Here is a 47,836-nt window from a genome sequence, read left to right on the forward strand (position 1 = left end):
CCCGGTGAGGCCCGTGAGGCCGACCTGGGTGTGGCCTCCGGCAACGGCAAGGGGCAGATCTTCGTCAAGGGGCAGGTCATCAAGACCGTCCCGGAGTCGAAGATCGTGGAGACCCTGATCGAGGAGGCCATGAAGATCGCCGAGCAGATGGAGCAGGACGGCGTCGCCTCGGGCGAGCCGGAGATCTCGGTCAGCGGCTGACCTCGCGCGGCCCCCGCGCCGCACCCGCCGGTGAACGGCGGGCCGACGAAGAGGCGTCCCGCACCCGCGAACGAGCGGACGGTGCGGGGCGCAGGGACCGGCGGGGCCTTTCCCGCGCGGCCCCTCCCTCCGCCTGACAGGTCAGGAACCGGCCGGCCGGCCGTTGACGAGGACGTTGTCGAGGCGCAGGCCGTCGACGTTCTCGGTCACGTCGGCCTTGGCCACCTCCGCGAACGTGCAGTCGCGCAGCCGGACATTTCTGATGGGCGCGTTCGGGAAGGCCCGCAGGGACAGCGCGTACGGCGCCTTCTGGACCGTCAGGTCTCTGATGGTGATGTCGTGGACGTCCGGCATGAACGGGTATCCGTCGGCCTCCTCGTAGTAGTAGTTGGTCTCGATCGCCGAGATGCTGACCTCGCCGACCGTCACGTTGCGGACGTTGAAGTTCTCGATGAACCCGCCGCGCAGCGAGTTCGTCTTCATCCGGATGGCGATCTGCAGCTCGGGGCTGGTCATCCGCAGGTTCTGGGCGAAGACGTTGCGCACCCCGCCGGTCATCTCGCTGCCGATGGTGACACCGCCGTGGCCGTCCCGGAACTCGCAGTTCTCGATGAGAATGTTCTCGCTCGGCACGTTGAGCCGGCGCCCCTCGGCGTTCCGCGCCGCCTTGATGGCGATGCAGTCGTCCCCCGTGGCGAAGACGCAGTCGCGGATGAGGACGTTTCTCGAACTCTCCGGGTCGCAACCGTCGTTGTTGGGGCCGAGCCCGGTCACGGTGACGCCCTGGACGATCACGTCCGTGCACTCCACCGGGTGGATGTTCCACATGGGCGAGTCCTTGATCGTGACGCCTTCGATGAGCACGCTCTCGCAGCGGTACGGCTGGATGAACATCGGCCGCATGTAGCTGCCGTCGCCGAACACCCGTTCCTCGACCGGAACGCCCTGCTCGACCATGGCCATCAGCGCGTTTCGGGCGTTGTCCTGCTTCGGGTCGCCCTTGTTCCAGCCGTACTCGGCCTTGCCCTTCCACGGCCACCAGTGGCTGTTGTCACCCTGCCCGTCGAGAACGCCCGAGCCGGTGATGGCGATGTTGCGCTGACCGTAGGCGTAGACGAGGGGCGAGTAGTTGTAGAACTCCATGCCCTCGAACCGGGTCAGCACCAGCGGCTTGTAGGCGTCCACGTCCTGGGTGAACCTGACCGTGGAGCCGGCCTCCAGATGCAGGTCGACGTTGCTGAGCAGATGGATCGGACCGGTCAGCCATACTCCCGCGGGGACGACGACGTGACCGCCGTCGCGCCGGTGGCACTCGGCGATGGCGCGCCTGAACGCCTCGGTGTTGTAGCTGGTGCCGTCACCGATCGCGCCGAAGTCGGTGACGTGGAACTTCCTGTTCGGGAAGTGCGGGGCCTTGATGGTGTGCCGCAGCTTCTCGATGTTCTTCCAGGCCTGGTCCCAGGCCTTCTCCTCCTTGGGGGTCCATGACGGCGAAGTGGCCGCCGGCTCGGCGAGCGGAGTGCCGGCGGCCGCGTAGGCCGTGCCCTGGCGCAGGACGGCGCCCGCGACCAATGCGCTGCCGAGCGCGAAGCCACCGGCCTTCAGGAAATCTCTGCGACCGCGGTGTTCCGACATGACACGTGCTCCCTTGGCGTGGACGAGGGGTTCAGGGGGTGCGAGGGTCGGGTGGCCACCCAGAAAGCGGTTTCAGCGGAGTGTTGTGGCGCTTCACCCGGGCGTCAAGACCTCCGACCAAGCGGATTTGGACAGCGGCAGCCTCGGTCATGGCGCGATGTGGCGGCCGACCTGCCCTTCTGAGCCCCTCCAGCGGCTGTTCAGAGGTGATCGCGGCCGTCCGCGGCCCTCTCCCCGCGCGCTCGTGACTGCTAACTTGCTGGAGAGCAGGCTGAGAAATCGTTATCTGATCACCAGAACGAACCCCAGGGGGGATGCGATGACCACGACGCGGCGCACGGGAGAGGCCACCGGACGCGGCGGGGAGGCCGTGAGACGGGCCGTCGGGCGGGGTGCGAAACGGGTCACCATCGCCGATGTGGCCCGCGCCTCGGGCGCCTCCGTGTCGACCGTCTCACGGGTGATCAACGGGGTCGGCACCGTCGCCCCGGACCTCGCGGACCGGGTCCGCGACGCCGTCGCCGACCTGGGTTACCGTCCGAACGCCGCCGCGCAGGGCCTGGCCCGGGGACGTTCCGGCACACTCGGCGTGCTCGTCCCGGACCTGGCGAACCAGTACTTCCACGACATCATCAAGGCAGTCTCCGCCGTGGCCAGAGCCGACGGGTCCCGCGTCCTGATCATGGACTCCAACGAGGACCCCGCCGCAGAGCGGGAACTGGCCGAGGATCTCATCCGGTACGCGGACGGTCTGCTGCTCTGCTCTCCGCGCATGCCGCGCGCCGACCTCATCGCGCTGGCCGGCCGCGACACCCCGATCCTGGTCACCAACCGGCAGGTACCTGGCCTCGGTCTGCAGGCGATCACCGTCGACTTCTTCCGCAGCGCCCTCGCCATCTGCGGACATCTCGCCCAACTCGGACACCGGGACGTCGTCTACGTCGCCGGACCCGAGCACGCCTGGGCCCACCAGGAGCGGATGCGTGCCCTCGCCGCCGCGGAGGACTTCGGGCTGCGGGTGCACACGGTCAGCGGCGGCTCCACCACCGACGACGGGTACGCGGCGGCCGACGCCGCCCTCGGCGTCGGCGCGACCGCCGTCATGGCCTACAGCGACTTCGTGGCGCTCGGGCTGCTCGCCCGGTTCGCGGAACTCGGCGTGCGGGTTCCGGACGACGTGTCGCTGACGGGCTTCGACGGGATCGACATGGCGCGCTTCTCGTCGCCGTCCCTCACCACGGTAGCGGTTCCCCGAGGGCGACTTGGGCAGGTGGCGGGCGAGGCGCTGCTGCGGCTGATGGCCGGAGGCGACGATATCGAGTGGGAATCCATCCCCTTTGAACTGCAGGTTCGTGGTTCGACCGGCGCACCTTCTTGACAGATCCGATGGTGGGCAGGAGTTTGTTCGGGCACACAGGCCGAGAAAGCGTTTCCTCACCGTAGCTGTTGAATATCGGGCCGATGCCCACAGGGAGTTGCTGTGTCCCGCATCATCAACCGAGCCAGTTCTCGTAAGTCGTCTGTTCAGCGCCTCGTCGCCGCCGGGTTGTTGCTCGCGGTCACGATGGTCGGATGCAGCGCGCCCAGCAGTCAGTCTTCGGACGACAAGGGGCAATCCGCCCAGAAGGTGCCGGACAAGCCCAGCAAGCCGGTCTCGCTGGAGATCCTCGACGTCGCGGGGAACCTCCAGTTGACCCAGGGAATGATCGACGAGTTCCAGAAGAAGCACCCGGAGATCGTCAGCAAGGTCTCGTACTCCAAGGCGCCCGCTCCGGAACTCGCCGGCAAGATCAAGGCCCAGCAGCAGGCAGGCCGCGTCCAGATCGACATGGTCCTCACCGGCACCGACGGCCTCGCCGCGGGGCTCGAGCAGGACCTCTGGGCGGACATGGCCGCGCACCAGGACGCCATCGGCAACCCGGACTACCTGCCGCCGGCGGCGGAGATGGCGAAGCTGGCGCAGGGCAAGGGCACGGCCGTCGTGTACTACCCGTCGGGGCCGCTGTTCGAGTACGACCCGGCCAAGGTGCCGAACCCGCCGAAGACCCCGCAGGAACTGCTCGACTGGGCCAAGGCCCACCCCAAGCGCTTCCAGTACGCCGACCCGGCCAACTCCGGCCCCGGCCGCACCTGGCTGATGGGGCTGCCGTACCTCCTCGGCGACAAGGACCCGTCCGACCCCGAGAAGGGGTGGGACAAGACATGGGCGTACCTGAAGGAACTCGACAAGTACGTCGACGTGTACGGCTCGGGCACCTCCGAGACCATGAAGAACCTGGCCACCGGTCAGGTTGACATGATCATGAGCACCACGGGCTGGTACATCAACCCGCGTGCGCTCGGCACCGTGCCGAAGAAGATGAAGGCCGGTCACTTCGACGACATGACCTGGGTGACCGACGCCCAGTACGCCGTGGTCCCCAAGGGCGTCAGCGCCGACAAGATGTCCGCGGTGCTCAACCTGCTCCACTGGATGCTCACCCCCGAGCAGCAGGCGAAGGCCTACGACGACGGCTACTTCTACCCGGGCCCGGCCGTCAAGGACGTGCCGCTGTCGATGGCGCCCGCCAAGTCCCAGCAGGTCATCAAGGAGTACGGCGTACCCGAGTTCGACACGTGGATCGACCAGTTCCCGAAGAAGCCGTCGCTGTCCTCGCAGGCGCAGGTCAAGGCGTTCGAGCTGTGGAACCGTCAGGTGGCCGGCCAGTGACGGGGGCCCGTATCTCGACCCTGCGCCTGGCCGGGGTCACCCGCAGCTTCGGCGGCCACCAGGCCCTGCGGGGACTGGACCTGGAGATCTCGGGCGGCGAGTTCGTGGCGCTGCTCGGACCCTCAGGATGCGGCAAGTCCACCGCCCTCAACTGCCTGGCCGGACTGCTGCCGCTGACCGGCGGCCAGATCCTCCTCGACGGGGAGCGCATCGACCAACTCGCCCCTGAACGGCGCGGGTTCGGCATGGTCTTCCAGAACTACGCCCTGTTCCCGCACATGACCGTCCGGAACAACGTCGGCTTCGGCCTGAAGATGGCGAAGGTCCCCAAGGCCGAGGCCGCCGAACGGGTCACCAGAGCCTTGGACATGGTGCAGTTGACCGCTCACGCCCACAAGCGGCCCGGTCAGCTCTCCGGCGGTCAGCAGCAGCGGGTCGCCATCGCCCGCGCCATCGTCCTGGAACCGCGGCTGGTGCTGATGGACGAGCCGCTGTCCAACCTCGACGCCGCGCTGCGCCTGGAGATGCGGGCGGAGATCCGCCGCCTGCACCAGCGGCTCGGACTGACCACCGTGTACGTCACGCACGACCAGGAGGAGGCCCTCTCCCTCGCGGACCGGCTCGTCGTGCTGCGCGACGGCCGCACCCAGCAGATCGGCACCCCGGAGGAGGTCTACAGCCGCCCGGCCAACCGCTATGTCGCCTCCTTCATGGGTTACCGCACCCTGCTGGACGCCACCGTCACCGGGACCCGCGGCCCCCATGTGGTCGTCGACATCGCGGGCAGCCCGCTCGTCGGGCTCGACCGTGACGGCGTGGCGGCCGGCGGCCGGGTCACGGCGGCCATCCGCCCCGAGGACCTGGACGCCGTGACCGGGGATGACCCCCCGGATGGCACCTCCGGCACTCCGGGACTGCCCGCGACGGTCGAGGTCGTCGAGTACCACGGACGTGAACTCGCCGTGCAGGCACGGCTGACGGACGGGCGGCGGGTCCACTTCCGCACCCGGAAACGGCTCGCGCCCGACGAGTCGGTACGGCTCGTCGCACCGCCCGACCGGGTCCTGGTCTTCGCCGCCGACGACGGAGACGGACAGCCGAACGACCTTGGCAAGAGGCCGTCTCGCGGCCCCGGCGCCGGGGACGGACCGGCCCCCGAGCCGTCCGCCCCCGAGGTCGGGGAGCCGGGCTCCCCCGACCCGCGGAACCCTGCGGCCGCACCGGCGGACGAGAGCGCGGCGGAGCCTTCCGGGAAGTCGCGGGAGGCGCGCGACACCCTGAAACAGGTGGCCACATGAGCGCCACCGACACCCGCGCGGCCCCGCCGCCCGCGCCGCCGGAACCCCCGGCCGCCCGGCCCGCGCTGCGCCACCGCCTGGCCGAGCGCGGGGTCGACCGGCTCCTGCTCCTCGCGGTCCCGGGCGTGCTCTTCCTCGCCGTGCTGTTCTGCTACCCCTTCTTCTACGGTCTTGGACTGTCGTTCCAACCCGCTCAGGGCGGGGGGCCGTTCGCCAACTACCGGCTCTTCTTCAGCGATCCGTATCTGCGGGAGACCCTGTGGATCACCCTGGGCCTGGCCGTGCCCGCCGCGCTGATCAACTGCCTTGCCGCCGTGCCAGTCGCGTTCCGCACACGCGGAGCGTTCCGCGGCCGGCGGCTGATCACCACGCTGCTGGTCATGCCGATCACCCTCGGGACGGTCCTCACCGCCCAGGGCCTGCTCGGCTACCTCGGCCCCAACGGCTGGTTCAACAAGGCCCTGCTGGGACTCGGCCTCATCGACGAGCCGCTCGCCCTCGTGCACAACTACTGGGGTGTGCTGGCCTCGCTGATCATCACCGGCTTCCCCTTCTCCTACCTGCTGACGCTGTCGTACCTGACCGGTATCGACCCCAGCCTGGAGCAGGCCGCCGCGACGCTCGGCGCGGACTGGCGCAAGCGGCTGCGGTACGTGCTCCTGCCGCTGCTCGCACCGGGCCTTGCCATCACCTTCTGCCTGTCGTTCGTCCTGGCGTTCGCGGTGTTCCCGTCCGCCCAACTGGTCGGTGACCCGCGCAAGACCACGCACGTCATCTCGATCGAGGCGTACCAGGCGGCGTTCCAGAAATTCGACTACTCCCTCGGTTCCGCCATCGCCATGATCATGGCCGCGGTGATGCTCGCGGTCGTCGTCCTCGTGCTCGCCTGGCGGTCGCTGCTGTACCGAGGAGCGACGGGAGGCAAGGGCTGATGGCCGACCTCGTGCAGACCCCCGCGGCGCAGTCCGGTACGGACCCGTCCGCCCCCTCCCGGTGGCGCCGGATCCGCCCCGGCACCTGGGTCGCCGCCCTCGTCTTCGGGTTCTTCTTCCTCCAACTCGCCGGAGTCATCGGCGTACCGCTCGTCGACTCCCTGGGCACCCGCTGGTTCACCAGCTGGCTGCCGCAGGGCTGGACGACGAAGTGGTACGGCTCCGCCTGGCGGGAGTTCCAGCTCGGCCAGGTCTTCTGGACGACCGCGCTGGTGTCCGTGCTCGTCGTCGCCTTGTCCGTGGTGATCGGGGTGCCGGCCGCCTACGCACTGGCCCGGCGGGACTTCCCCGGCAAGAAGGCCGTGCTGCTGCTGTTCGTGCTGCCGATCCTGGTGCCGCCCCTCACCTACGGCATCCCCCTGGCCACCGTCCTGTACAAGTTCCAGCTCGCCGGGACCCTGACCGGGGTGGTGCTGGCGAACCTGGTGCCGTCGGTGCCGTTCGTCGTCCTGACGATGACCCCGTTCATCGAGCAGATCGACCCCAGGATCGAGGCGGCCGCCCGGATGTGCGGGGCCCGAACCGGCTCCGTCCTGCTGCGCGTCCTCGCGCCGCTGCTGGTGCCCGGCATCCTCGCCGCCTCCGTACTGGTCCTGGTCCGCACGGTCGGCATGTTCGAACTCACCTTCCTCACTGCGGGACCGGACAGCCAGACCCTCGTCGTGGCGCTCTACTACGCCGTCTTCTCGGCCGGTATCCGCACCCAGCAGTCCATCGACGCGATGGCCGTGATGTACACGCTGTCGATGCTCGTGCTGCTGGTGATCGCCCTGCGCTTCGTCAACCCCACCCAGTTGGTGACCCGCGTCAAGGAGGACCGGTCCGCGTAGGAGACGGCCGTTCCGACGGGCAGGGGACGGCCGTTCCCACGGGTACGGGACGGCCGTTCCCACTGGCAGGGGCGGTGCCGGGCGGCATTCACCGCCGGGCGGCGTCCCCCGTCGCTGCCAGGTACAGTGCGGGAACCAGTAGATCCTCATGGTGAGGCCCCGCCGACGTGTTGACCCAGACGACCACCGCGGTCCTCGGACCGAGCGACCTCGCCGCCGCGCTCGCGGTCCTCGGCCGCGAGCCGGTTGTGAACGCCTTCGTGACGTCCCGCGTTCAGGTCGCCGGACTGGACCCGTGGCGGCTCGGCGGAGAGATGTGGGGCTGGTACGAGGACGGCATACTCACGTCCCTGTGCTACGCGGGGGCCAACCTCGTCCCGATCTGCGCCACTCCCAGGGCCGTCCGGGCCTTCGCGGACCGTGCGCGCCGGGCCGGCCGCCGCTGCTCCTCCATCGTGGGACCGGCCGGACCCACCGCCCAGCTGTGGCGGCTCCTGGAACCCGGCTGGGGCCCGGCCCGCGAGATCCGCGCCCACCAGCCGCTCATGGTCACCGACCGCATGCCTGCCGGCATCGCTCCCGATCCCTACGTCCGCCGCATCCGCAAGGACGAGATGGAGACGATCATGCCGGCCTGCGTGGCGATGTTCACCGAGGAGGTCGGAGTCTCCCCGCTCGCCGGGGACGGCGGCCTGCTCTACCAGGCGCGGGTCGCCGAACTCGTCGGCTCCGGCCGCTCCTTCGCCCGCCTCGACGAGCACGGCAAGGTGATGTTCAAGGCCGAGATCGGCGCCGCGACCCCCGAGGCCTGCCAGATCCAGGGCGTGTGGGTGGCCCCCGAGTACCGCGGCCGCGGTCTGGCGGTCCCCGGCATGGCCGCGGTCCTGCGGTACGCGCTGGCGGACGTGGCCCCGGTGGTCAGTCTGTACGTGAACGACTTCAACACCGCGGCCAGGCGCACCTACCTGAAGACGGGCTTCCAGGAGGTCGGCGCGTTCATGAGCGTTCTCTTCTGACCTGCGCCTCACTGCGCTGTTCAGCGCCCCGTGCACGCCCTGTAGTCTCCCGGCATGGCGCACTTCCCCGGTCGCGGACACCGCCGCAGCGACGACGTCGTGATCGGCCCCCTGGACCTGCCGGCCCGCGTCGACGAGGCGCTCGCCGTGCAGGCCGTCGCCTTCGGTCTCGGCGCCGACGAGGTGGCCGTACGCCGGCAGATCGTGCTGCGCCACATGACCTGCCGGGGGGCCCGCGCGCTCGGCGCCACCACGGCCGACGGCCGGCTCGCCGGATTCGTCTACGGCATGCCCAACGACCGCACCCACTGGTGGTCCACCGTCGTCGAGCCCTACCTGCGCGCCCGCGGCCACGACGACTGGCTCGACGACTCCTTCGTGATCACCGAACTGCACGTCCACCCGAGCCACCAGAACCGCGGCATCGGACGGGCCCTGATCACCACCATCACCGACAGCGCGAGCGAGCCCCGCTCGATCCTCTCCGCGATCGACACCGACAGCCCGGCCCGCGGCCTCTACCACTCCCTGGGCTACGAGGACCTCGCCCGCCAGGTGCACTTCCCCAGCGCGCCGAAACCGTACGCCGTGATGGGCGCCCCGCTGCCGCTGCGCCGCCGCCTGGACCCGGCGCCTGGTCGGCTTTAACCGATTTCCACCGGCGCGGCAAGCCCGGCTAACCTCCTAGCCATCAGCTTCCCCCACTCTCGGCCTCGTCCGAGCGGGGGCCACCATCGGCAGGAGTACGAGAACCATGGCCAACGCACCGGTCCAGCGCATGTCCCAGTTGTTGGCGAAGACGCTGCGCGACGACCCGGCGGACGCCGAGGTCCTGAGCCACAAGCTGCTGGTCCGCGCGGGCTACGTACGGCGCACCGCCGCCGGGATCTGGACCTGGCTGCCGCTGGGCAAGAAGGTCCTCGCCAACGTGGAGCGGATCGTCCGCGAGGAGATGGACGCCATCGGCGCCCAGGAGGTGCTGCTGCCCGCGCTGCTGCCCCGTGAGCCGTACGAGGCGACCGGCCGCTGGGACGAGTACGGCGCCGAGCTGTTCCGTCTGAAGGACCGCAAGGGCGGCGACTACCTGCTCGGGCCGACCCACGAGGAGATCTTCACCCTGCTGGTGAAGGACCAGGCGACCTCCTACAAGGACCTGCCGGTCATCCTCTACCAGATCCAGACCAAGTTCCGGGACGAGGCCCGGCCCCGCGCGGGCATCCTGCGCGGGCGCGAGTTCCTGATGAAGGACTCCTACTCCTTCGACCTCGCCGACGAGGGCCTCGCCGAGTCCTACGCCCTGCACCGCCAGGCCTACCAGCGGATCTTCGACCGCCTGGGCCTGGACTACCGGATCTGCGCCGCGACCGCGGGCGCGATGGGCGGCTCCAAGTCCGAGGAGTTCCTCGCCCCGGCCGCCGCCGGCGAGGACACCTTCGCCGACTGCCCGAACTGCGACTTCGCCGCCAACACCGAGGCGATCGCGTACGAGCTGGTGCCGGTGGACGGCTCCGCCGTGCCCGCGGCCGAGGAGATCCCCACCCCGGACACCCCGACCATCGAGACCCTCGCCGCCTCCCTCGGCGTGCCGGCCTCCGCCACGCTGAAGAACCTGCTCGTCAAGGTCGACGGGGAGATCGTCGCCGTCGGTGTCCCCGGCGACCGCGAGGTGGACCTGGACAAGGTCGAGGCGCACTTCGCCCCGGCCGCCGTCGAGCTGGTCACCGCCGAGGACTTCGTGGGCCGCCCGGACCTGGTCCGCGGCTACGTCGGTCCGCAGGGCCTGGACAAGGTGAAGTACATCGCCGACCCGCGCGTGGCGCCCGGCACGGCCTGGATCACCGGCGCCAACAAGGAGCACACGCACGCGAAGAACGTGGTCGCCGGGCGTGACTTCGAGGTCGACGAGTACGTCGACGTGGTGGTCGTGCAGGACGGCGACCCCTGCCCGAAGTGCGGCACCGGCCTCAAGCTGGACCGCGCCATCGAGATCGGCCACATCTTCCAGCTCGGCCGCAAGTACGCCGACGCCCTCAAGCTCGACGTCCTCGGCCAGAACGGCAAGCCGGTCCGCGTCACCATGGGCTCCTACGGCATCGGCGTCTCCCGCGCGGTGGCCGCCCTCGCCGAGCAGCACGCCGACGACAAGGGCCTGATCTGGTCCAAGGAGGTCGCCCCGGCCGACGTGCACGTGGTCGCCGCCGGCAAGGCCCTGCAGACCGAGGTGGCCCTGGAGGTCTCCCAGAAGCTCGCCGCGGCAGGCGTCCGCGTCCTCGTCGACGACCGGGCCGGCGTCTCCCCGGGCGTGAAGTTCACCGACTCCGAACTCATCGGCGTCCCGCAGATCCTGGTCGTCGGCCGCCGCGCGCCCGAGGGCGTCGTCGAGCTGAAGGACCGCCGCACCGGCGAGCGCGAAGAACTCCCGGTCGAGGAAGCGATCACCCGCCTCACGGCGTAGTCCCGCCCGGCGGAACGGGTCACGGGATCAAGTGGGGTCAGGCACGTTCAGCCACAAGGCGAACGAGGACGCGCCGGACCCCGCACCCGCACCAAGATCCGCCGACCGTCCGCTGCCCCCGCGTCACCGCTCTCCCGGACCGGCGTCCGGTGGGCGGGGGAGCGGCCGTTGTCACGGCGGTGCTGCCCGGGTGGTTTCGTCGGAGGCGGCCGCCTCCGCGTTCGCGTGTCGGCTGCGGGCCCGCTCGTTCCAAGCGGTCGGGTGGCTCAGAGCCAGGTGGCGAATTCCAGGAGGAGTTCCGCGTCCTTCGGGCGGCCCACGCGGCGGGCGCGTACGCCGGATTCCACGGCCCGGAAGAGCGTCCAGCCGCGCAGGCGGTCGCGGTCGACCTCCAGGGACTCCGCCAGCCGCTTGATCCGGCGCCGGGTGGTGGCGGCGCCGGACGGCGAGGCGATCAGGTCCTCCACCCGGTCGCGGACCAGCCGCGCCAAGTCGAAGGCGGTCTCGCCGACCACCGGGTCCGGGCCCACGGCCAGCCACGGCATCCGGTCCCCGGCGAGCACCTTGCTCTGCCGGAACGTGCCGTGCAGCAGCCGCCGCTCGGGCGGCGCGGCCAGCAGTTCCGCGCGGGCGGTGAGCGCCACCTCGACCAGCGGCGCCACCTCCGGGTCGGCCTCCGCGCTCGCCCGCATCGCCCCGGCCTGCCGCCCGGTCCGCTCCTCGACCGTCTCGAAGGTGTGCCCGGCGGGCGGTTCGACCCACAGCCGCCGCAGCGTGCCCGCCGCCTCCAGCAGCGCCCGTGCCTCCGGCAGCGACCGCACCGACACGTCCGGGTGCAGCCGCTCCAGCAGCAGCACACCCTCGACCGGGACCGGACCGACCGGACCGACCGGCCCGTCCTCCAGCAGTTGCACGGCGCCCCGCCCGCCCCAGTGCGCGAGCGCGGCCCGCTCGCTCTCCGGACGGGCCCGGGCAGGGGCCAGTTTGAGCACGGCCGGCGTCCCGTCCGCCGTCCGCACCAGTACGACGAGGCTGCTGCGTCCGCCGGGCATCTGCACCCGCTCGACGGTCAGCTCGCGCAGCGCCACCGCCTGCCGCGCCAGTCCGGGCAGCGTCTCCAGCCAGTCGTCCCCGTCCGGTGCGGTCTCACCCAGCGCCCGCACCAGACGCCGCGGCGGTTCGAAAGCCATGCGCGAGTCGTTCCTTCCTGGACTTCCTGGTCTTCCTGGACGCGTTCTCCGCTGTCGCCGTGCGCCGTGGGCGCCTCGTGTGCCGTCCCGTTCCTCCCGTCCGTGCCCGTCCGCGGGATTCGTACGCCCTATGGCGTCGGTGCCTTCGAAGCCATGGGCGTGCCCGCCGTACCGGCCCGTTCGGCGAGACCAGGGAAGGCTACGCTCCCCCCGCGCCAGCGCACCGCCCGGACCGCCGCCTCGCGCAGCGCCCCGGCGGCCTCCCGCCGCCGCCCGCCCGCGGCCGCCCGGACCAGGTCGGAGTACACCCCGGCCACGCGTTCCTCCAGCTCGGCGGCGAACCGTACCGCCGCCGCGGAGTCCGGCACCGGGAACGGCAGCGCGTAGGCGGCCGCCGCGGCCACCGGCTGCCCGCCCAGGTCCCGTACCTCGCGTACCAGGGCGTCCCGCCGTGCCCGATGGGCGTCGTACGCCGACCGCGCCTCGGCCCGCCGGCTCTCGCCGATCCTGCCGCCGACGACGCCGTACCCGTACACGGCCGCGTGCTCGGCGGCGAGCGCCGCCTGGAGTGCCTCCAGCCGCCGCCGGTCCGTCACCTGGCTCACTTGTCACCTTCCGTCAGGAGAAACGCGTGCGCGGCACCGGCCGCCGCCACCGAGGCCAGCAGACGGGCCAGTTCACCGGGCACCTGGACCAGGGCCGCCGTGCGCCGGTCGGACAGGGAACGCTCGGCGGCGGCGAGCCCGGCCAGGGCGGACTTCGCGGTCTCCCGGGCGGCGGGAGAGCCCGAGGCCTCGGCTCCCGCGGGTGCCCCGGAGTCCTCGGGCGAACCGGAGCCCTCGGGCGTGGCCGAGGCCGCCGGCGGCGCGGTGGGGGTCACCGGAGGCGTGGTCGACGCCGTCGCGCCGGGCGAGGCCTTCGCGGTGCCGCCGAACGCCTCTGCGTGCGCCGCGACGTGCGCGCGCAGCGGCCGCAGCCGTTCCGCCAGCGCCGGATGCGCGGCCATCACCGCGTCGTACCGCCACGCCAGCTCCTCGCTGTCGCGTGCCGCACGCGCGCGCATCCGCTCGGCGGCCGACGGGGCCTGGCCCGTGCCGCCGGAGTCGTCGGAACCGGTGGAGCAGCCCACGAGCAGGGCGGCCCCCGCGGCCGAGGCGAGCAGGCTCCTTCTGCGCGGGCCCGCCAGGGCGCGCGGAGGTGAGGGGAACGGCACGGCAGACGTCCTCGGGTGCGTGAAGAAAGTGGGAGGGGCGGCTCGCCCGTGATCACGGTACCCGTGCCCCGCGCACGCATCACTCAGCGGCACCGTTGCTGCCCAGGTGGACGGCAACACCCCTGCGGACCGGATACCCTTTGACCAGACACGCGACCAACCCACAACAGCACACGCGGCCGAGGAGTCACCCGGATGAGCACCACCCAGAGCGAGAGGCTGCGGGAACTGCTGGAACCGCTCGTCACCTCCCAGGGCCTGGATCTCGAAGAGATCGCCGTGGACTCCGTAGGACGCAAGCGTGTGCTGCGCGTCGTCGTCGACTCCGACACCGGGGCCGATCTGGACCGGATCGCCGATGTGAGCCGTGCGCTCTCGGCGAGGCTCGACGAGACGGACGCGATGGGCGAGGGCGAGTACACCCTCGAGGTCGGCACCCCGGGCGCGGAGCGCCTCCTCAGGGAACACCGGCACTACGTGCGCGCCACGGGCCGGCTGGCCAAGTTCCAGCTGGCCGGCGGCGGCGAGCTGGTGGCCAGGATCCTCGGGGTCGACGACGAAGGCCTCGACCTCGAAGTGCCCGGGGTGAAGGGGCGCAAGCCCACGACCCGCAGACTCGGCTTCCCGGACGTCGTCAGGGCGCGGGTGCAGGTCGAGTTCAGCCGCAAGGACCAGAAGGAAGAGGAGGCGTAGCCGTGGACATCGACATGAGTGCCCTGCGGGGCTTGGTACGAGAGAAGGAGATCTCCTTCGACCTGCTGGTCGAGGCGATCGAGTCGGCCCTCCTCATCGCCTACCACCGCACCGAGGGAAGCCGCCGCCACGCGCGCGTGAAGCTCGACCGGCAGACCGGGCATGTGACCGTGTGGGCGAAGGAGGACCCCCAGGACCTCGAGGAGGGCCAGGAGCCCCGCGAGTTCGACGACACCCCGTCCGGCTTCGGCCGTATCGCCGCCACCACCGCCAAGCAGGTCATCCTGCAGCGGCTGCGCGACGCCGAGGACGACGCGACGCTCGGCGAGTACGCCGGGCGCGAGGGCGACATCGTCACCGGGGTCGTCCAGCAGGGCCGCGACCCGAAGAACGTGCTCGTCGACATCGGCAAGCTGGAGGCCATCCTGCCGGTGCAGGAGCAGGTCCCCGGGGAGACCTACCCGCACGGCATGCGGCTGCGGTCGTACGTCGTCCGGGTCGCCAAGGGCGTCCGCGGCCCGTCGGTGACTCTGTCCCGTACGCACCCGAACCTGGTGAAGAAGCTCTTCGCCCTGGAGGTCCCGGAGATCGCCGACGGCTCCGTGGAGATCGCCGCGATCGCCCGTGAGGCCGGTCACCGCACCAAGATCGCCGTACGGTCCACCCGTTCGGGCCTGAACGCCAAGGGCGCCTGCATCGGCCCCATGGGCGGCCGGGTGCGCAATGTGATGGGCGAGCTGAACGGCGAGAAGATCGACATCGTCGACTGGTCGGACGACCCGGCCGAGATGGTGGCGAACGCGCTGTCGCCGGCCCGCGTCTCCAAGGTGGAGGTCGTGGACCTGGCCGCCCGGTCGGCCCGCGTCACCGTGCCCGACTACCAGCTGTCGCTGGCGATCGGCAAGGAGGGCCAGAACGCCCGGCTGGCGGCCCGGCTCACGGGCTGGCGGATCGACATCCGCCCGGACACGGAGCAGGCCCCCGAGTAAGCCCTCCGAGCAGGTGCACGAGCAGGCGCACGGGCAGGACCGCGGGGGAGTTCACCCGTCCGGGGGGAATAGATCCGGGCTGCAGGCCGCTCGGAATACGACAACAGCCGTTCGATCTTTGCCCCGCAGGGGTGAGGTCGGTGCGGGGAGGTAGACTTAGCTGTGTCTGGCCGGACGCGTGCCCGCGCATGCCCTGAGCGTACCTGTGTGGGATGCCGGGAGCGAGCGGCCAAGATCGAACTACTGCGGACCGTGGCGGTCGAGGACGAGTGCGTCCCCGATCCTCGCGGTACGCTGCCCGGCCGGGGTGCGTATGTACACCCCGCCCCGGTCTGTCTCGACCAGGCGGTGCGCCGCCGGGCGTTTCCCCGGGCGCTCCGCGTCCCGGGACCGCTCGACGTAATGGCGTTGCGCCGGTACGTCGAGCAGGCACAAGGTTGCTGAGGCAACACGGCAAGGAAAACGTGCCGTACGGAAGTCCCCGTGCGGCCTGGTACCTCGCGAGTCGAAAGCAGGTCGAGATTGCGATGAGCACTCGATGAGTACGCGATGAGTACGCCCATGAACTAGCGACGGTCCGGCCGCAACCCGGACCTCAAAGGAGCGAAGTGGCTAAGGTCCGGGTATACGAACTCGCCAAGGAGTTCGGTGTGGAGAGCAAGGTCGTCATGGCCAAGCTCCAGGAACTCGGTGAATTCGTCCGATCGGCGTCCTCGACGATCGAGGCGCCCGTAGTACGCAAACTGACTGACGCCTTCCAGCAGGGCAACGGCAGCGGCAGGTCCGCCGCGAAGCCGGGTGCCCCGAAGAAGGCCGCCCCCAGGCCCGCCGCGCCTTCTCCGGCGCAGGCCGGGGGTCCCTCCCGCGCCGTCAAGGCGGCGGGGGAGCGTCCGGCAGCGCCCAAGCCGCCGGCCGCGCCCAAGCCCGCCCCGGCGCAGCAGCCCGCGGCAGCGGCTCCGTCGGCGTCCGCGCCGACCCCCGGTCCGCGTCCGGTGCCGGGTCCCAAGCCCGCGCCGCGTCCGGCTCCGGCCGCGCCCACCACGCCGGAGTTCACCGCTCCGCCGTCGGCCCCGTCGCCGGCCGCGCCGAAGCCCGGCGCCCGTCCCGGCGCCCCCAAGCCCGGTGGCCGTCCCGGCCAGGGCCAGGGCCAGGGTTCGCGTCCGGGCCAGGGTGCCGCGCGCCCCGGTGGCCAGGGTCCCCGTCCGGGCGCCCGTCCGGCCGGTCCGCGTCCGGGCAACAACCCCTTCACGTCCGGTGGCTCCACCGGCATGGCGCGCCCGCAGGCGCCGCGTCCGCAGGGCCAGCGGCCCGGCGGCCCCGGTGCTCCCGGCGCCGGTCCGCGTCCACAGGGCCCCGGCGGCCAGGGCGGCGGTCCGCGTCCGCAGGCTCCGGGCGGTCCGCGCCCGACCCCGGGCTCGATGCCCCGTCCGCAGGGCGGTCCGCGTCCCGGTCCTGGCGGTCCGCGTCCGAACCCCGGCATGATGCCGCAGCGTCCCGCTGCCGGTCCGCGTCCCGGCCCCGGCGGTGGCCGCGGCCCGGGTGGTGCGGGTCGTCCCGGCGGCGCCGGTCGTCCCGGTGGCGGCGGCGGTTTCGCCGGTCGTCCCGGTGGTGGCGGCGGTGCCGGTCGTCCCGGTGGCGGCGGCGGTTTCGCCGGTCGTCCCGGTGGTGGCGGCTTCGGTGGTGGCGGCGGTGGCCGTCCCGGCTTCGGCGGCCGTCCCGGTGGTCCCGGTGGTCGTGGTGGCACGCAGGGCGCCTTCGGCCGTCCCGGTGGTCCCGCGCGCCGTGGCCGCAAGTCGAAGCGGCAGAGGCGCCAGGAGTACGAGGCCATGCAGGCCCCGTCGGTCGGCGGCGTGATGCTGCCTCGCGGCAACGGCGAGACCATTCGCCTGTCGCGCGGTGCGTCGCTCACCGACTTCGCGGAGAAGATCAACGCCAACCCGGCGTCCCTCGTCGCGGTCATGATGAACCTGGGCGAAATGGTCACGGCCACGCAGTCCGTGTCCGACGAGACGCTCCAGCTCCTCGCCGGCGAGATGAACTACGAGGTTCAGATCGTCAGCCCCGAGGAGGAGGACCGCGAGCTGCTCGAGTCCTTCGACCTGGAGTTCGGCGAGGACGAGGGCGGCGAGGAGGACCTGGTGGTCCGTCCGCCGGTCGTCACCGTCATGGGTCACGTCGACCACGGCAAGACCCGCCTGCTCGACGCCATCCGCAAGACGAACGTCATCGCGGGCGAGGCCGGCGGCATCACCCAGCACATCGGTGCCTACCAGGTTGCGACCGAGGTCAACGGCGAGGACCGGGCGATCACCTTCATCGACACCCCGGGTCACGAGGCGTTCACCGCCATGCGTGCCCGCGGTGCCCGGTCGACGGACATCGCCATCCTGGTGGTCGCGGCCAACGACGGCGTCATGCCGCAGACGGTCGAGGCGCTCAACCACGCCAAGGCCGCCGACGTGCCGATCGTGGTCGCGGTCAACAAGATCGACGTCGAGGGTGCCGACCCGACCAAGGTGCGCGGTCAGCTGACCGAGTACGGCCTGGTGGCCGAGGAGTACGGCGGCGACACCATGTTCGTCGACATCTCCGCCAAGCAGGGTCTGCACATCGACTCGCTGCTGGAAGCGGTCGTCCTGACCGCCGACGCATCGCTCGACCTGCGGGCCAACCCGCAGCAGGACGCGCAGGGCATCGCGATCGAGTCCCGTCTCGACCGCGGCCGTGGTGCCGTGGCGACGGTGCTCGTCCAGCGAGGCACGCTGCGGGTCGGCGACACCATGGTGGTCGGCGACGCGTACGGCCGCGTCCGGGCGATGCTCGACGACAACGGCAACAACGTGGCCGAGGCCGGCCCGTCGACGCCGGTGCAGGTCCTGGGTCTGACCAACGTCCCGGGTGCGGGCGACAACTTCATCGTGGTGGACGAGGACCGTACGGCCCGTCAGATCGCGGAGAAGCGCGCCGCCCGTGAGCGCAACGCCGCGTTCGCCAAGCGCGTCCGCCGCGTCTCGCTCGAGGACCTGGACAAGGTGCTCAAGGCCGGCGAGGTCCAGCAGCTCAACCTCATCATCAAGGGCGACGCGTCCGGTGCGGTCGAGGCCCTCGAGTCCTCGCTGCTCCAGCTCGACGTCGGCGAAGAGGTCGACATCCGCGTCCTGCACCGCGGTGTGGGTGCGGTCACGGAGTCGGACATCGACCTGGCCATGGGCTCCGACGCCATCGTGATCGGCTACAACGTGCGCGCCGCCGGGCGTGCCGCGCAGATGGCCGAGCGCGAGGGTGTGGACGTCCGGTACTACTCGGTCATCTACCAGGCGATCGAGGAGATCGAGGCGGCCCTCAAGGGCATGCTCAAGCCGGAGTACGAGGAGGTCGAGCTCGGCACGGCGGAGATCCGCGAGGTCTTCCGTTCGTCCAAGCTGGGCAACATCGCGGGTGTGCTCATCCGCTCCGGCGAGGTCAAGCGCAACAGCAAGGCGCGCCTCCTCCGCGACGGCAAGGTCATCGCGGAGAACCTCAACATCGAGGGTCTGCGTCGCTTCAAGGACGACGTCACCGAGATCCGCGAAGGCTACGAGGGTGGTATCAACCTCGGAAACTTCAACGACATCAAGGTCGACGACGTCATCGCGACGTACGAGCTCCGCGAGAAGCCGCGGGCGTAACGCCGCAGACACCCGTGCCGGCCGACGGGACCACTCCCGTCGGCCGGCACGGCCGTGTCCGGGGCCGCGGGGCCCAGGGCCCCGCGAGCCGTGCGGGGCGCGAAGCCGTGCCCACCCCGGCAGCGGGAAACCCCGTCCCACCTGGGCCGCGGAAAACCCCGTCGAGTCATCGGCGGGGTTCGCGGTACCGTTCTTGATGTCCCTGCCCACCGAGAAGGCAGGACCATCGACCCCGTACCGGCGGGCAACCCGGGCACACACATGTACGTGGGGACTCTGTCCTTCGACCTGCTCCTCGGCGACGTCCACTCGCTGAAGGAGAAGCGTTCCGTCGTCCGCCCGATCGTCGCCGAGCTCCAGCGCAAGTACGCGGTGAGCGCGGCGGAGGTGGACCACGCGAACCTCCACCGGCGGGCCGTCATCGGTCTCGCCGCGGTCTCCGGCGACGCGACGCACCTGACCGACGTGCTGGACCGGTGCGAACGGCTGGTCGCCGGCCGTCCCGAGGTGGAGCTGCTGTCCGTCAGACGCCGCTTCCACGGCGAGGACGACTAGACCGCACCCCACCGCACCATCCACACCGCAGAAGCAGAAGAAGAAAGAACGGGAGACGGACCAGTGGCCGACAACGCGCGGGCGAAAAGGCTGGCGGACCTCATCCGAGAGGTGGTGGCCCAGAAGCTGCAGCGCGGGATCAAGGACCCGCGGCTCGGCTCGCACGTCACCATCACGGACACCCGGGTCACGGGTGACCTGCGGGAGGCGACCGTCTTCTACACCGTCTACGGAGACGACGAGGAGCGGAAGGCCGCGGCCGCGGGCCTGGAGAGTGCCAAGGGCATCCTGCGTTCCGAGGTCGGCCGGGCGGCCGGAGTGAAGTTCACCCCGACCCTCGCCTTCGTCGCGGACGCCCTGCCGGACACCGCCCGGAACATCGAGGACCTCCTCGACAAGGCCCGCGCCTCCGACGCGAAGGTGCGCGAGACGTCCTCCGGTGCCACGTACGCCGGTGAGGCGGACCCGTACAAGAAGCCGGGGTCCGACGACGGGACGGACGACACCACCGCATGACCAGCAAGCCCACCCCGCCCGACGGCCTCGTCATCGTCGACAAGCCGTCGGGCTTCACTTCGCACGACGTCGTGGCCAAGATGCGCGGCATCGCCAGGACCCGCCGGATCGGCCACGCGGGCACCCTCGACCCCATGGCGACCGGTGTGCTCGTGCTCGGCGTGGAGAAGGCCACCAAGCTCCTCGGCCACCTCGCGCTGACCGAGAAGGAGTACCTCGGCACCGTCCGGCTCGGCCAGAACACGATCACCGACGACGCCGAGGGCGAGATCACCTCCGCCACGGACGCCTCCAAGGTGACCCGGGACGCCGTCGACGCCGCCATCGCCAAACTGACCGGCGACATCATGCAGGTGCCGTCCAAGGTCAGCGCCATCAAGATCAACGGCGTGCGGTCGTACAAGCGGGCCCGGGAGGGCGAGGAGTTCGAGATCCCGGCCCGGCCGGTGACCGTCTCCTCCTTCGCCGTCCACGACGTCCGCGACGCCGTCGCCGCCGACGGCACCCCCGTGCTCGATCTGGTGGTGTCCGTGGTCTGCTCCTCCGGCACCTACATCCGCGCCCTCGCCCGCGACCTGGGCGCCGACCTCGGCGTCGGCGGCCACCTCACCGCGCTGCGCCGGACCCGGGTCGGTCCGTACAAGCTGGACTCCGCCAGGACGCTGGACCAGCTCCAGCAGAAGCTGACCGTGATGCCGATCGGCGAGGCGGCCGCCGCCGCCTTCCCCCGCTGGGACGTCGACGCCCGGCGCGCCCGGCTGCTCATCAACGGCGTACGGCTGGAGGTGCCCGACGAGTACGCGGGCGCCGGTGCCGTGGCCGTCTACGGCCCCGACGGCCGCCTCCTCGCGCTCGTGGAGGAGCAGCGGGGCAAGGCCAAGAGCCTGGCCGTCTTCGGCTGACCGCGCGCGGCGGTGCCCGTGGAGCGGCGAACACGGGGTGTTCCTCAGCCGCCGCTCCACGGTCCCGTCCCCCCTCGGTTCCCCCACCCCTGAGCTTTATCCAGCGGCACGCGCCCATTCACCCGGCCGTGCGGGCGCTCGGAGTGAACTGGGGGAGTGCAGGGGGGCGCGTTCGCAGCTCGGCCTGTCCCGCTGATCATCCGCCGCCTACCGTCGAGGGCAGGCACGGCGGTACGGCGGGGAGGTTCGGGCATGGCGGGGCGGGTCCTCCATCAATCCACACAGGCGCATGGACCACAGGGATCCCGCCCCGGCCGCCCCACGCTCCGGCCGGCCGGGAGCCCGCAGGAACCGGACGGCACGATCCGGCGGCGGGCGGCGGCGGAATCCCGGGACCGCGCCCTGGACCGCTCTCTGGTCCGCGTCCGCGACCTGGCGGGACGGCTCCGCGGCACCGGCTTCGCGGCCGACCACCGGGGCACGGTGATCACCAGCCACGAAGCCGTCGACGGACTGTCCCGGCTCGTGGTGCACGCCCCCGGCGCGGGCGAGCGCTCCTGCGTGGTGACGTCCGACGCGATCACCGCGCTGCCCGCCCTGAACCTGGCCCTTGTCCGCACCGAAGGACTCGGCGTGGAGCCGCTTCCCGTCACCGTGCGGGACGGCGCCCGCAGCGGCATCTACGTCCGGATCGCGGCCGACCGCTGGCGCGAGGCCCGCGTGCTCGGCGCGGCCACGGTGACGTACACGGCCTCGGACCGCTCCCATCTCCTCGACGGCGTCACGGAGTTGGCGATCGGCACGGCGGGCCGCGACGCGCTCCGGCTGGGCGGCGGGGCCGCCGGGGGACCGGTCCTCGACGTGACGACCGGCGCGGTGGTCGCCGTCCTCGGCACGGCCCTGGAGTCCGGCCGCGGCGACGCCGGCTTCGCGGTACCGCTGCGCCGCCCCCGCGAGGGCCCCCTGGCCGACCTCCTCACCCGCAACGCGGCCACGGTCGCCGCCTACGGTGCTGATCTGAACCTGGCGGCGGTCCTCGAACTCACGGCCACCTCCCTGGCCCAGGACGGCCCCGCCGGAGCCCTGCCGTCCCCCCACCCGGGACCGGGCGGGCCCGCATCGCCCGCCGGACCGGTCGAACGGGCCGCCGTGGCCGGGGAGCTGGCCGCCTTCGGTGCCGGCCGGGCCGCCGTGCTCGGGCTCGTCGGGGACTCCGGAAGCGGCCGTACGACGGAGCTCGCCGCGCTGGCCGGCCGTCGTGCCCGCGGCGGTTCGCCCGCGCCCACCCTGTGGCTGCGCGGGGCCGATCTGCTGGCCACCGACGCCTCGGTCGCGGACGCGGTGGGCCGGGCGCTGGACCGGGCGGCCCGGATCGTCGCGTCCGCCCGGTCGCCCCTGCCCACCGAGCTCACCGACCTCACCCCGGAACGTGTCGCCCGCCTCGCCCGCGCGCACGGCCGTCCCCTCCTGCTCCTCCTCGACGGCCCCGAGGAGATGCCACCGGCTCTGGCCGAGCGGCTCCCCGAGTGGACCGAGGGAACCGCGGGGTGGCTGCGCGGCACGGGGGCGCGGCTGGTGGTGGCCTGCCGGGAGGCGTACTGGGAGGCGGCGGGAGCGCGGTTCCCGGCGGACCTGCTTCACACCCCGGTCACGGCGGCGGCCGGTACGGACGGCGGCACCGGCCATCTGCCGCCCTGCCTGCCCCTCGGCGGTCTCACCCCCGCCGAGGCCCACGTGGCCCGCGCCCGCCACGGCATCCCGGACGGCGCACTGGTGGACGCCGCCGCCCGCCACCCGCTCACCCTCCGGCTCCTGGCGGAGGTGCGCGCCGCCCTCCCCGACGCCGCCGACCACCCCCCGCTCGACCGCGACGACGTCCTCGCCGCCCACCTGGACCTGATGTGCCTGCGCATCGCCGTCCGCCTCGCCGCGGAGAACGGCCTGCGCGGCACCGCCGTACGGCGTCTGGCGGCGAAGGTCTCCGGCCAGGTGCACGAGGCCGCCCGCCGCAGCCTCGGCCAGGGGGAACTGGACCGGGCCGCGTTCGAGGAGCTGTTCCCCCGGGGACCCGCCCCGGCCGGCCTCGGCGGCGGCACCGGCTGGGCGGCTGCCGTCCTCACCGAGGGCCTCCTCGTCCCGGCGGGCGACGGCTACCGCTTCGCGCACGAGGAGCTCGCCGACTGGATCCAGGGCACCCACCTCGACCTGGACGAGGCCCTGCGCGTCCTGGTCCACCGGCAGCACACACCCGGCACGCCGCGCCACCCGCAGCCCGTTCCGCACCACCGCATCGGACCCGTCGTCCAGGCCCTGCTTCTCCTGGCCCGCCAGCACGGCACACGCCGACTGGCGGTCCGGCTCGAGGAGTTGCTGTGCGCCCTCGACACCGATCCGCACTCCTGGTGGGCGTCCCGCCTTCTCGCCGGCGTACTGCTGCGCGTGGCGGACACGGCACCGTACCTCCGCGTGCTGCGGTTGCTCGCCGAGCGGATCGTGGTGTGGCAGCAGTGCGACCTGCCTGTGCCGCCCGGCTTCGGGCCGGGCTTCTGGACCGCTCTGCATCTGTCCGACGCCGACCGCTGCGACCTGTTCAGGCGTCTCCTCCTCGCCGACGGCGCGCGGGACACCCACGGCGCGGGCGGCGGACCCCGCCGTCCGTCCCGGTACCTGGACGCCGTCGCACGCCTCCTCACCACCGACCCCGCCGCCGTGCAACCGCACCTCACGCGCTGGTTCTACGACGAGCGCCCGCTGCCCGCCGCGCCGCACGCCACCGTGGCCACGGCCGCCCAGGCCCTGCTCCACACCCACCGCGCCCGCGCCCTGGACGACCTCACCGACACGCTGGCCGGGTGCGCCCACGCGCGCGCCGAGGAACTGCTGGCCGTGCTCGCCGAGGAGGAGCCGTCCGCGCTGTGCCGGGCCGTGGACCGGTGGGCGCGCGACGACCGCCCGGCGCTGAGGGCGGCGGCCCTGACGTACGGCCTGCGCACCGCGCCCCGGGCACGCACCGAGGCCGACCGCGAACTGCTGCGCCACACCGCCCGCACCCTGCTCGACCACCCCGCCGACTCCGCCCTGCACGGCGGCGCGCTCGCCCTCCTCGTCCGGGATCCGCACACCCGCGCCCGCCATCTGCCGCAGGCGCTGCGGCACTTCGCGGCGGGAGACCCGCAGCTGCCGCCGAGCGCGCTGGCGCCCGCCCTGACCACCCACCCCGAGGCGGTCCTCGCCGCCATCGGCGCGTGCCTGTACCGGGGCACCGGTATCGGCGAGGTCCTGCGCGCCCTGGGCGACGTCGCCACACCCGCGCTCGCCCGCCGGGTCGCCGTCCCGGTCCGCGAGGCGGTGACACGGCACCCGGAGGCCGCCGGGCCGGTGGCGGCGTACGTCGACCACCGCCTGGACGAGGACCCCGCCGCCGGCTCGGTGCTGTTCCCCCTGGTCGCAGGCCTCCTCGACGGCGGCGGGGACGGTGGCGACGGAGGCGAGGGTGAGGGCGCCGGTGACCGGGGTCATAGGGGCCACGGCAGCCCGGAGCGGTTGCGTTCCGCGCTGGCCGCCGTGCTCGCTGCCCCCGGCACCCCGGCCTCCCGCCCGCTGCGCCGGGAACTGCTGGACTTCCTCCTGGCCCACGAGGGCTCCCCGGTCGTCCTGGACGCGGTGCTGCGCGCCGCCGCCTCCAGCGCCGAGGAGGACCTGCGCGGCCTCGTCCACCGTGTCGGCCTGCTCCTCGTCCGCACCTCCGACGGCGCGGCCGTGTTCGACCGGGGCCTGGTGGAGCTGGGCCGGCACGTGCCCGGCTTCGCCGCACGCATGGCCGGCTGGCTGACCGACGCACCGGGGGACTGGGCCGTGGTGGTGGGTCCCAGCGCCCGCCGGATGATCGAGAACATTGCGGGCGTACCCGTTCCCGTCTGACCGCGCACCCGTCTCCGCCGGCGACGTACCCGTCCTCGCCCGGCGACGTACCCGTCCTCGCCCGGCGACGTGCGCCCGATCACAGCCCCCATGCCGATGCAGGCGGCGACCGCCGGGCATGGCACCCTTAGACCTGCGGACAAGGCAGCAAGAACAACTAGGACAACCCGAGACAACACGGACACGGGTTCGACGAGGAGCGGTCACAGTGCAGCGCTGGCGTGGCTTGGAGGACATCCCCCAGGACTGGGGGCGCAGCGTCGTCACCATCGGCTCCTACGACGGAGTCCACCGCGGACACCAGCTGATCATCGAGCACGCCGTGGACCGCGCCCGCCAACTGGGCGTCCCGGCCGTCGTCGTCACCTTCGACCCGCACCCCAGCGAGGTCGTGCGTCCCGGCAGCCACCCGCCGCTGCTCGCCCCGCACCACCGCCGTGCCGAGCTGATGGCCGGGCTGGGCGTGGACGCGGTCCTCGTCCTGCCCTTCACCGCCGAGTTCTCGAAGCTGTCCCCGGCCGACTTCGTCGTCAAGGTGCTGGTCGACAAGTTGCACGCCAAAGCGGTCGTCGAGGGCCCGAACTTCCGCTTCGGGCACAAGGCAGCGGGCAACGTCGAGTTCCTGGCCGAACAGGGCAAGACCTACGACTTCGAGGTCGAGGTCGTCGACCTGTACGTCAACGGAGAGGCGGGCGGCGGCGAGCCGTTCTCCTCGACCCTGACCCGCCGCCTGGTCGCCGAGGGCGACGTCCAGGGCGCCCGGGAGATCCTGGGCCGCCCGCACCGGGTCGAGGGCGTCGTGGTCCGCGGTGCCCAGCGCGGCCGCGAGCTGGGCTTCCCCACGGCCAACGTCGAGACCCTCCCGCACACCGCGATCCCCGCCGACGGCGTCTACGCCGGTTATCTGCACGCCCAGGGCGAGGCCATGCCCGCCGCGATCTCCGTGGGCACGAACCCGCAGTTCGACGGCACCGAACGCACGGTGGAGGCGTACGCCATCGACCGGGTGGGTCTCGACCTGTACGGCCTGCACGTCGGCGTCGACTTCCTGGACTTCGTCCGCGGTCAGGCGAAGTTCGACTCGCTGGAGGCACTGCTGGAGACGATGGCCGAGGACGTCGAGAAGTGCCGGCGGATCGTCGCGGCGGACGCGAAGACGGCGTAGCGGGAGCGCAGGCCGCTCAGCGGCCGGTAGCCTCCCTCGGCGACCGGCGACCGGCGACCGGCGACCGGCGACCGGCGACCGGCGACCGGCGACCGGCGACCGGCGACCGGCGACCGGCGACCGGCGACCGGCCTACGCCTCCGCCCGGGCCCCCGCCGCTTCCTCGGCCCCGGATCCGGCACGTGCCCAGTGGCACGCCACCTGGGCCTCCCCGCCCCCGTCCAGGATCTCCAGGTCCCGGCCGTGGCACGCGTGCGCGACGCCCGCCCGCTCGGCCTCGCCGCTCGCCAGGATCTGGCAGCGGACGTGGAAACGGCAGCCGGAGGGGATCCGGGACGGGTCCGGGGGCTCACCCGCCAGGACGACCGGGTCTCCGGGCGCCTCGGGCAGGACGGACAGCAGGGCCTGGGTGTACGGGTGCCGGGGGGCGGTCAGGACCTGCTCCACCTCGCCGGTCTCCACGATCCGGCCGAGGTACATCACCGCGACCCGGTCGGCGATGTTCCAGGCCAGCCCCAGGTCGTGCGTCACCACCAGCGCGGACAGGCCGAGTTCGGCGCGCAGCCGCAGCAGCAGGGCGAGGATCTCGCCGCGCACCGAGGCGTCCAGGGAGGCCACCGGCTCGTCGGCGACCACGAGTTCGGGCTCGAGGACCAGGGCGCCCGCGATGACCACGCGCTGGCGCTGACCCCCGGACAACTCGTGCGGGTAGCGCAGGAAGAAGCGCTCGGGCGGCCGCAGCCCCGCCCGCGCCAGGGCCCCTGCGACCGCCGCCCGCTCGTCCCCGCGGTACCCGTGGACGCGCAGCCCCTCGGCCACGGCGTCGTACACCGTGTGCCGCGGGTTGAGCGAGCCGCTAGGGTCCTGGAGCACCAGCTGGGCCCGCTTGCGGTACGCCTTCAGCGCGCGGGAGGAGTAGTCGAGCGGGGCACCGTCGAACGTGACGCGGCCCGCGGTCGGCGGCACCAGACCGAGCAGGGAGCGGGCCAGGGTCGTCTTGCCGCAGCCCGACTCGCCGACCAGCGCCACGATCTCGCCGCGCCGGATGTCGAGGTCGACCCCGTCCACGGCCCGGGCCGCGGGCCCGCCGTGACGGCCCGGGAACACGACCCGCAGCCCCTCGACGCTCAGCAGCGAGGATGTGGTCATGGCGTGCTGCTCCTCACGTCGTCCTCCGTCGTCTCCGCTTCCGGTGCCCCCGCTCCCGCTCCCGCCCGCGGGTCCACGTGGACGCAGGCCGCCCGTCGGCGCGGACCCGCCTCCCTCAGGAACTGGTCCCGGGTGCCGCACAGGTCGAGGGCGACCGGGCAGCGGGGGTGGAAGGCGCAGCCGGAGGGGACGGCGGACGGGTCCGGGGGATCGCCCGCCAGACCGCGGGGAGCGAAGCGGGACGCCGGGTCGCCGATGCGGGGGAACGCCTCCGACAGGGCCTTGCCGTAGGGATGCCGGGCGTCCTCGTAGACCTGCCGGGCCGGGCCCTCCTCCACCACGCGGCCCGCGTACATGACGGCCAGCCGGTCGCAGGTGTCGGCCAGTACGGCGAGGTCGTGGCTGATCATGAGCAGGCCCAGGTCCTGCTCGCTCACGAGCCCTTCGATCAGGCGCAGGATCTGCGCCTGGATCATCACGTCGAGCGCGGTGGTGGGCTCGTCGGCGATGACCAGCCGAGGGTCGCAGGCCAGCGCCATCGCGATCATCACGCGCTGCCGCTGGCCCCCGGACAGCTCGTGCGGGTAGGCACCGGCCCGCGCGGCCGGCAGCCCCACCTGCTCCAGCAGTTCACCGGTCTTCTTCCGCGCGCCCGCCGCCGTCGCCTTGCGGTGCAGCAGGATCGGCTCGGCGATCTGGTCGCCGACGCGGTGCACGGCGTTGAGCGAGTGCATCGCGCCCTGGAAGACGATCGACGCCCCCGCCCAGCGCACCGCCCGCACCCGGCCCCACTTCATGGCCAGCACGTCCTCGCCGTCGAGCAGGATCTCGCCGCCGACCCGGGTCCCGGCCGGGAGCAGCCGCAGCAGCGCCAGCGCCAGCGTGGACTTGCCGCAGCCGGACTCGCCCGCGATGCCGAGTTTCTCGCCGGACGCGAGCGTGAGGTCCACCCCGCGCACCGCGGCCGCCCCCGACGGATACGTCACTTCCAGGTCGCGCACCTCGAGCAGGTTCAACGGGACACCCCCAGCCTGGGGTTGAGAACGGCCTCGACGGCCCGCCCGCACAGGGTGAACGCCAGCGCCACGACCGCGATGGCGATGCCCGGCGGCACCAGATACCACCAGTCGCCGGAGCTGACCGCGCCGGCCTCGCGCGCGTCCTGGAGCAGCCCGCCCCAGGAGACGACCGTCGGGTCGCCGAGCCCGAGGAAGGCGAGCGTCGCCTCCGCCAGGATCGCCGAGGAGATGATCAGGGTGGTCTGGGCGAGCACCAGCGGCATGACGTTGGGCAGCACATGCCGGGACATCACGTGCCAGTGTCCGCCGCCGAGCGCCTTGGCCCGCTCGATGTACGGTCGTGACTCCACCGCCAGGGTCTGCGCCCGCACCAGACGGGCGGTGGTCGGCCAGGTGGTGACGCCGATCGCCAGGACGATCGTGCCCAGCGAGCGGGACATCACGGTGGCCAGCGCGATGGCGAGCACCAGCGTCGGCATCACCAGGAACCAGTCGGTGACCCGCATGATCACCGTGGCGTACCAGCCGCGGAAGTGCCCGGCGGTGATGCCGATGACCGCCCCGATCGCCACCGACAGCACTGCGGCGAGCAGTCCGACCAGCAGCGAGACGCGCGAGCCCCAGATCACCAGGCCCAGCAGGTTCCTCCCGAACTGGTCGGTGCCCAGTGGGAAGTGGGCGCTCGGACTCTCCAGCGGCCGGCCGGGCGCGTCGGTCACGCTCTGCACGTCCGCCCCGACGGTCAGCGGCGCGGTCAGCGCGACCAGCGCGCACAGCACGAGGGTGGCGAGACCCACCAGGCCTGCCCGGTGCGTCCGGTACTGCCTCCAGAAGCGGACGACCGAGGCCCGGCGGCGCTGCCGGGCGAGCGTGCGGGGGCCGGGGCCGGGCGCCTGGTCCGGGCCGGCGGTCGTGGCGGTGTCGGCGGTCATCGGCCCACCCTCGGGTCGAGCAGCGGATACAGGACGTCGGCAAGGGTGTTCATCACGATCACCGCCGCGGCGAAGACGAAGAACAGCCCCTGCACCAGCGGCAGATCGGGCACGCTCAGCGCCTGGTAGAACAGCCCGCCCAGACCCGGCCAGGAGAACACGGTCTCGACGAGGATCACTCCCGCGACCGTCCGCCCCAGATTGACGAAGATCAGCGTCACGGTCGGCAGCAGCGCGTTCGGCACGGCGTGGCGCCGTCGTACGCGGTCGTCGCGAAGGCCCTTGGCGCGCGCGGTCGTCAGATAGTCGCTGCCCATCTCGTCCAGCAGTGCCGACCGCGTGACCAGCAGCGTCTGCCCGTACTCGACCGCGACCAGCGTCACCACCGGCAGCACGAGGTGGTGGGCGACGTCGACGGCGTACGCGAAGCCCTCCTTGCCGCCCGACTCCATGCCCCCGGTCGGGAACAGACCCGGGACCGGGCCCACGCCGACCGAGAGCACGATGATGAGCAGCAGGCCCAGCCAGAACGCGGGAATCGAGTAGAGCGTCAGCGCCAGCCCCGTGTTGAGGCGGTCGCCGAGCCCGCCGTGCCGCCAGGCGGAACGGGTGCCGAGGAGCACCCCGAGGGCGGTGTAGAGCACGAAGGCCGTACCGGTCAGCAGCAGGGTGTTCGGCAGCGCCTCGGTGATCTTGTCGATGACCGGCGTGCGGAACTGGTACGAGGTCCCCAGATCCCCGGTCAGCGCCTTGCCGCAGTAGTCCGTGAACTGCCGCCACATGGGCAGGTCGAGCCCGAACTCCCGCCGGTAGGCGGCGAGCTGCTGCGCGGAGACCGGCCGGCCGGCGGTCATGAACTTCACCGGGTCGCCCGGGATCAGCCGGAAGAGGAAGAAACTGGTGACGAGGACGGCGAGCAGTGACACGGCCGCACCGGCCAGCTTGCCCGCCGCGTACCGCAGATACGCGGTACCGGTCCGCGCCCGGGGGCCGCGGCCCGCCGCCGGTCCGGACTTCCCCGGATCGGCGGCGGGCCCTTCGACCAGCGCGGGTGTCGCTTCAGCGGTCATGTGCGCTCACTGCCTATTCACGGTCTTCTGCCGTCGCCCGGCGGCGTACCGTGAGGAGCACCGCGAGGCCGCCGAGGACGACGACGCCCGCGACGATCCCGATGATGACGCCCGTCGACGTGGAACCGCCCGAGGAATCGTCGGAGTTCGCCGGAACGGCCGACCACCAGCTCCAGTAGCCGTCCTGGCCGTAGATGTTGCCCGCCTTGGCCGGCATGGTGGTGATCGACTCGATCTGGTCCGTGCGGTAGGCCTCGAGGGCGTTCGGATACGCCATGACGTTCATGTACCCGAGGTCGTACAGCCGCGACTCCATCTGCTTGACCAGGTCCGCCCGCTTGGCGGGGTCGTACTCGGCCAACTGCTGGGCGTACAGCTCGTCGTACTTCTTGTCGCAGATGAAGTTGTCGGTGGCGCCGGTGTCCTTCGGGGTCGCCGGGAGCGCGGCGCAGGTGTGGATGGAGAGCACGTAGTCGGGGTCCGGGTTGACCGACCAGCCGTCGAAGGCGAGGTCGTACTTGCCCGCGAGCCATGGATCGGTCACGTTGTCCAGGCAGTTGAGCTGGACCCCGATGCCGAGCTTGCCCCACCACTCCTGGAGGTACTTGCCGACCGCCTTGTCGTTGGGGTCGGTGGCGTGGCACAGCACGCGGTAGTTCAGCGGCTTGCCGTCCTTGCCGACGCGCTTGCCGTCCGCGTTCTCCTTGTAGCCCGCCTCGTCGAGGAGCTGGGCGGCCTTCGCCGGGTCGTACGCCAGCTCCTGGTCCGCCGACGGCTTCCAGAAGTACGACTCGTAGCGCGGCGGGATGTAGCCCTGGCCCTGCTCCGCGTGGCCCTGGAAGACCTTGTCCACGACGGCCTGCCGGTCCACCGCCATGAACAGCGCGTGGCGCACCCGCTCGTCCAGCAGGGACGGGTCGCCGTCACCGAACTTCTTGCCGTCCCTGGCCTGGGCGCCCGGGTTGGTGGCGAGGGCGTAGAAGCGGCGACCGGGGCCTTCGTTGACGTGGATGTTCTGCTCGCCCTTGAGCGAGGCGGCCTGCGCGGGTGTCAGGGCCGGCGAGCCGGCCACGAAGGAGACCTCGCCCTTGCGCAGCGCGGCGACGGCGGCGTCCTGGTCCTTGTAGTACCGGAAGACCAGCTCGTCGAACTTCGGCGCGCCTCGCCAGAAGTTCTTGTTGGCCTCCAGCCGCACATAGCTGTCGGGCTTGTAGTCGGTCAGGACGAACGGCCCGTTCCCGACGATCGGGAAGTTCTTGTCGTTGTTGAACTTGGAGAAGTCGGTGACCTTCTCCCAGACGTGTTTGGGCACGATCGGCACGTCGAGCGCGGTCATCGTGGCCTGCGGCTTCTTCAGCCGGATCACCAGCTGGGTGGGGCTGGGCGCGGTGACCTCGGCGAAGTTGGTGACGAAGTTGCCGTTGGCGGTGGCGGCGCCCTCGTCGGTCATCATCTTGTTGAGCGTCCACGCCGCGTCATCGGCGGTGGCCTGCTGTCCGTCCGACCACTTGGAGTCCGAGCGGATCGTGTACGTCCAGGTCAGCTTGTCCGGCGACGACTCCCACTTGGTGGCCAGGGCCGGGACGACGTGGGCGTCCTTGGGGTCGTAGTTGGTCAGGTACTCGTACATCAGCCGGTGGACGCTCGTGCTGAGCAGTCGTCCCGCGAGGAAGGGGCTGAGCGAGTCGACGCTCTGCGCGACGGCGACCGTGAGGACCTTCTTGCCGCCCTTCTTGCCCTGCGCGCTCTCCGCGGCGTGGGCCTGCGGCGCGGCCGGAGCGAGGGGGGTCGCGAGCCCGGCCGTGACGACGAGGGCGGCGATGCCCGCGGCCAGGAGCCGTATGCCCTTCAGGCGGGGGCCGGTACGTCCTCTGCCGTGCTGATCATGTGTCTTCATGGCTCGGTGACCTCGCGTCGTCGCACGCAGAAGACGGTTTGCGTCTTCTGCCGGGCGGGCTTGAACGGGCTTGATCTGGTGACGCCGGCGGAATGAAGTGAGTGTCTATCAGCGGCAGTCTGCGCGCGTCAACGGTATGTCAAACCCCATGTGGCCTGCGGAAATAACGACTTGACCGCGATCTTGCTCCCATTGGTGGAGACCACTGACGCCTCCCTGGTGAGGGCGTGGCGGCGGAATCCGACCGGTTCTGACTGCGAACACGCGAAGGCCCGCGCCGTCGGGAACGGCGCGGGCCCGGAGGGGTGCGGTGGAGCTACTGGTGGGGCGGGGGAGGGGGCGGGGTCTGCCCCTGGGGGTGCTGCGGGTGCTGCTGAGGGTGCTGGGGGTGGTGAGGGGCCTGGGGGTAAGGCTGGTCGGGCCGGCCCGGCTGCGGCGGGGGTGCGAAGTGCTCCGGCTGAGCGGGGTGGCCCGGCTGGGCGGGCTGACCGGCGTACGGCTGCGGCTGGCCCGGGTACGGCTGACCAGGGCCGGGCTGCTGCTGGGGAGCGAACTGCCCCGGAATCGGCTGGCCGGGGGCGGGCTGCCCCGGGTACGCCTGGGCCGGGCCGGGATGGCCGGGGGCGGGCTGGCCCGGAACCGGCTGCCCGGGGTACGCCTGACCAGGCGCCGGCTGCCCTGGGTACGGCTGGCCCGGATGGGGTTGTCCTGGAACCGGCTGCCCCGGAACCGGCTGGCCCGGCATCGGCGGGGCCGCGACCGGCGGCGGGTTGCCGTCGGAGGTCCACAGCCCGTGCGCCTGCTGATGCCGGACGAAGTCCTCCGCGACCATCGCCGCGAGGTGGAAGTACGCCTCCCGCACCTTCGGTCGCATCATGTCGAGGTCGACCTCGGCACCGGCGGACAGATGCTCGTCGAAGGGCACCACGACGACACCGCGGCAACGGGTCTGGAAGTGCGCGACGATGTCGTCCACCTTGATCATCTTGCCGGTCTCGCGCACCCCGGAGATCACCGTGAGGGAACGGGCGACGAGGTCGGCGTACCCGTGCGCCGAGAGCCAGTCCAGCGTCGTACTCGCACTGCTGGCACCGTCCACGGACGGCGTGGAGATGATGATGAGCTGGTCGGCGAGGTCGAGCACACCGCGCATGGCGCTGTAGAGCAGACCCGTACCCGAGTCGGTGAGGATGATCGGGTACTGCTTGCCGAGTACGTCGATCGCGCGGCGGTAGTCCTCGTCGTTGAACGTCGTGGACACGGCCGGGTCGACGTCGTTGGCGATGATCTCGAGGCCGGAGGGCGCCTGGGACGTGAACCGCCGGATGTCCATGTAGGAGTTGATGTACGGGATCGCCTGGACGAGGTCACGGATGGTGGCCCCGGTCTCCCGGCGCACCCGGCGGCCGAGCGTGCCGGCGTCCGGGTTGGCGTCGATCGCGAGGATCTTGTCCTGCCGCTCGGTGGCGAGCGTGGAGCCGAGCGCGGTGGTGGTGGTCGTCTTGCCCACGCCGCCCTTGAGGCTGATGACCGCGATGCGGTAGCAGGACAGCACGGGCGTACGGATCAGGTCCAGCTTCCGCTGCCGCTCGGCCTCCTCCTTCTTCCCGCCGATCCGGAACCGCGGCCCGGGACCGGCAGGCCGCGTGCTGCGGGCCTTCTGCTTCTTGTTGTTGAGCAGCCGGTCGGAGGACAGCTCCACAGCCGCCGTGTAACCGAGAGGCGCCGCGCCGGGGTTGGTCGGCTGCCGCTGGTCGTGCTGTATCGGCTGCGGCCAACTGGCCCCGAGACGGGGGTCGACGGGCTGCTGCGGGGCAGCCGGCGGCTGGGGCTGAGCACCGTCGGGCTGCGTGGGCTGCTGCGGAAAGCCGTAGCCACCGGGCTGCGCGGCCGGGTTGGGGACGCCGGGAGGGGCGGCCTGGGCCTGAGGGAACCCGTAGCCGTTCGGCGGCTGCGCGCCTGCCGAGCCCGGAACCGGCGGCTGGACCGCCGACGAGGACTGCGCACCGGGGGCGCCTGGCTGGGGGAACCCGTAACCGGGCTGGGGGTTGGCCGGGGGCGCGGGAGGTCCGACCGGTCGCTGGTGGGCAGGCGGTTGCTGCGCACCGGGAGTGCCGGGTGGGGGGAATCCGTATCCGGCTTGGGGATTGGCGGGGGGTGCGGTGGGGCTGGTCGGCGGCTGGACCGCCGGCGAGGGCTGCGCACCGGGAGTGCCGGGCTGGGGGAAACCGTATCCGGCACTGGGGTTGGCGGGGGGTGCGGTGGGGCTGGTCGGTGGTTGCTGCGCACCGGGGGTGCCGGGAGTGCCGGACTGGGGGAAGCCGTAACCGGTCTGGGGGGTGGCAGGGGGTGCGGTGGGAGCGGTCGCCGACTGCGGGGCGGGCGGTTGTTGCTGCGTGCCGGGTTGCGGGAAGCCGTAGCCCTGCTGCGGGGCCGCTGGAGCGGACGCCGGGGGCGGCGCGGCAGGCGGATTCCAGGCGGCGGGGGCCGGCTGAGGTGCCTGCGGCTGGAAGGGCGGCTGCTGAGCCGGCTCGTGCGGCTGCTCCTGCGGTGTCGCCGACTGCGGCTCGCTGGGCCACTGGGTCGCCGCCGCGGGCGCCGCGGGCTGGTACGACGGCGACAGGGGCGGCACCGGACCCTGCGGGACCGGCGGCGGAGCCCAGGCGGCGGGCGCGCCCTGCGAAGCCTCGGCCGCCGCGGCCGGGGCGACTTCCTGCGACGCCATGTCCTGGGATGGGGACGCCGGGGCCTCAGCAACGGCGTCTTGCGGAAGGTCGTCCTGCGGAACCACGTCCTGCGGAACCACGTCGTGAGGTGCGGACTCGTGCGGAACCGCGTCCTGCGGGGCGGCGTCCTGCGGTTCCGCGGCGGGCGTGGAGTCTTCGGGAACGGCGTCCTGGGGTTCGGTGGCGACGGGCTGGGAGACCGCGGCAGCGGAATCCTCGGGCCCGCCGTCCGCCGCCCCGCCGTCCGCCGCCTCGGTGTCGGACGCCGAGGCATCGGGGACACCCGCGGTACCCGCCTCCGCCTCCTCCGTCTCGTCCGCCTCCGCGACCTGGTCCTTCCCGGCCTCCACGTCGCCGGACTCGGAGTCATCGGAAACCTCGGCGCCGGAGTCCGGGGCCGAGTCCACGTCGGCCGAGCCGACTTCCTCGGCCGCGTCCTCCGCTGCGTCGGAGCCGTCCCGAAGCTCGGTCGGCCCGGTCTCCCCGGACTCGTCCGCCTCGTCGTCCTGCGCCTTGTCGGCCTCGTGAGCCGTGATCCCGGCGTCGGCCCCGGCCTCTTCCTCGGACTCCGTGTCCGCCACCGCGGCCGACTCGTCCTCCCGGTCCTCGACGCCGGGCACCTCACCCTGCTCGTCGGCCGGCTCCGGCTGCGCCTCGGCGGCCGCCGCCACCTCCCGCCGCACGGAGACGGCGGAGATCCGCATGGTGGCACCGCTCTCGAGGTCACCGGCCCCGGCACCCGCACCCTGTTCCGCCTGCGGCCGCGCCGTGTGCGCTCCCGGCGACGGGAACCCGCCCACCGGAATGTTCGGCACCGCCGTCGGGGACCCGGCACCGGCCGGATCCGTCTCCGAGGAGCCCGCCGCCTGCTGCGGCTCGAACCCGCTCCCCGCCGGCAGCTTCGGCACGGCGATCGGACTCCCCATCGGCGGCGGGGGAGGCGTGAAGGGCGCACCCGGCGCCGGAGCCGGCGGAGTGAAGGGCGCTCCCGGCGCGGGCGGAGGAGGCGGAGGAGGTGTGAAGGGAGCTCCGGGCGCCGCCGTCGCGTGCGGCGGCGGCGTCAGCCCGGGAACCGGACCGCTCGGAACAGCGGGTCGCGCGGGACCACCCGGCGAGCCCGGAGAACCTGGCGCACCAGCGGAAGGACCCCCGGCCGCACCGGCCGCGTTGTCCCTCTGCCCCGACCCGGATTCCGCCCCGGACCCCGAACCACTCGACGCGTTCTGCGTGTACCAGGCGGGCGGTGCGTAGTCGATCGTGAACTCGCCCGTCGTCTCGATGGCGGACGCCGCGTCGGGCTGGTCGTCGCCGGGCGTGGCCCAGCCCCCGCGGATCCCGTCCCGATCGCTGCTCACAGTTCCTCCTGATGTGGTCGAGCACCCTCAATGCCGTGCGGGGGCGACCATTTCTCGTCGTCCTTGGTCGTTCGAGGTCGTCCGATCCACCGACTTCCCCCCGTGACGACGATGTCCGGTCCACGGGTTCTGACATCGCGCCCCCATGTACCAGCCTAATCACCAGGAGACTCACCATGGCAGGCCCATCCGTCTCCTGACGCCCGCCCACTTGACGACAACCGGCCCGGAACCGCCGTACGCAGCAAGGCATCAGCAAGCAAACCGGACGCATCCGTGGCCAAGCCGTACAGAAGGTGAACACTGAACCCGAGGCACCAGGGCTCACGAACCGGCCCGCCTGGCAGGGTCATTGAAGACCGGACCCGTCAACCACGCACATCTGACGGGTCGGTTGGCAAAGAAAGGGGCGGCACGCGCACGTGCCGCCCCCTCTCGTATCCGCGCGCCCCTCACTCGGCCGCGAGACCCCCGTTGTGCGGAGCCGGCTCCAGGTCGAACTCACCGTCCCGTGCGCCCAGCACGAACGCCCGCCACTCCGCCTCCGTGTAGCGCAGCACCGTGTCCGGGTCGAGCGAGGAGCGCATGGCGACGGCGCCGCCGGGCAGGTAGGCGATCTCGACGCGCTCCTCGTGCTCCTCCGTGCCCGGCGCGCAGTGCCACCGCACGCCGGAGATGTCGAGCGCGTACAGTTCGTCGCGCTCGCGTTCCTTGCGGGCCTTGATCTCCGCTTCCGTCTCCGCCATGTCGCAGCGACCCCTTCCAGACGCGCCCAACGGTGCCGGGCTCACCCTAGTGGCCCGTCGGCCCGCCTCGGGGGGATCGGAGAACCGGGGGAAATCGGGCCGTCGCGGGCTGGTACGCTGTGTGACGGCCGTTTGTGTACGCACCCCCGGAGCCCTCGCAGGAAGTCCTGCGGGCCCTGGAGGCCGCGCCCAGCGGATCCCCGCCTCCCGAGTAACGGAAGGTCCCCCGAGACGAAGACCGGGGGCACTCGGAGGCCACTCACGGAGCACGAGGAGTACGAGTGTCGCTCGACGCCGCAACGAAGAAGCAGATCATCACCGAGTTCGGTACCAAGGAGGGTGACACCGGCTCCCCCGAGGTCCAGGTCGCTCTGCTGTCCCGTCGGATCTCCGACCTGACCGAGCACCTCAAGACCCACAAGCACGACCACCACTCCCGCCGCGGTCTGCTGATCCTGGTCGGTCAGCGCCGCCGCCTGCTGCAGTACCTCGCCAAGAAGGACATCACGCGCTTCCGCGCGCTGGTCGACCGCCTCGGCATCCGCCGTGGTGCGGCGGGCGCCAAGTAAGACGTCGTGAAGGGAGCGGTTCCCGGGAGACAGGGGACCGCTCCCTTTGCCGTACGCAAGGGAACGTACGGGAACGTGCGGAGTGTCGGTGCCGCTTTGTAGTGTGGTAGCACGACGCAGTAGACGCAGTACCCATAACACGGCGTGATACGGCCTGCCCGAAGAGGGCTCGGCACGTCATCGCGCCCGACGAACGAGGAGGAGCGCACCTCGCCGCCGCCGGTCCTCGGTAGTGGCGCCCGGGAGAATGAACCCCGGGTGCTTCGATCGAAGACCGGCCCGCACCAGACGGAGCGCTTCTCCGCCACCGTCCCCCCGCCACACGGGCGGGAGGACGACGACGAGGAGAAAACGCTAGTGGAGAACGAGACCCACTACGCCGAAGCCGTGATCGACAACGGCCCCTTCGGCACCCGTACCATCCGCTTCGAGACGGGCCGCCTGGCCAAGCAGGCCGCCGGTTCCGCCGTCGCGTACCTGGACGACGACACCATGGTGCTGTCGGCCACCACCGCTTCCAAGAACCCCAAGGACCAGCTCGACTTCTTCCCGCTCACGGTGGACGTCGAGGAGCGGATGTACGCCGCCGGCAAGATCCCCGGCAGCTTCTTCCGCCGTGAGGGCCGGCCGAGCGAGGACGCGATCCTCACCTGCCGCCTGATCGACCGTCCGCTGCGCCCGTCCTTCAGGAAGGGCCTGCGCAACGAGATCCAGGTCGTCTGCACCGTCATGGCGCTCAACCCCGACCACCTGTACGACGTCGTGGCGATCAACGCCGCGTCCGCGTCCACGCAGCTGGCCGGCCTGCCCTTCTCCGGCCCGATCGGCGGCGTCCGCGTCGCGCTGATCCGCGGCCAGTGGGTCGCCTTCCCGACGCACACCGAGCTCGAGGACGCCGTCTTCGACATGGTGGTCGCCGGCCGCGTCCTGGAGGACGGCGACGTCGCGATCATGATGGTCGAGGCCGAGGCCACCGAGAAGACCATCAAGCTGGTCGAGGGCGGTGCCGAGGCCCCCACCGAGGAGGTCGTCGCCGCCGGTCTGGACGCCGCGAAGCCCTTCATCAAGGTGCTCTGCCGCGCCCAGTCGGACCTCGCCGCCAAGGCCGCCAAGCCGACCGGCGAGTTCCCGATCTTCCTCGACTACCAGGACGACGTCCTGGAGGCGCTCACCGCCGCCGTCCGCCCCGAGCTCTCCCAGGCGCTCACCATCGCCGGCAAGCAGGAGCGCGAGACGGAGCTGGACCGCGTCAAGGGGCTGGCCGCCGAGAAGCTGCTGCCCGAGTTCGAGGGCCGCGAGAAGGAGATCTCCGCCGCGTACCGCTCGCTGACCAAGACCCTGGTCCGTGAGCGCGTCATCAAGGAGAAGAAGCGCATCGACGGCCGCGGTGTCACCGACATCCGCACGCTGGCCGCCGAGGTCGAGGCACTCCCGCGGGTGCACGGCTCCGCGCTGTTCGAGCGTGGCGAGACCCAGATCCTGGGCGTCACCACCCTGAACATGCTCCGCATGGAGCAGCAGCTGGACACCCTCTCCCCGGTGACCCGCAAGCGCTACATGCACAACTACAACTTCCCGCCGTACTCCACCGGTGAGACCGGCCGCGTCGGCTCCCCCAAGCGCCGCGAGATCGGCCACGGCGCCCTCGCCGAGCGCGCGCTCGTGCCGGTGCTGCCCGCACGCGAGGAGTTCCCCTACGCGATCCGTCAGGTCTCCGAGGCCCTCGGGTCCAACGGTTCGACCTCGATGGGCTCGGTCTGCGCCTCCACCATGTCGCTGCTGAACGCCGGTGTGCCGCTGAAGGCCCCGGTCGCCGGTATCGCCATGGGTCTGATCTCCCAGGAGATCGACGGCGAGACGCACTACGTGACGCTGACCGACATCCTCGGTGCCGAGGACGCCTTCGGCGACATGGACTTCAAGGTCGCCGGTACGAAGGAGTTCGTCACCGCCCTCCAGCTCGACACCAAGCTGGACGGCATCCCGGCCTCCGTGCTGGCCGCGGCCCTGAAGCAGGCCCGTGACGCCCGCCTCCACATCCTCGACGTGATGATGGAAGCGATCGACAGGCCGGACGAGATGTCCCCGAACGCGCCGCGGATCATCACCGTGAAGATCCCGGTCGACAAGATCGGCGAGGTCATCGGCCCCAAGGGCAAGATGATCAACCAGATCCAGGAGGACACGGGCGCCGAGATCACCATCGAGGACGACGGCACGATCTACATCGGTGCCGCCGACGGCCCCTCGGCCGAGGCCGCCCGTGCCACGATCAACGGCATCGCCAACCCGACGATGCCCGAGGTCGGCGAGCGCTACCTGGGCACGGTCGTGAAGACGACCACCTTCGGCGCGTTCGTCTCCCTGCTCCCCGGCAAGGACGGTCTGCTGCACATCTCGCAGATCCGCAAGCTGGCCGGCGGAAAGCGCGTGGAGAACGTCGAGGACGTGCTCGGTGTGGGCCACAAGGTCCAGGTCGAGATCGCCGAGATCGACTCCCGCGGCAAGCTCTCCCTGGTCCCCGTGATCGAGGGAGAGGAAGACGGCAACGACAAGAAGGACGACGCCGACAAGTGACGTCCCGTAGCTTCAAGGCGACGGCCCGCACCTCCTCGGAGGCGCGGGCCGTCGCCCGTACCCAAACCCTCATCAAGGGCCAGAACGGCATCGGCACCGTCCGCAGGACCACCCTCCCGGGCGGCCTGCGCATCGTCACCGAGACCCTGCCCTCCGTGCGCTCGGCCACCTTCGGCATCTGGGCGCACGTCGGCTCCCGCGATGAGACCCCCGCGCTCAACGGTGCCACGCACTATCTGGAGCACCTGCTCTTCAAGGGCACGTCCCGCCGGTCCGCCCTGGACATCTCCGCCGCGCTCGACGCCGTCGGCGGCGAGATGAACGCGTTCACGGCCAAGGAGTACACGTGCTACTACGCGCGCGTGCTCGACACCGACCTGCCTCTCGCCATCGACGTCGTCTGCGACATGCTCACCGGCTCGCTGATCCTCGAGGAGGACGTCGACGTCGAGCGCGGCGCGATCCTCGAAGAGATCGCCATGACCGAGGACGACCCCGGCGACTGCGTGCACGACCTGTTCGCGCACACCATGTTCGGCGACAACCCCCTCGGCCGCCCCGTCCTCGGCACGGTCGACACGGTCAACGCCCTCACCGCCGACCGCATCCGCCGCTTCTACAAGAAGCACTACGACCCCACCCACCTGGTGGTCGCCTGCGCCGGCAACATCGACCACGCCAAGGTCGTACGCCAGGTCCGCGCCGCCTTCGAGAAGGCCGGCGCCCTCAAGAACGCCCAGGCTGCCCCCATCGCCCCGCGCGACGGCCGGCGCACCCTGCGCACCGCCGGCCGGGTCGAGCTCCAGAACCGCAGAACGGAGCAGGCGCACGTCGTCCTCGGCATGCCTGGCCTCGCCCGCACCGACGACCGGCGCTGGGCCCTGGGCGTGCTGAGCACCGCCCTCGGCGGCGGCATGTCCTCCCGCCTCTTCCAGGAGGTCCGGGAGAAGCGCGGCCTGGCCTACAGCGTGTACTCCTACACCTCCGGCTTCGCCGACTGCGGACTGTTCGGCGTCTATGCCGGCTGCCGCCCGAGCCAGGTGCACGACGTGCTGAGGATCTGCCGGGACGAACTCGACCACGTCGCCGAGAACGGCCTGACCGACGACGAGATCGGTCGCGCCATCGGCCAGCTCCAGGGCTCCACGGTCCTCGGCCTGGAGGACACGGGTGCGTTGATGAACCGTATCGGCAAGAGTGAACTGTGCTGGGGCGAGCAGATCTCCGTCGACGACATGCTGGCCAGGATGGCGGCGGTCACCCCGGACGAGGTCCGCTCCGTCGCACGGGAGATCCTGGGACAGCGCCCGTCGCTGTCGGTCATCGGCCCGCTCAAGGACAAGCAGGCCGCGCGTCTGCACGACGCGGTCGCCTAACTCCCTGTCCGTCCGTCGGTGGTAAGGAAGCAAGAGATGAGCAAGCTGCGCGTGGCGGTCCTCGGTGCCAAGGGCCGGATCGGGTCCGAGGCGGTACGGGCGGTCGAGGCCGCCGAGGACATGGAACTGGTCGCCGCCCTCGGCCGGGGCGACAAACTGGAGACCCTCGCCGAGACGGGCGCCCAGGTGGTGGTCGAACTGACCACCCCCGGGTCGGTCATGGGCAACCTCGACTTCTGCGTACGGCACGGCATCCACGCCGTCGTCGGCACCACTGGCTGGACCGACGAGCGCCTCGCGCAGCTGCGGGGCTGGCTGGCCCAGTCCCCGCAGACCGGTGTGCTCATCGCCCCGAACTTCTCCATCGGCGCCGTGCTCACCATGAAGTTCGCTCAGATCGCCGCGCCCTGGTTCGAGTCGGTCGAGGTCATCGAGCTGCACCACCCGAACAAGGTCGACGCCCCCTCCGGCACCGCCACCCGCACCGCGCAGCTGATCGCCGAGGCCCGGGCCGAGGCGGGCTCGGCCCCGGCGCCGGACGCCACCGTCACCGCCCTGGACGGAGCGCGCGGCGCCAGCGTCGACGGGGTGCCGGTCCACGCCGTGCGCCTGCGCGGACTGCTCGCCCACCAGGAGGTCCTGCTGGGCGGCGAGGGGGAGACGCTCACCATCCGCCACGACTCGCTCCACCACAGCAGCTTCATGCCGGGCATCCTGCTCGGCGCGCGCCGCGTGGTGACCACTCCGGGCCTGACCGTCGGCCTGGAGCACTTCCTCGACCTGAACTGAGCCCCGAAGCCCCTCATGCGCGCGAAGATCACCTACCTCGTCACGGCCGCCGTCCTGGTCTTCTACTTCGTCCTGGTCGGCAGCCGCGGCGTCATGCTCATCCAGTACGGCACACCCGTCACCGTCGCCTTCGGGATCGCCGTGCTGATCCTGCCGGTGATCGGCCTGTGGTTCCTGTGGAAGAACACCCAGTTCGTCCGCCGGGCCAATCAGCTCGCCGCCGAACTCGACGCCGAAGGGGGCCTGCCCGTCGACGAGCTGACCCGCACGCCCAGCGGGCGCGTCGACCGCGACTCGGCCGACCAGGTCTTCGCCCGGCGCAAGGCCGAGACGGAGGCGGCCCCCGACGACTGGCGCACCTGGTTCCGCCTCGCCGTCGCCTACCACGACGCCCGCGACACCCCCCGCGCCCGCAAGGCGATGCAGCGGGCGATCGCCCTGCACGACGGCAAACCGGTGCAGGCCGCCTGACACCCGGAACACCCCCGTGCACGCCAAAGGGGCCCGGTCCGCGCGCGGACCGGGCCCCTTTGGCGTCCCGTCGGCCGGGGTCAGTGCGTCCTGTTCTCGTCCGCCCACGCCTCCACCGCGTCCGCCGCCCGGTCGAAGGCCTCGACGCGACCCAGGAAGTCGGCGTTGTGCGTGGTCATCAGCGACGGCAGCTCCTGCTGCGCACGGCCCCTGCGGCCGAGCACCAGCGCCTGCCCCTGCACCGTGCGCGGCAGCCCCAGCCAGCGCACCGGCTGCTGCACCGTCCGCACGCCGGCGACCTGAGCCCACGGCGTCGTACGGGTGACGAGGAGGCTCACGTGCCGCAGCCCGCGCGCGCTGACCCAGACGCCCATGCGCAGCAGCCGCAGCGCGCCGGCGATCACGATCAGGGCGACGACGAAGCAGAAACCGGCGGAGGACAGCGTGGCGGTGAGCGCCGTGACGACCCCCGCGAGCAGCACGAAGGAGGCGAGCAGCAGCAGGAGGGCGGCCGCCCCCACACGCCACGGCCCGGGCCGGTAGGGGCGTCGCCAGCGCTTGCGGTCGTCGAACGGCAGCGCTACGTCGTCCGCCGCGTCGAAGGCGCGGTCGGCCGTCAGGAAGGACAGGGGCACGACTGGTCCTCACTCAAATCCATGCATGGGCTGTGCCCGGTGAGGCTATCCGCCTGTGTCCGTGCCCACCACCCGTGGGGGTCGCGGAGGCGACCGCCGGGCCACCGGCGCGGCGGCAGAGGGCCCGTATCCGCTCAGTGCCCGGGGGAGACCTGGGACTGCTGCGTCTCGGTGGGGGAATGGCTGATGGTCAGCGCGGGCGTCCCCAGGATCACGGAGCCCACGAGCGCGGCGACGATGGTCAGCCCCAGCAGGCAGCGCCCGGCTATTCGGCCGGTGGACGCGCGTTCGCGGGGCGGGGGAGCGACATTGCTGCGGAACCGGTCGGCTTCGGCGACGAAGGCGAACGGTACGGGCTCGCGCCGACGGAGCATTGGGGGTACGACTCCTTCCGGGGGTCGAACTGGGGTGTCTCACCCATACAGACGACCGAGTGTCCCAAAAGGTGCCCGGTTTCACCGAATTCGCAGATCTTCACCGAAGATGTCGTGCCCCGGCACCGATCGCCCCGATGTCAGAGCCGGGCCGTAGAGTGGTCGCCGCCCGTCAGCCGTCAAGGAAGGGACCCTCCGAGCCGTGACCGCCACCCCCGCCGACGACCCGAAGCCCAGCTTCCGCAGTGACATCACCGTCGAACTGGTCAAGCACAACGCGTCCGACGCCGACGTGCTGTTCGCGGCCCGCGTCTCGACCCTCGGCGAGCAGTCCCTGGCCGAGCTGGACAAGGACCCCGAGCGCTCCAAGGGACTGATCAACTACCTGATGCGCGACCGGCACGGCAGCCCGTTCGAGCACAACTCGATGACCTTCTTCGTCAGCGCCCCCATCTTCGTCTTCCGCGAGTTCATGCGGCACCGCGTGGGCTGGTCGTACAACGAGGAGAGCGGGCGCTACCGCGAGCTGGAGCCGGTCTTCTACGTCCCCGACGAGTCCCGCAAGCTCGTGCAGGAGGGACGCCCGGGCAAGTACCGGTTCGTCGAGGGCACTCAGGCCCAGCAGGAGCTGGTCGGCCGGGTCATGGCGGACTCCTACCGGGAGGCCTACGAGGCCTACCAGGAGATGCTCGCGGCCGGTGTCGCCCGTGAGGTGGCCCGCTCGGTCCTCCCGGTCGGCCTGTTCTCGTCGATGTACGCCACCTGCAACGCCCGCTCGCTGATGCACTTCCTCGGCCTGCGCACCCAGCACGAGCTGGCCAAGGTGCCGTCCTTCCCGCAGCGGGAGATCGAGATGGTGGGCGAGAGGATGGAGGCCGAATGGGCCAGGCTCATGCCGCTGACCTACGCCGCCTTCAACGCCAACGGCCGGGTAGCGCCGTAGCCGGCGACCGCCTGCCCACTCAGGTACAGATGTACGGTTCAGCCGCGCGAAGTGTCCGGATTGCGACCTTTGGAGAAGTTCATCTAGCCTGATCAAACGGACCCGGCACTGCTTGAACCCCCGAGCAGGCAGTGCCGGGCTCCACCTTTGCCACCACCCGCCGGCCCGCCCCCCGAGGGCAGCCCTCACATTGAGCAGCGAGTAGCGTGTTACCCATGGCTCCGACCTCGACTCCGCAGACCCCCTTCGGGCGGGTCCTCACCGCCATGGTCACGCCCTTCACGGCGGACGGCGCACTCGACCTCGACGGCGCGCAGCGGCTCGCCGCCCACCTGGTGGACGCAGGCAACGACGGCCTGATCGTCAACGGCACCACCGGCGAGTCCCCCACCACCAGCGATGCGGAGAAAACGGACCTGGTACGCGCGGTCCTGGACGCGGTCGGTGACCGCGCCCACATCGTGGCCGGTGTCGGCACCAACGACACCCGCCACAGCATCGAACTGGCCCGCGCCGCCGAGCAGGCCGGCGCGCACGGCCTGCTGACCGTCACGCCGTACTACAACAAGCCCCCGCAGGAGGGCCTGTACCGCCACTTCAAGGCCATCGCCGACGTCACCGGCCTGCCGGTCATGCTCTACGACATCCCCGGCCGCAGCGGTGTCCCGATCAACACCGAGACGATCGTCCGTCTCGCCGAGCATCCGCGGATCGTCGCCAACAAGGACGCCAAGGGCGACCTCGGCCGGGCGAGCTGGGCCATCGCGCGCTCCGGTCTCGCCTGGTACTCCGGCGACGACATGCTGAACCTGCCCCTGCTCTCGGTGGGCGCGGTCGGCTTCGTCTCGGTCGTCGGCCACGTCGTCACCCCGGACCTGCGCGCCCTGGTCGAGGCGTTCACCGCAGGGGACGTCCAGAAGGCCACCGAGATCCACCAGAAGCTGCTCCCGGTGTACACCGGCATGTTCCGCACCCAGGGCGTCATGACCACCAAGGCCGCGCTCGCCCTCCAGGGCCTGCCCGGCGGCCCGCTGCGGCCCCCGATGGTGGAGCTCACGCCGGAGGAGACCGAGCAGCTCAAGATCGATCTTGCCGCCGGCGGGGTACAGCTCTGACAACGAGACTTCGCACCACCCCGTAACACCCGAGGCCTGACAACTGAATAGGCGGGCCACACCGGTGCCCGCATCCCACCATGACAACTGCTTCTGCACGAACGTCACGCGCGCCACGTGCCCACCGGTACGTGGCGCGCGTGGTGAGGAGAGTCTTTTGAGTCATCCGCATCCTGAACTGGGCTCGCCCCCGCGCCTCCCCGACGGCGGCCTGAGGGTCACTCCCCTCGGCGGCCTCGGCGAGATCGGCCGGAACATGACCGTCTTCGAATACGGCGGCCGCCTGCTGATCGTCGACTGCGGAGTGCTTTTCCCCGAGGAGGAGCAGCCCGGAATCGACCTGATCCTGCCGGACTTCTCGTCCATCAGGGACCGCCTCGACGACATCGAGGGCATCGTCCTCACCCACGGCCACGAGGACCACATCGGTGGTGTCCCGTTCCTCCTGCGCGAGAAGCCGGACATCCCCCTCATCGGCTCCAAGCTGACCCTCGCCCTCATCGAGGCCAAGCTCCAGGAGCACCGCATCCGTCCGTACACCCTCGAGGTCGCGGAAGGTCACCGCGAGCGCGTCGGCCCCTTCGACTGCGAGTTCATCGCGGTCAACCACTCCATCCCGGACGCCCTCGCGGTCGCCATCCGCACCCCCGCGGGCATGGTCGTGCACACTGGCGACTTCAAGATGGACCAGCTGCCGCTGGACAACCGCCTGACCGACCTCCACGCGTTCGCCCGGCTGAGCGAGGAAGGCATCGACCTCCTCCTCACCGACTCCACCAACGCCGAGGTCCCCGGCTTCACCCCGCACGAGCGGGACATCTCCAACGTGCTGCGCCAGGTCTTCGCCGGCGCCCGCAAGCGGATCATCGTGGCGAGCTTCGCCAGCCACGTCCACCGCATCCAGCAGATCCTGGACGCCGCGCACGAGTACGGCCGCAGGGTCGCCTTCGTCGGCCGGTCCATGGTCCGCAACATGGGCATCGCCCGGGACCTGGGCTACCTGAAGGTCCCGCCGGGTCTGGTGGTCGACGTCAAGACCCTGGACGACCTGCCCGACCACGAGGTCGTGCTCGTCTGCACCGGCTCCCAGGGCGAGCCGATGGCGGCCCTGTCCCGCATGGCCAACCGCGACCACCAGATCCGCATCGTCCAGGGCGACACGGTGATCCTGGCGTCGTCACTGATCCCGGGCAACGAGAACGCGGTGTACCGGGTCATCAACGGCCTGACCCGCTGGGGCGCCAACGTCGTGCACAAGGGCAACGCCAAGGTCCACGTCTCGGGCCACGCCTCGGCCGGCGAGCTGCTGTACTTCTACAACATCTGCCGCCCGCGGAACCTGATGCCGGTTCACGGCGAATGGCGCCATCTGCGGGCCAACGCCGAACTGGGCGCCCTCACCGGAGTGCCGCACGACCGGATCGTCATCGCCGAGGACGGCGTGACCGTCGACCTGGTCGAGGGCAAGGCCAAGATCTCCGGCAAGGTCCAGGCCGGTTACGTGTACGTCGACGGCCTCTCGGTCGGCGACGTGGGCGAGCCCGCGCTGAAGGACCGCAAGATCCTCGGCGACGAGGGCATCATCTCGGTCTTCGTGGTGGTCGACTCCACCACGGGCAAGATCACCGGCGGCCCGCACGTCCATGCCCGCGGCTCGGGCATCGACGACTCCGCCTTCGCCGCGGTCATCCCGAAGATCGCGGAAGTCCTGGAGAAGTCCGCCCAGGAGGGCATCGCCGACGCCCACCAGCTCCAGCAGCTCATCCGCCGCACCCTCGGCAAGTGGGTGTCGGACTCCTATCGGCGCAGGCCGATGATCCTCCCGGTCGTCGTGGAGGTCTGACCCCCGCACGTCCCCGGGACGCGCGAACTGGTGGCGGGGCACCTCGATTTGCATCGGGGCGCTCCGCTCCAGTACGTTTACGGCTCCGCCAGGACGGGAACCCGAAGGCCTCATGCACTTCGGAGGACGTTCCCGGAAGCGGCGGGAAATCCGACTCAGAATCTCTGATAAAGTCGGAGCCGCCGGAAAGGGAAACGCGAGAGCGGAAACCTGGAAAGCACCGAGGAAATCGGATCGGAAAAAGATCTGATAGAGTCGGAAACACCGAAGGGAAGCGCCCGGAGGAAAGCCCGAGAGGGTG

At 71.7% G+C, this 47,836-nt stretch carries 39 protein-coding genes and 1 pseudogene; 26 read left to right on the forward strand and 14 right to left on the reverse strand.

All coding sequences use genetic code 11. The features are described 5' to 3' along the window. Nucleotides 1-201: flavodoxin-dependent (E)-4-hydroxy-3-methylbut-2-enyl-diphosphate synthase (locus tag ACWEK3_RS34910; RefSeq protein WP_225080531.1), on the forward strand; the 201-nt coding region annotated here is incomplete at its 5' end. Between the two features lie 141 nt (nucleotides 202-342). On the opposite strand, the gene ACWEK3_RS34915 is transcribed toward ACWEK3_RS34910, so the two are convergent. After that, nucleotides 343-1,836: a glycoside hydrolase family 28 protein gene (locus tag ACWEK3_RS34915; protein ID WP_453251525.1), complete on the reverse strand. Its 1,494-nt coding sequence runs from the start codon at nucleotides 1,834-1,836 to the stop codon at nucleotides 343-345. A gap of 319 nt (nucleotides 1,837-2,155) precedes the next feature. Between ACWEK3_RS34915 and ACWEK3_RS34920 the strand changes: the two genes are divergently transcribed. The 8 genes from ACWEK3_RS34920 to ACWEK3_RS34955 all read left to right on the forward strand — a co-directional run bounded on the left by ACWEK3_RS34920 (nucleotide 2,156) and on the right by ACWEK3_RS34955 (nucleotide 11,137). Next, nucleotides 2,156-3,214 (forward strand): LacI family DNA-binding transcriptional regulator, encoded by a 1,059-nt coding sequence (locus ACWEK3_RS34920; protein WP_453251526.1) that lies wholly within the window; start codon nucleotides 2,156-2,158, stop codon nucleotides 3,212-3,214. Nucleotides 3,215-3,316: 102 nt separating this feature from the next. After that, the gene (locus ACWEK3_RS34925) at nucleotides 3,317-4,546 is read left to right on the forward strand and encodes an ABC transporter substrate-binding protein (RefSeq protein WP_450546802.1); all 1,230 of its coding nucleotides are present in this window, start codon (nucleotides 3,317-3,319) and stop codon (nucleotides 4,544-4,546) included. Further along, nucleotides 4,543-5,844 (forward strand): ABC transporter ATP-binding protein, encoded by a 1,302-nt coding sequence (locus tag ACWEK3_RS34930; RefSeq protein ID WP_453251527.1) that lies wholly within the window; start codon nucleotides 4,543-4,545, stop codon nucleotides 5,842-5,844. Before ACWEK3_RS34925 ends, ACWEK3_RS34930 begins: the two co-directional genes overlap by 4 nt. Then, complete coding sequence (locus tag ACWEK3_RS34935; protein ID WP_376543912.1) at nucleotides 5,841-6,776, forward strand: ABC transporter permease; 936 nt, start codon at nucleotides 5,841-5,843, stop codon at nucleotides 6,774-6,776. The genes ACWEK3_RS34930 and ACWEK3_RS34935 overlap by 4 nt, the downstream gene beginning before the upstream one ends. Next, complete coding sequence (locus ACWEK3_RS34940) at nucleotides 6,776-7,666, forward strand: ABC transporter permease (protein WP_450546804.1); 891 nt, start codon at nucleotides 6,776-6,778, stop codon at nucleotides 7,664-7,666. Before ACWEK3_RS34935 ends, ACWEK3_RS34940 begins: the two co-directional genes overlap by 1 nt. Before the next feature lie 167 nt (nucleotides 7,667-7,833). Then, a complete protein-coding gene (locus ACWEK3_RS34945; RefSeq protein ID WP_453251528.1) occupies nucleotides 7,834-8,682 on the forward strand; it encodes a GNAT family N-acetyltransferase in 849 nt (282 codons plus the stop codon). Nucleotides 8,683-8,736: 54 nt separating this feature from the next. Beyond that, on the forward strand, nucleotides 8,737-9,330 hold the full coding sequence (locus ACWEK3_RS34950) for a GNAT family N-acetyltransferase (RefSeq protein WP_450546806.1): 594 nt from the start codon (nucleotides 8,737-8,739) through the stop codon (nucleotides 9,328-9,330). 106 nt (nucleotides 9,331-9,436) lie between these two features. After that, entirely contained in the window at nucleotides 9,437-11,137 is a 1,701-nt protein-coding gene (locus ACWEK3_RS34955) for a proline--tRNA ligase (protein ID WP_453251529.1), read from the forward strand. Between the two features lie 266 nt (nucleotides 11,138-11,403). Here the strand turns inward: ACWEK3_RS34955 and ACWEK3_RS34960 are convergent, their stop codons facing one another. The 3 genes from ACWEK3_RS34960 to ACWEK3_RS34970 all read right to left on the reverse strand — a co-directional run bounded on the left by ACWEK3_RS34960 (nucleotide 11,404) and on the right by ACWEK3_RS34970 (nucleotide 13,540). Beyond that, the gene (locus ACWEK3_RS34960; RefSeq protein WP_450546807.1) at nucleotides 11,404-12,327 is read right to left on the reverse strand and encodes an aminoglycoside phosphotransferase family protein; all 924 of its coding nucleotides are present in this window, start codon (nucleotides 12,325-12,327) and stop codon (nucleotides 11,404-11,406) included. A 128-nt stretch (nucleotides 12,328-12,455) separates the two neighbouring features. Next, on the reverse strand, nucleotides 12,456-12,932 hold the full coding sequence (locus ACWEK3_RS34965; protein WP_450546808.1) for a ferritin-like domain-containing protein: 477 nt from the start codon (nucleotides 12,930-12,932) through the stop codon (nucleotides 12,456-12,458). Beyond that, nucleotides 12,929-13,540: a hypothetical protein gene (locus ACWEK3_RS34970; protein WP_450546809.1), complete on the reverse strand. Its 612-nt coding sequence runs from the start codon at nucleotides 13,538-13,540 to the stop codon at nucleotides 12,929-12,931. The genes ACWEK3_RS34965 and ACWEK3_RS34970 overlap by 4 nt, the downstream gene beginning before the upstream one ends. A gap of 195 nt (nucleotides 13,541-13,735) precedes the next feature. Here ACWEK3_RS34970 and rimP point away from each other — a divergent pair, with 195 nt between their 5' ends. The 9 genes from rimP (at nucleotide 13,736) to ACWEK3_RS35015 (ending at nucleotide 25,949) form a co-directional block, all read left to right on the forward strand. After that, a complete protein-coding gene (gene rimP, locus ACWEK3_RS34975) occupies nucleotides 13,736-14,233 on the forward strand; it encodes a ribosome maturation factor RimP (protein WP_450546810.1) in 498 nt (165 codons plus the stop codon). A 2-nt stretch (nucleotides 14,234-14,235) separates the two neighbouring features. Beyond that, on the forward strand, nucleotides 14,236-15,222 hold the full coding sequence (nusA, locus tag ACWEK3_RS34980; RefSeq protein WP_361422159.1) for a transcription termination factor NusA: 987 nt from the start codon (nucleotides 14,236-14,238) through the stop codon (nucleotides 15,220-15,222). Nucleotides 15,223-15,384: 162 nt separating this feature from the next. Beyond that, a complete protein-coding gene (locus tag ACWEK3_RS34985) occupies nucleotides 15,385-15,666 on the forward strand; it encodes a YlxR family protein (RefSeq protein WP_361422162.1) in 282 nt (93 codons plus the stop codon). A gap of 164 nt (nucleotides 15,667-15,830) precedes the next feature. Continuing rightward, complete coding sequence (gene infB, locus ACWEK3_RS34990) at nucleotides 15,831-18,890, forward strand: translation initiation factor IF-2 (RefSeq protein ID WP_390728781.1); 3,060 nt, start codon at nucleotides 15,831-15,833, stop codon at nucleotides 18,888-18,890. A gap of 261 nt (nucleotides 18,891-19,151) precedes the next feature. Further along, complete coding sequence (locus tag ACWEK3_RS34995) at nucleotides 19,152-19,445, forward strand: DUF503 domain-containing protein (RefSeq protein WP_361422168.1); 294 nt, start codon at nucleotides 19,152-19,154, stop codon at nucleotides 19,443-19,445. A 63-nt stretch (nucleotides 19,446-19,508) separates the two neighbouring features. Continuing rightward, nucleotides 19,509-19,961: a 30S ribosome-binding factor RbfA gene (rbfA, locus tag ACWEK3_RS35000; RefSeq protein ID WP_365431439.1), complete on the forward strand. Its 453-nt coding sequence runs from the start codon at nucleotides 19,509-19,511 to the stop codon at nucleotides 19,959-19,961. Next, nucleotides 19,958-20,863 (forward strand): tRNA pseudouridine(55) synthase TruB, encoded by a 906-nt coding sequence (gene truB, locus ACWEK3_RS35005; RefSeq protein WP_450547586.1) that lies wholly within the window; start codon nucleotides 19,958-19,960, stop codon nucleotides 20,861-20,863. Before rbfA ends, truB begins: the two co-directional genes overlap by 4 nt. Nucleotides 20,864-21,115: 252 nt before the next feature. After that, a complete protein-coding gene (locus ACWEK3_RS35010) occupies nucleotides 21,116-24,784 on the forward strand; it encodes a trypsin-like peptidase domain-containing protein (protein ID WP_453251530.1) in 3,669 nt (1,222 codons plus the stop codon). Between the two features lie 208 nt (nucleotides 24,785-24,992). After that, the gene (locus ACWEK3_RS35015; protein WP_384439769.1) at nucleotides 24,993-25,949 is read left to right on the forward strand and encodes a bifunctional riboflavin kinase/FAD synthetase; all 957 of its coding nucleotides are present in this window, start codon (nucleotides 24,993-24,995) and stop codon (nucleotides 25,947-25,949) included. Between the two features lie 132 nt (nucleotides 25,950-26,081). Here ACWEK3_RS35015 and ACWEK3_RS35020 read toward each other — a convergent pair whose 3' ends face one another. The 8 genes and pseudogenes from ACWEK3_RS35020 to ACWEK3_RS35055 all read right to left on the reverse strand — a co-directional run bounded on the left by ACWEK3_RS35020 (nucleotide 26,082) and on the right by ACWEK3_RS35055 (nucleotide 36,843). Continuing rightward, complete coding sequence (locus tag ACWEK3_RS35020) at nucleotides 26,082-27,098, reverse strand: ABC transporter ATP-binding protein (protein WP_453251531.1); 1,017 nt, start codon at nucleotides 27,096-27,098, stop codon at nucleotides 26,082-26,084. Then, nucleotides 27,095-28,114 (reverse strand): ABC transporter ATP-binding protein, encoded by a 1,020-nt coding sequence (locus ACWEK3_RS35025; RefSeq protein WP_450547715.1) that lies wholly within the window; start codon nucleotides 28,112-28,114, stop codon nucleotides 27,095-27,097. Before ACWEK3_RS35025 ends, ACWEK3_RS35020 begins: the two co-directional genes overlap by 4 nt. Beyond that, entirely contained in the window at nucleotides 28,111-29,049 is a 939-nt protein-coding gene (locus ACWEK3_RS35030) for an ABC transporter permease (protein WP_450547714.1), read from the reverse strand. The genes ACWEK3_RS35025 and ACWEK3_RS35030 overlap by 4 nt, the downstream gene beginning before the upstream one ends. Beyond that, on the reverse strand, nucleotides 29,046-30,119 hold the full coding sequence (locus tag ACWEK3_RS35035; RefSeq protein WP_453251532.1) for an ABC transporter permease: 1,074 nt from the start codon (nucleotides 30,117-30,119) through the stop codon (nucleotides 29,046-29,048). The genes ACWEK3_RS35030 and ACWEK3_RS35035 overlap by 4 nt, the downstream gene beginning before the upstream one ends. Nucleotides 30,120-30,132: 13 nt before the next feature. After that, nucleotides 30,133-32,016, reverse strand: coding sequence for an ABC transporter substrate-binding protein (locus ACWEK3_RS35040; protein WP_453251533.1), 1,884 nt, complete (start codon nucleotides 32,014-32,016; stop codon nucleotides 30,133-30,135). Between the two features lie 316 nt (nucleotides 32,017-32,332). Further along, a complete protein-coding gene (locus ACWEK3_RS35045) occupies nucleotides 32,333-35,650 on the reverse strand; it encodes an AAA family ATPase (RefSeq protein WP_453251534.1) in 3,318 nt (1,105 codons plus the stop codon). Between the two features lie 315 nt (nucleotides 35,651-35,965). Then, nucleotides 35,966-36,097, reverse strand: a pseudogene (locus ACWEK3_RS35050) (SCO5717 family growth-regulating ATPase); the annotation flags it as partial. Between the two features lie 452 nt (nucleotides 36,098-36,549). Then, nucleotides 36,550-36,843, reverse strand: a complete 294-nt coding sequence (locus tag ACWEK3_RS35055; RefSeq protein ID WP_361422200.1) for a DUF397 domain-containing protein — start codon at nucleotides 36,841-36,843, stop codon at nucleotides 36,550-36,552. A 281-nt stretch (nucleotides 36,844-37,124) separates the two neighbouring features. Between ACWEK3_RS35055 and rpsO the strand changes: the two genes are divergently transcribed. The 5 genes from rpsO to ACWEK3_RS35080 all read left to right on the forward strand — a co-directional run bounded on the left by rpsO (nucleotide 37,125) and on the right by ACWEK3_RS35080 (nucleotide 42,625). After that, nucleotides 37,125-37,412, forward strand: coding sequence for a 30S ribosomal protein S15 (gene rpsO / locus ACWEK3_RS35060; protein WP_225080554.1), 288 nt, complete (start codon nucleotides 37,125-37,127; stop codon nucleotides 37,410-37,412). A 357-nt stretch (nucleotides 37,413-37,769) separates the two neighbouring features. After that, nucleotides 37,770-39,989, forward strand: a complete 2,220-nt coding sequence (locus tag ACWEK3_RS35065; protein WP_361422204.1) for a polyribonucleotide nucleotidyltransferase — start codon at nucleotides 37,770-37,772, stop codon at nucleotides 39,987-39,989. Then, complete coding sequence (locus tag ACWEK3_RS35070) at nucleotides 39,986-41,365, forward strand: M16 family metallopeptidase (protein ID WP_361422207.1); 1,380 nt, start codon at nucleotides 39,986-39,988, stop codon at nucleotides 41,363-41,365. Before ACWEK3_RS35065 ends, ACWEK3_RS35070 begins: the two co-directional genes overlap by 4 nt. Before the next feature lie 36 nt (nucleotides 41,366-41,401). After that, a complete protein-coding gene (gene dapB / locus ACWEK3_RS35075) occupies nucleotides 41,402-42,154 on the forward strand; it encodes a 4-hydroxy-tetrahydrodipicolinate reductase (protein WP_361422210.1) in 753 nt (250 codons plus the stop codon). A gap of 15 nt (nucleotides 42,155-42,169) precedes the next feature. Then, entirely contained in the window at nucleotides 42,170-42,625 is a 456-nt protein-coding gene (locus ACWEK3_RS35080; protein WP_361422213.1) for a tetratricopeptide repeat protein, read from the forward strand. 80 nt (nucleotides 42,626-42,705) lie between these two features. On the opposite strand, the gene ACWEK3_RS35085 is transcribed toward ACWEK3_RS35080, so the two are convergent. After that, a complete protein-coding gene (locus ACWEK3_RS35085) occupies nucleotides 42,706-43,260 on the reverse strand; it encodes a hypothetical protein (RefSeq protein WP_450547671.1) in 555 nt (184 codons plus the stop codon). A 134-nt stretch (nucleotides 43,261-43,394) separates the two neighbouring features. Continuing rightward, nucleotides 43,395-43,634 carry a hypothetical protein gene (locus tag ACWEK3_RS35090; protein ID WP_361422219.1) on the reverse strand — a complete coding sequence of 80 codons (240 nt, stop codon included), beginning with the start codon at nucleotides 43,632-43,634 and terminating at the stop codon, nucleotides 43,395-43,397. A gap of 202 nt (nucleotides 43,635-43,836) precedes the next feature. On the opposite strand from ACWEK3_RS35090, the gene thyX reads away from it, so the two are divergent. From thyX to ACWEK3_RS35105, 3 genes are all read left to right on the forward strand, one after another. Beyond that, on the forward strand, nucleotides 43,837-44,577 hold the full coding sequence (gene thyX, locus ACWEK3_RS35095) for an FAD-dependent thymidylate synthase (protein ID WP_450547669.1): 741 nt from the start codon (nucleotides 43,837-43,839) through the stop codon (nucleotides 44,575-44,577). Between the two features lie 215 nt (nucleotides 44,578-44,792). Beyond that, nucleotides 44,793-45,692, forward strand: coding sequence for a 4-hydroxy-tetrahydrodipicolinate synthase (gene dapA / locus ACWEK3_RS35100; RefSeq protein ID WP_450547668.1), 900 nt, complete (start codon nucleotides 44,793-44,795; stop codon nucleotides 45,690-45,692). A 157-nt stretch (nucleotides 45,693-45,849) separates the two neighbouring features. After that, nucleotides 45,850-47,535 carry a ribonuclease J gene (locus ACWEK3_RS35105; protein WP_450547667.1) on the forward strand — a complete coding sequence of 562 codons (1,686 nt, stop codon included), beginning with the start codon at nucleotides 45,850-45,852 and terminating at the stop codon, nucleotides 47,533-47,535. Nucleotides 47,536-47,836: the final 301 nt, after the last annotated feature.

This window comes from Streptomyces sp. NPDC004721 (assembly GCF_053601495.1).

What these genes read in the sequence shown, in the direction of transcription:
- dapB (WP_361422210.1), top strand. Translation starts at nt 41,402, where the DNA reads ATGAGCAAGCTGCGCGTGGCGGTCCTCGGTGCCAAGGGCCGGATCGGG.
- ACWEK3_RS34955 (WP_453251529.1), top strand. Translation starts at nt 9,437, where the DNA reads ATGGCCAACGCACCGGTCCAGCGCATGTCCCAGTTGTTGGCGAAGACG.
- rimP (WP_450546810.1), top strand. Translation starts at nt 13,736, where the DNA reads ATGAGCACCACCCAGAGCGAGAGGCTGCGGGAACTGCTGGAACCGCTC.
- ACWEK3_RS35080 (WP_361422213.1), top strand. Translation starts at nt 42,170, where the DNA reads ATGCGCGCGAAGATCACCTACCTCGTCACGGCCGCCGTCCTGGTCTTC.
- ACWEK3_RS34940 (WP_450546804.1), top strand. Translation starts at nt 6,776, where the DNA reads ATGGCCGACCTCGTGCAGACCCCCGCGGCGCAGTCCGGTACGGACCCG.
- ACWEK3_RS35055 (WP_361422200.1), bottom strand. Translation starts at nt 36,843, where the DNA reads ATGGCGGAGACGGAAGCGGAGATCAAGGCCCGCAAGGAACGCGAGCGC.
- ACWEK3_RS34920 (WP_453251526.1), top strand. Translation starts at nt 2,156, where the DNA reads ATGACCACGACGCGGCGCACGGGAGAGGCCACCGGACGCGGCGGGGAG.
- ACWEK3_RS35090 (WP_361422219.1), bottom strand. Translation starts at nt 43,634, where the DNA reads ATGCTCCGTCGGCGCGAGCCCGTACCGTTCGCCTTCGTCGCCGAAGCC.
- ACWEK3_RS34960 (WP_450546807.1), bottom strand. Translation starts at nt 12,327, where the DNA reads ATGGCTTTCGAACCGCCGCGGCGTCTGGTGCGGGCGCTGGGTGAGACC.
- ACWEK3_RS35020 (WP_453251531.1), bottom strand. Translation starts at nt 27,098, where the DNA reads ATGACCACATCCTCGCTGCTGAGCGTCGAGGGGCTGCGGGTCGTGTTC.
- truB (WP_450547586.1), top strand. Translation starts at nt 19,958, where the DNA reads ATGACCAGCAAGCCCACCCCGCCCGACGGCCTCGTCATCGTCGACAAG.
- ACWEK3_RS34950 (WP_450546806.1), top strand. Translation starts at nt 8,737, where the DNA reads ATGGCGCACTTCCCCGGTCGCGGACACCGCCGCAGCGACGACGTCGTG.
- ACWEK3_RS34915 (WP_453251525.1), bottom strand. Translation starts at nt 1,836, where the DNA reads ATGTCGGAACACCGCGGTCGCAGAGATTTCCTGAAGGCCGGTGGCTTC.
- dapA (WP_450547668.1), top strand. Translation starts at nt 44,793, where the DNA reads ATGGCTCCGACCTCGACTCCGCAGACCCCCTTCGGGCGGGTCCTCACC.
- ACWEK3_RS35030 (WP_450547714.1), bottom strand. Translation starts at nt 29,049, where the DNA reads ATGACCGCCGACACCGCCACGACCGCCGGCCCGGACCAGGCGCCCGGC.
- ACWEK3_RS34995 (WP_361422168.1), top strand. Translation starts at nt 19,152, where the DNA reads ATGTACGTGGGGACTCTGTCCTTCGACCTGCTCCTCGGCGACGTCCAC.
- ACWEK3_RS35010 (WP_453251530.1), top strand. Translation starts at nt 21,116, where the DNA reads ATGGCGGGGCGGGTCCTCCATCAATCCACACAGGCGCATGGACCACAG.
- ACWEK3_RS35040 (WP_453251533.1), bottom strand. Translation starts at nt 32,016, where the DNA reads ATGAAGACACATGATCAGCACGGCAGAGGACGTACCGGCCCCCGCCTG.
- ACWEK3_RS34935 (WP_376543912.1), top strand. Translation starts at nt 5,841, where the DNA reads ATGAGCGCCACCGACACCCGCGCGGCCCCGCCGCCCGCGCCGCCGGAA.
- ACWEK3_RS35035 (WP_453251532.1), bottom strand. Translation starts at nt 30,119, where the DNA reads ATGACCGCTGAAGCGACACCCGCGCTGGTCGAAGGGCCCGCCGCCGAT.